The 45,373-nt window shown below is 69.4% G+C and carries 42 protein-coding genes; 31 read left to right on the top strand and 11 right to left on the bottom strand.

Going from position 1 to position 45,373, the window contains the following annotated elements; genetic code table 11:
* The 7 genes from VGV06_02115 to pcp all read left to right on the top strand — a co-directional run.
* Positions 1 to 874, top strand: an 874-nt coding sequence (locus VGV06_02115) for an aldo/keto reductase (protein HEV2053950.1), incomplete at its 5' end; no start/stop codon positions are given.
* Positions 875 to 982: 108 nt separating this feature from the next.
* Entirely contained in the window at positions 983 to 1,744 is a 762-nt protein-coding gene (gene mce, locus VGV06_02110) for a methylmalonyl-CoA epimerase (GenBank protein ID HEV2053949.1), read from the top strand.
* Between the two features lie 200 nt (positions 1,745 to 1,944).
* Complete coding sequence (locus VGV06_02105) at positions 1,945 to 2,220, top strand: hypothetical protein (protein ID HEV2053948.1); 276 nt, start codon at positions 1,945 to 1,947, stop codon at positions 2,218 to 2,220.
* An 8-nt stretch (positions 2,221 to 2,228) separates the two neighbouring features.
* Positions 2,229 to 2,504: a hypothetical protein gene (locus VGV06_02100; protein HEV2053947.1), complete on the top strand. Its 276-nt coding sequence runs from the start codon at positions 2,229 to 2,231 to the stop codon at positions 2,502 to 2,504.
* Positions 2,505 to 2,592: 88 nt separating this feature from the next.
* Positions 2,593 to 2,904: a DUF4286 family protein gene (locus VGV06_02095; protein HEV2053946.1), complete on the top strand. Its 312-nt coding sequence runs from the start codon at positions 2,593 to 2,595 to the stop codon at positions 2,902 to 2,904.
* Positions 2,905 to 2,918: 14 nt separating this feature from the next.
* Entirely contained in the window at positions 2,919 to 3,314 is a 396-nt protein-coding gene (locus tag VGV06_02090) for a luciferase family protein (protein HEV2053945.1), read from the top strand.
* Positions 3,311 to 3,937 (top strand): pyroglutamyl-peptidase I, encoded by a 627-nt coding sequence (gene pcp, locus VGV06_02085; GenBank protein ID HEV2053944.1) that lies wholly within the window; start codon positions 3,311 to 3,313, stop codon positions 3,935 to 3,937. Before VGV06_02090 ends, pcp begins: the two co-directional genes overlap by 4 nt.
* A 52-nt stretch (positions 3,938 to 3,989) precedes the next feature.
* Here pcp and VGV06_02080 read toward each other — a convergent pair whose 3' ends face one another.
* A complete protein-coding gene (locus VGV06_02080) occupies positions 3,990 to 4,964 on the bottom strand; it encodes a flippase-like domain-containing protein (protein HEV2053943.1) in 975 nt (324 codons plus the stop codon).
* Positions 4,964 to 6,214 (bottom strand): MFS transporter, encoded by a 1,251-nt coding sequence (locus VGV06_02075; GenBank protein HEV2053942.1) that lies wholly within the window; start codon positions 6,212 to 6,214, stop codon positions 4,964 to 4,966. Before VGV06_02075 ends, VGV06_02080 begins: the two co-directional genes overlap by 1 nt.
* Positions 6,215 to 6,250: 36 nt before the next feature.
* On the opposite strand from VGV06_02075, the gene VGV06_02070 reads away from it, so the two are divergent.
* On the top strand, positions 6,251 to 8,302 hold the full coding sequence (locus VGV06_02070) for a molybdopterin oxidoreductase family protein (protein ID HEV2053941.1): 2,052 nt from the start codon (positions 6,251 to 6,253) through the stop codon (positions 8,300 to 8,302).
* Positions 8,303 to 8,348: 46 nt separating this feature from the next.
* Complete coding sequence (locus VGV06_02065; GenBank protein ID HEV2053940.1) at positions 8,349 to 10,034, top strand: hypothetical protein; 1,686 nt, start codon at positions 8,349 to 8,351, stop codon at positions 10,032 to 10,034.
* A gap of 135 nt (positions 10,035 to 10,169) precedes the next feature.
* Here VGV06_02065 and VGV06_02060 read toward each other — a convergent pair whose 3' ends face one another.
* From VGV06_02060 to shc, 9 genes are all read right to left on the bottom strand, one after another.
* Positions 10,170 to 12,908, bottom strand: a complete 2,739-nt coding sequence (locus VGV06_02060) for an MMPL family transporter (protein ID HEV2053939.1) — start codon at positions 12,906 to 12,908, stop codon at positions 10,170 to 10,172.
* A gap of 155 nt (positions 12,909 to 13,063) precedes the next feature.
* Positions 13,064 to 14,137: an inositol-3-phosphate synthase gene (locus VGV06_02055; GenBank protein HEV2053938.1), complete on the bottom strand. Its 1,074-nt coding sequence runs from the start codon at positions 14,135 to 14,137 to the stop codon at positions 13,064 to 13,066.
* 50 nt (positions 14,138 to 14,187) lie between these two features.
* Positions 14,188 to 15,201 carry a flippase-like domain-containing protein gene (locus VGV06_02050; protein HEV2053937.1) on the bottom strand — a complete coding sequence of 338 codons (1,014 nt, stop codon included), beginning with the start codon at positions 15,199 to 15,201 and terminating at the stop codon, positions 14,188 to 14,190.
* Positions 15,198 to 16,358 carry a thiamine pyrophosphate-dependent enzyme gene (locus tag VGV06_02045; GenBank protein ID HEV2053936.1) on the bottom strand — a complete coding sequence of 387 codons (1,161 nt, stop codon included), beginning with the start codon at positions 16,356 to 16,358 and terminating at the stop codon, positions 15,198 to 15,200. The genes VGV06_02050 and VGV06_02045 overlap by 4 nt, the downstream gene beginning before the upstream one ends.
* Positions 16,359 to 16,431: 73 nt before the next feature.
* A complete protein-coding gene (locus VGV06_02040) occupies positions 16,432 to 17,106 on the bottom strand; it encodes an ABC transporter substrate-binding protein (GenBank protein ID HEV2053935.1) in 675 nt (224 codons plus the stop codon).
* Positions 17,107 to 17,147: 41 nt separating this feature from the next.
* The gene (gene mlaD, locus VGV06_02035; GenBank protein ID HEV2053934.1) at positions 17,148 to 17,588 is read right to left on the bottom strand and encodes an outer membrane lipid asymmetry maintenance protein MlaD; all 441 of its coding nucleotides are present in this window, start codon (positions 17,586 to 17,588) and stop codon (positions 17,148 to 17,150) included.
* A gap of 18 nt (positions 17,589 to 17,606) precedes the next feature.
* Positions 17,607 to 18,353 carry an ATP-binding cassette domain-containing protein gene (locus VGV06_02030; protein HEV2053933.1) on the bottom strand — a complete coding sequence of 249 codons (747 nt, stop codon included), beginning with the start codon at positions 18,351 to 18,353 and terminating at the stop codon, positions 17,607 to 17,609.
* On the bottom strand, positions 18,350 to 19,159 hold the full coding sequence (locus VGV06_02025; protein HEV2053932.1) for an ABC transporter permease: 810 nt from the start codon (positions 19,157 to 19,159) through the stop codon (positions 18,350 to 18,352). The genes VGV06_02030 and VGV06_02025 overlap by 4 nt, the downstream gene beginning before the upstream one ends.
* Positions 19,156 to 21,075: a squalene--hopene cyclase gene (gene shc, locus VGV06_02020; protein HEV2053931.1), complete on the bottom strand. Its 1,920-nt coding sequence runs from the start codon at positions 21,073 to 21,075 to the stop codon at positions 19,156 to 19,158. Before shc ends, VGV06_02025 begins: the two co-directional genes overlap by 4 nt.
* Before the next feature lie 114 nt (positions 21,076 to 21,189).
* Here shc and VGV06_02015 point away from each other — a divergent pair, with 114 nt between their 5' ends.
* The 22 genes from VGV06_02015 to VGV06_01910 all read left to right on the top strand — a co-directional run.
* Complete coding sequence (locus VGV06_02015; GenBank protein HEV2053930.1) at positions 21,190 to 21,993, top strand: carotenoid biosynthesis protein; 804 nt, start codon at positions 21,190 to 21,192, stop codon at positions 21,991 to 21,993.
* A 4-nt stretch (positions 21,994 to 21,997) separates the two neighbouring features.
* Positions 21,998 to 23,014 carry an adenosyl-hopene transferase HpnH gene (gene hpnH, locus VGV06_02010; GenBank protein HEV2053929.1) on the top strand — a complete coding sequence of 339 codons (1,017 nt, stop codon included), beginning with the start codon at positions 21,998 to 22,000 and terminating at the stop codon, positions 23,012 to 23,014.
* Positions 23,015 to 23,018: 4 nt separating this feature from the next.
* A complete protein-coding gene (locus VGV06_02005) occupies positions 23,019 to 23,387 on the top strand; it encodes a hypothetical protein (protein ID HEV2053928.1) in 369 nt (122 codons plus the stop codon).
* Positions 23,356 to 24,057 carry a hypothetical protein gene (locus VGV06_02000; protein HEV2053927.1) on the top strand — a complete coding sequence of 234 codons (702 nt, stop codon included), beginning with the start codon at positions 23,356 to 23,358 and terminating at the stop codon, positions 24,055 to 24,057. Before VGV06_02005 ends, VGV06_02000 begins: the two co-directional genes overlap by 32 nt.
* A gap of 12 nt (positions 24,058 to 24,069) precedes the next feature.
* A complete protein-coding gene (gene hpnA / locus VGV06_01995) occupies positions 24,070 to 25,080 on the top strand; it encodes a hopanoid-associated sugar epimerase (protein ID HEV2053926.1) in 1,011 nt (336 codons plus the stop codon).
* Positions 25,077 to 25,961, top strand: a complete 885-nt coding sequence (gene hpnD / locus VGV06_01990; GenBank protein ID HEV2053925.1) for a presqualene diphosphate synthase HpnD — start codon at positions 25,077 to 25,079, stop codon at positions 25,959 to 25,961. The genes hpnA and hpnD overlap by 4 nt, the downstream gene beginning before the upstream one ends.
* Positions 25,958 to 26,968, top strand: coding sequence for an alcohol dehydrogenase catalytic domain-containing protein (locus VGV06_01985; protein ID HEV2053924.1), 1,011 nt, complete (start codon positions 25,958 to 25,960; stop codon positions 26,966 to 26,968). Before hpnD ends, VGV06_01985 begins: the two co-directional genes overlap by 4 nt.
* A gap of 64 nt (positions 26,969 to 27,032) precedes the next feature.
* Complete coding sequence (locus tag VGV06_01980; GenBank protein ID HEV2053923.1) at positions 27,033 to 28,067, top strand: alcohol dehydrogenase catalytic domain-containing protein; 1,035 nt, start codon at positions 27,033 to 27,035, stop codon at positions 28,065 to 28,067.
* 7 nt (positions 28,068 to 28,074) lie between these two features.
* Positions 28,075 to 29,076 (top strand): 4-hydroxy-3-methylbut-2-enyl diphosphate reductase, encoded by a 1,002-nt coding sequence (gene ispH, locus VGV06_01975; protein HEV2053922.1) that lies wholly within the window; start codon positions 28,075 to 28,077, stop codon positions 29,074 to 29,076.
* A 2-nt stretch (positions 29,077 to 29,078) separates the two neighbouring features.
* Entirely contained in the window at positions 29,079 to 30,020 is a 942-nt protein-coding gene (locus tag VGV06_01970) for a fumarylacetoacetate hydrolase family protein (GenBank protein HEV2053921.1), read from the top strand.
* 32 nt (positions 30,021 to 30,052) lie between these two features.
* Positions 30,053 to 31,225 (top strand): YncE family protein, encoded by a 1,173-nt coding sequence (locus VGV06_01965; GenBank protein ID HEV2053920.1) that lies wholly within the window; start codon positions 30,053 to 30,055, stop codon positions 31,223 to 31,225.
* A 201-nt stretch (positions 31,226 to 31,426) separates the two neighbouring features.
* Complete coding sequence (gene fusA, locus VGV06_01960; GenBank protein ID HEV2053919.1) at positions 31,427 to 33,505, top strand: elongation factor G; 2,079 nt, start codon at positions 31,427 to 31,429, stop codon at positions 33,503 to 33,505.
* Positions 33,501 to 34,742 carry a threonine synthase gene (locus tag VGV06_01955; GenBank protein ID HEV2053918.1) on the top strand — a complete coding sequence of 414 codons (1,242 nt, stop codon included), beginning with the start codon at positions 33,501 to 33,503 and terminating at the stop codon, positions 34,740 to 34,742. The genes fusA and VGV06_01955 overlap by 5 nt, the downstream gene beginning before the upstream one ends.
* 91 nt (positions 34,743 to 34,833) lie before the next feature.
* Positions 34,834 to 36,111 carry an FCSD flavin-binding domain-containing protein gene (locus tag VGV06_01950; GenBank protein ID HEV2053917.1) on the top strand — a complete coding sequence of 426 codons (1,278 nt, stop codon included), beginning with the start codon at positions 34,834 to 34,836 and terminating at the stop codon, positions 36,109 to 36,111.
* Between the two features lie 16 nt (positions 36,112 to 36,127).
* Positions 36,128 to 36,736: a c-type cytochrome gene (locus VGV06_01945; protein ID HEV2053916.1), complete on the top strand. Its 609-nt coding sequence runs from the start codon at positions 36,128 to 36,130 to the stop codon at positions 36,734 to 36,736.
* A 65-nt stretch (positions 36,737 to 36,801) separates the two neighbouring features.
* Positions 36,802 to 37,620, top strand: a complete 819-nt coding sequence (locus VGV06_01940) for a sulfite exporter TauE/SafE family protein (protein ID HEV2053915.1) — start codon at positions 36,802 to 36,804, stop codon at positions 37,618 to 37,620.
* Between the two features lie 89 nt (positions 37,621 to 37,709).
* Positions 37,710 to 38,492 (top strand): sulfite exporter TauE/SafE family protein, encoded by a 783-nt coding sequence (locus VGV06_01935; protein HEV2053914.1) that lies wholly within the window; start codon positions 37,710 to 37,712, stop codon positions 38,490 to 38,492.
* A 153-nt stretch (positions 38,493 to 38,645) separates the two neighbouring features.
* Positions 38,646 to 40,193 (top strand): 4Fe-4S dicluster domain-containing protein, encoded by a 1,548-nt coding sequence (locus VGV06_01930; GenBank protein HEV2053913.1) that lies wholly within the window; start codon positions 38,646 to 38,648, stop codon positions 40,191 to 40,193.
* Between the two features lie 23 nt (positions 40,194 to 40,216).
* Positions 40,217 to 43,021, top strand: coding sequence for a molybdopterin-dependent oxidoreductase (locus VGV06_01925; GenBank protein HEV2053912.1), 2,805 nt, complete (start codon positions 40,217 to 40,219; stop codon positions 43,019 to 43,021).
* Positions 43,022 to 43,107: 86 nt separating this feature from the next.
* Positions 43,108 to 43,566, top strand: coding sequence for a thiosulfate oxidation carrier protein SoxY (locus VGV06_01920; GenBank protein HEV2053911.1), 459 nt, complete (start codon positions 43,108 to 43,110; stop codon positions 43,564 to 43,566).
* Positions 43,567 to 43,571: 5 nt separating this feature from the next.
* Positions 43,572 to 43,892, top strand: a complete 321-nt coding sequence (locus VGV06_01915; GenBank protein HEV2053910.1) for a thiosulfate oxidation carrier complex protein SoxZ — start codon at positions 43,572 to 43,574, stop codon at positions 43,890 to 43,892.
* 96 nt (positions 43,893 to 43,988) lie between these two features.
* A partial coding sequence (locus VGV06_01910) for an FAD-dependent oxidoreductase (GenBank protein HEV2053909.1) occupies positions 43,989 to 45,373 on the top strand: 1,385 nt, incomplete at its 3' end.

The raw sequence follows: 45,373 nt of genomic DNA, 5'->3' as shown, positions 1-45,373 counted from the left end.
GATCAATGTCGTCGACTCCGCGGTCAACTATCGGCACCAGCGGAGCGAGCGCGCCGTCGGCCGGGCGCTCGGCCGCCTCGTGCGCGCCGGCAGCGCGGCGCGCGAGGGCGTCGTGGTCGCGACTAAGGGCGGCTTTCTGCCCTTCGACGGGCCCGCGCCGCCGGGGCTGCTGAGGTCCGGCGATCTCGTCGCCGGCTGCCACTGCATGACGCCGCGCTATCTGGAGGACCAGATCGAGCGCAGCCGGGTCAACATCGACCTCGAGACCATCGACATCTACTACCTCCACAACCCGGAGACTCAGCTGGGCGAGCTGCCGCGGCGCGAGGTGACGCGCCGGCTCCGCGCGGCCTTCGAGTTCCTCGAGGGCGCGGCCCGGGACCGGAGGATCGGGCTCTATGGCACGGCGACCTGGAGCGGGTACCGCCAGCCGCAGTCGGCACGCGATTTCCTCTCGCTGCCGGATCTGGTCGCGCTGGCCGAGGAGGTCGGAGGGCTGGAGCACCGGTTCCGCGTGGTCCAGCTGCCGTACAACCTCGCCATGACCGAGGCCTTCACGCTTGCCAACCAGGGCGCCGGGCGCGAGCCCGTCCCGCTGCTCGAGTCGGCGCGCCGGCTCGACGTCTACGTCATGAGCTCCGCGTCGATCTACCAGGGCCAGCTCGCGAAGAACCTGCCGGCGGAGATCGCCCGGTTCCTTCCGGGCCTCGACACCGACGCGCAGCGGGCGCTGCAGTTCGTGCGCTCCACGCCCGGCGTGGGCACGGCGCTCGTGGGCATGAAGACACCCGCGCACGTCGCCGAGGCCGCGCGCCTGTGCGCGGTGTCGCCCCAGCCCTGGCCGGAGTTCCAGAAGTTCTTCGCGCCGGCATGACGGGTGGGGCGGGGGAAAACGCTTGAAATTCCACCGGGGCTCGGCTAGGTTGGTACGTCGCCGCCGGAGCCGCATCGTCCGGCTGCCCGGCAGCGGATGACTCAGCGCATGATCAAGAAGATCCATCACGTCGGCGTCGTGGTCGAGAGCCTGGAGCGCGCCAGCCGCTTCTGGCGGGACGCCTTGGGACTCCCGCTCGTCCGCGAGGCGGACATCGCCGACCAGGGCGTGCGCGCCGCGCTCCTGGCCGCGGGTGACAGCGAGATCGAGCTGCTCGAGCCGACGCGCGGGGACACGGGCGTGGCGCGCTTCCTCGCCAAGCACGGCGAAGGGCTGCACCATGTCTGCCTCGAGACGCCGAACGTCGACGCCGACCTCGGCACCCTCAAGGCCCAGAACGTGGCGCTGATCGACCAGACGCCGCGGCAGGGGCTGGCGGGGCGCATCGTCTTCCTCAGCCCGCAGGCGTGCGCCGGCGTGCTGGTCGAGCTCGCGACGCCGCAGCATGATGATGCCCTCGCGGACTCACCCGTCCGCTTCAAGCGTCTCGTCATCGGCTGTCGCGATCCGCAGGAGACGGGGAAGACCTTCCAGCAGCTCTTCGGGCTGCCCGAGGTCGCCGTCAACGATGGGCCGCGGAGCATGGTCGGCTGGGCCGGCGGCGGGACGCTGATGATGGTGCCGGCGGCAGAGGTGGGCGGCACTCTCGGCATGGCGGCGCTCTCCATGGTCGCGCCCGAGATGGCGCCGCTCGTCCAGCGGCTACAGAAGGTGGACGCCATGATGTTCTACGGGGCGAACGAGATCACGCTCAAGCCCGACGCGGCCAACAACGTCCACGTCCACATCTCCCGCTACCACTTCCCCTAGACCGGGGAACTCTCCGTGACTTTCCAGGGCAGGGCTGCCCTGGTCACCGGCAGGGGTACCGGTCTGGGCCGGGCCATCGCGCTCGTCGTGGTATCCGCGCTCGCGGACTACATGAACCCGCGCGTGGTCTTCATCGCCTCGGCGGGCCTGACGGCGGCGGTGTCGCTGCTGATCCCCGTCCTACCCAGGGCCACATTTCGGTGCTGCTCCTCTTCGGCGCCGTCGCCATCGCCGTCTCGGGCATCTACACTCCGGGCATCATGCTGCTCGCGGAGCGCTTTGAGCCCGCGCGCCGTGGGCGGGCGGTGGGCTGGTTCCTTGCCGCTTCCTCGCTGGGCTACGTGATCGCGCTCGTGGTCGGCGGCATCGTGGTGGCGCGGGCGGGGCGAGGCTCTCGGCCCTTTTCCACGTCATGGGCATCGTTGCCTCGGCAGTCGGCGGCGCGCTGTCCGACCGCTGGGGCCGCACAGCCGTGATTGCGGCGATGATGCTCGTCAGCTCCGCCTGCTCCTTCAGCTTCGGCTGGATGCTGGCGGCGCCGCTGCTTCTCATCGTCGCCATCGGCAGCCGCTATGGCCTTTCCGCCCTCGGTGATTCGTCGGTATACTCGACCGGGATCACCGAAACGGTGAGGCCTGAGCGACTGGGCTCGGCGCTTGCCGTGCGCTCCCTGCTGGGCTTCGGCGCCGGCGCCGTCGCGCCGCTCGTCTTCGGATGGGGCTGGGCCTTCTCGGTCCTGGGCGTGGGCGGTAAGCGGTGAACCACTAACTCAAGGAAGTTCGAGCCGAAACGCTGCCGAGCCGCCGGAGGCGCGAGAGCGGTGAGGCGAGGGCTGAAAAGGAGGCTCCATGGCCACGGTGCTCTTCATCGTGAAGGCGACCATCCCCCGGAAGAAGGAAGCCGCGTTCAACCGCTGGTACAACTACAAGCACTGCCCGCAATTCCTGCGCTACCCCGGGGCGGTGAGCGCGCGGCGCTACAAGGCCATCATGGGCGAGGACAAGTTCCGCTACATGGCCGTCTACGAGGTCCAGGACGAGAAGACCTTTCGCGCGCTGATGAAGTCGGGCCACATGAAGGCGCTCAGGCGAGACTACGACCGATGGTTCGGCAAGGTCTCGGAGCGGGCGCGCTTCGCGTACACACAGGTCTGGCCATAGCGCCTCCGCGAAGAGTGCGTGGGATCGGCGCGGGGCGCAGCACGCGGCGCAGCCTCGAGAAAGGCGGCACCGGGACAGGCGGCGCGCTCAACGAGATCCTCGGCGGCTGGCCCGGGGTGAAGATCACGCCCATGTTCGGGCGCTGGGGCTACTTCGTGGGGCCGCGCCTCTTCGCGTGCTTTCCGCTTCGGGCCAAGGACACCGACCTCTGGATCCGGCTCACGGTGGAGGACCAGCGCCGCGCGGTGGATTCGGGCGTCTTCGCGCCGCACCCGCGCCTGGGCGGGCAGGGGTGGGTCATCTGCCGCGTCAAGGAGCTGCGGGACGCGGGGCGCACGATGTCCTGGCTCAAGAAGAGCTACGAGAGGGCCAAGAAGATCGTCGAGCGAGAGGACCGGGAGGAGCCATGATCCTCGTCACGGGCTTCGAGCCCTTCGGCGGACATCCGTCCAACCCGTCTGAGGAGATCGCAAAGGCCGTGGACGGCCGCGTGGTCGGAGGCCTGCCCGTCCGCGCCGCGATCCTGCCGGTGCACCACGTCGAGGCCGGGCTCGCGGCGCGGCGCCTTCTCCACGAGCACGATCCGCTGGCGGTGCTGCATGTGGGGCTGGCCGTAGGGCGGGCGCGGATCGCGCTCGAGCGGGTGGCCGTGAACGTGATGGACTACGAGGTGGCCGACAATGCCGGCTACCAGGCGAGCGGCGAGCCCTGCGTGCCTGGCGGCCCGGCGGCCTATCTCGCAACGCTGCCCCTGCGGGCCATCCTCGAGGCGCTCACGCGGGAGGGCATCCCCGCGTATCTCTCCAACACGGCCGGCACCTACCTCTGCAACCAGACTCTCTACGCCACGCTCCACGCCGTCAGCGCTGCTTCGAGCCGGGCGCTTGTCGGTTTCATGCACGTCCCGCTCTCGCCCGCGATGGTCGCCGCCTCGGGGCTCGACCAGCCGAGCATGGATCCCGCCATCGGCGTGCGCGCGATCGAGGCTGCTCTGCGGGTAATCAGCGAACACCTCGCCGGCCGTCCGTCGTAGCGGTGTCCGGTCCCGCCCGCCTCGCGAGTGGTTAGTTCCCCGGGAGATCAGGCTAGGGCTTTTCGGAAGCGGGAGGAGCTTGAGCGCGGAGCGGCGCGAGGGCGAGGAAGCCGAGTCCGGTCCACGCGGCTTCGCGCACGCGGCGGATCAGCGTGAAGGACAGCCCCGCGGGCGCGCCCAGCCCGAGCGCGGCGAAGATCGCCACGTGTCCCGCCTCGAGGGCGCCGAGGTAGCCCGGCACGAGGAAGGCCGCGAAGCGGATGCCGCTGCTGAAGGCCTCGATGGCGGTGGCCTCGGCGAGCGAGACCGGCAGCCCGATCCAGCGCAGGATGAGCCAGGGCTCGAGCGCGCCGATGAGCCACGCCAGGAAGTGGAAGAGGATCGACAGCGCCAGTCGCTTGGGCTCGCGGCGGTAGAAGTGGGCCAGCTCGTCGTTGACCTGGGTGACCGATTCGAGGCGACTGCCCGAGAGCCACCCGAGCTTCTTGAGCCACCGCGTGCTGCCGCGGAGGGCTCCGCCGGCCTGGACGGCCACGAAGCCGCCTACGGCCACCACCTGGACCACGAGCAGCCACTCCATGCCGCGGACGACGAGGGAGTCGGACTGCAGGGCCGCGTGGGCCGCGACGAGCCCGACCACGACGAAGAGCGCCTGCCCGATGGTGATCGTCGTCTTGGCGACGATCACGGACGGCAGGCCCTCGGTGAGCGGCGCCCACGGTCTCACGAGCCAGGCCTTGACGGCCTCGCCGCCCATCGAGGCCGTGGGTGTCGTGAGGTTGAAGGCCTCGCCCGCGAGGCGAGAGGCCAGCAGCGCCCTGAACGGCACCGTGTCGCGGCGAAACGCGTAGCGCCACCCGAGCGTGTCGAGGAGCGTGGTGAGCCCGAAGGGGAAGACGAGGATGATCAGGAGCCGCCACGACAGATCCGCGAAGGCTTGGACGACGGCGCCGGGGCCGATGGTGGCGAGCAGCCACAGGAAGAGCGCGGCGCCGCAGACGAGCAGGCCCAGGCGAACCAGCCGCATCAGAGGGCAGGCAGCTCGGCCTGCTTCGCCTTGGCCTCGATGCGGTCGATCCTGACGAGCGGGACCAGCAGCCAGGCCGCCGCGGTGAACGCCGTCGAGACCAGGACGAGCGGGGTGAAGCCGAAGGAATCGTAGAGCCGGCCCCCGATGTTCTGCGAGATCTGGCTGCCGCCGTTGTAGACGGACATCAGGAGCGCGAAGAAGGTCGCCTCGACGCGGCGCGGGCACGACTTGGCCGCCAGGTCGAGGAAGGCGAGCTGGGTGATCATGCCGACGCAGCCGAAGACGACGTCGATGATGATGGCCGAGACGTGGCCCCGGTAGACGAGGTACGCCAACGTGCCAATGACGGCGGCGCCGATGGAGAAGTTGATGAGCCGTGTGAGCGGCACCCGGCGTGACAGCGGCGCGTAGATGAAGGCTCCGGCGACGCCCGCCACCGCCGCGATCGCCGCCAGGTGGCCGATGAACTGCTGAGAGAAGTGCAGGTGGTCGGTCTGATAGTAGAGCATCGCCGGCCCGAAGGACGGGCTGAAGGTCCAGAAGAAAATGAAGCCTCCGACCACCCAGACCTCTCGCTCGCGCAAGGCGTCCCGGATGGCGCCCCAGGTGGTCGCGAAGGCCTCGCGGTCCGCCCGCGCGGGGGCTTCGCGGACGAAGAAGGCGGACATCAGGAGCGAGACCAGCGGAAAGCAGGCGGCGAGGAAGAAGGCGGCGTGCAGGCGCCGGTTCTCGGCGAGGTACCCGCCGAGCTCGCCCACGAGGATGGACGCCGTCGTGATGGCGCCCCACTGGACGGATTGGAAGGCGCCCGTCAAACCCATGGGCTTGCCGTTCTCTACCATCAGCGCGTCCACCAGCACGTCGGTGAAGGCGAGCCCCAGCGCCATCAGCGTGAGGAAGGCCGCCATCCGCCAGTACGCGTGATCTCCCGTCAGGCCGAGGAGCAGCCCGGCCGCGGCCGCCGTCGCCGATGTGAGCAAGAGGTAGCTTTTCCGGTGGTAGCCGAAGAGCGGTACGAAGTCGGACAGGAGACCGTAGACGGGCTTGATCAGCCACGGCACCGTGGTGATGGCGAAAAAGCCGGCGACCTGTCCTGCCGACAGGCCTCCGTCCTTCAGCGAGATCGTGATGGTCTGGTTCGGCAGGTACCACATGCCTTGGGCGAAGTAGACGATGCCGAAGAGCACGGCCAGGCGCTTGACGTCCGGCGTCTGGAACGGGTGCAGCGCCTTGAGCCGGGCGAGCATTTGAGCACTATACAACGTGTGCTACTCTGTTGCGTCATGCATGAGATTCTGCAGTCTGTTTGCCCCCACGATTGCCCGTCCCAGTGCGCGCTCGTCGTCACCGTGGACGACGGCCTCGTCACCGACGTCGGCGGCGACCCGGCGCACCCCTTCACGCGCGGCGTGGTCTGCGGCAAAGTTCACGACTACGCCGAGCGCGTCTATGCCCCGACGCGGGTGCTGACGCCGCTCAGGCGCGTCGGGGCCAAGGGCGAGGGGCGTTTCGAGCCCATCGGCTGGGAGGCCGCGATCGACCTGATCGCGCGCCGGTGGCGGGGCGTGATCTCGGAGTGGGGCGGGGAAGCCATCCTGCCGTTTTCCTACGGCGGCACGCTGGGGCTCCTCCAGTACTGGGCCGGGCACCCGCTCTTCCACGCGCTGGGCGCCGCGCAGCTCGACCGCACGATCTGCGTCACGACCGCGTACGCCGGATGGACGGCCACGCTCGGCACGGTCGCCGGCAGCGACGCTGAGCAGATGGTCGGTTCCGACTTGGTTATCCTGTGGGGTATCAACGCGAGCTACACGCACATCAACCTCATGTCGCTCGTGAAGCGGGCGCGGAAGCGCGGCGCCTTCATCGTGTGCATCGATCCCTACCGGACGCAGACCGCGAAGACGGCGGACCTCTATCTCCAGCCTCGGCCGGGCACGGACGGCGCGCTGGCGCTGGGGATGATGCACGTGCTCATCGAAGAGGGCTTGGTGGACCACGAGTATATCCACCGGGCCACGCTCGGCTACGGGCCGCTCGCGCAGCACGTCAAGCAGTACGCCCCGGAGCGCGTCGCCGCCATCACGGGGCTCACGCCGGAGGCGGTCGTGAGCTTTGCGCGCCGCTACGGGGCGTCGCCGGCGTCGTTCCTGCGCGTGGGGATCGGGCTCTCTCGCCATGAGAACGGCGGCGGCACCTGCCGCGCGATCGCGTGCCTGCCGGCGCTCACGGGCGCGTATGCGCATCCCTCGGGCGGGGCGCTCCTGTCCTCCACGCGCACCTTCGGGCTCGATCTGGCCGCCCTCGAGCGGCGCGACCTCATGCCCGCGCTAGAGCCCCGGACGATCAACATGATCCATTTGGGGCAGGCGCTGACCGACCCCTGCATGAGCCCGCCCGTCAAGGCGCTCTACGTCTACAACTCGAACCCCGCTTCGGTCGTGCCGAACCAGGAGCTGGTGCTGCGCGGCCTCGCCCGCGAGGACCTCTTCACGGTGGTCCACGAGCAGCACCTGACCGACACGACGGACTACGCGGACATCGTGCTCCCCGCCACGACGTCGATGGAGCACGTGGACCTGTACAAGTCCTTCGGTCACCTCTACGTTCAGCTGGCCGAGCCGGTCATCGAGCCGGCCGGGGAGTCGCGCTCCAACTGGCGCGTGGTCCGGCTGCTGGCGCGTGCGATGGGGCTGACCGACCCGCACTTCTCCAAGGACGAGCCCGCGCTCATCCGGGAGGTGCTGGCGTCCGGCGACCTGTCGGTCGCGGGCATCACGTACGAGCGGTTGAAGGCGGAGCGGTCGGTGCGCTTGAGCGTCGGCCGGCCGTACCTGCCGTTCGCCGTCGGCGCGCCGACGCCCTCGGGCAAGGTCGAGTTCGTCTCCGAGTCGATGGCCCGAGCGGGCCTGCCGTTGCTGCCGACGTACGTGCCGCTCGTCGAGGGACCGGAGAACGAGGCCGTGGCGCGGCGCTACCCGCTCCAGTGCATCGTGCCGCCCAACCGCTTCTTCCTGAACTCGTCCTTCAGCCAGTCGGACAAGCTGAGGCGCCGCCAGCGGGGCGCCTCGGTGTTCCTCCATCCCGAGGATGCCCGCCCGCGCGGAATCGCGGACGGAGACGCCGTGATGGTGCGGAGCGCCCGAGGTGAGGCGCGGTTCACCGCGACGCTCACGGACGACACCCGCCCCGGCCTCGCCGTCATCGAGGGCATCTGGTGGTCCAAGCACCAGGCGGGCGGTCGCGGCGTCAACGTGATCACCGACGACCGGCTCGCGGACATGGGCGGGGGGCCGGCGCTGCACTCGAACCTGGTCCAGGTCGCCAGGCTGTAGACCGCCAACCACGGAGCCCAGGAGTGTCCCCCACTGGAGCGTCGCGATGACCCCGACGAGCGCGACGACCCGTGTCCGCTTCGCCCCGGTGGAGGGCGCGGCCCAGCTCTTCACCGCGGACTTCTGCGAGTACCTCTGCGCGGTGCACGACGACTTCACGCCGCGCGTGCATGCGCTCCGTCGCCAGCGCGACGCGGTGCTCAGGCGCGCGCTCGAGCAGGGGACGCTGCCCGGGCCTCAGCCGGTTTCCGCCGCCACGACGGGCGACTGGAAGGTGCCGCCGGTGCCCGAAGACCTCAGGCGCCCCGGCATCGAGATTTCCGGGCCCTGCTCGATCACGAGCATGTTCATCAACGCGCTCAACCCCGGTCCCGAGGGCGAGCGCGCCGAGGGCGACCTCGACGACGACGAGGATTCCGGCGGACACCGGCTAGTAGACACGGTGCGGGCGGCGCAGAACCGTCTGATGGCGGTCAATCGCGAGCTGGCCTACACAGACACGGCGCGCGGCAGGGAGTACCGCATCGCGCCCGGCGAGCTGCCGTTCTTCATGCACCGCGAGCGCGGGCTCCACCTCGACGAGCACGACGTCACCGTGGACGGCCGGCCCGTGCCGGCGGCCATCCTCGGCACGGCGCTGACGCTCTACTACGCGGGGCGCGCCCAGGCGGGGCGCGGGCAGGGTATCTACTTCTATCTTCCCAAGGTCGAGACCGTGGAGGAGGTCGCCTGGTATCGCGATGTCTTCGACGCGAGCCGCCGGCATCTGCCGGCTCTCACGGACGCGGTCATCCGCGGCATCCCGCTGGTCGAGTCGCTGCCTGCCGTCTACCTGATGGAGGAGATGCTCTACGCCCTCGGTCCCTACGCCGCCGGCCTCAATGCCGCGCGCTGGGACCTCAAGGCCTCGATCTTCGAGTTCGTCATGGCCGACCCGACGTCGGTCTGGCCGGACCGCTTCGGCGTGGACATCAAGACGACGCCCTTCCTCGCCAATATCTTCCGGAGGCTGGTGGCGATCTGCCTCAAGCGAGGGGCGGTGCCCATCGGCGGCATGGCGACGGCCCTGCCGGGCAATGACCCCGAGGTCAACCGGGTGGCGGGGGAGGCGATCCGCGCCGACAAGGAGTGGGAGGCGCAGCAGGGCTTCATCCGCGCCTGGGTCGCGCATATCTTCCACATGAAGACTGCCGGGGAGCCGTTCAAGCGCCTCGCCGCCTCAGGCTGGAAGCCCACGCTGGCGATGACCGAGGTTGGCAACTACCCGGTCAAGATCGAGGTGCCCATGGGGCCGATCACGGTCGGCGGGACGCGGCGCAACGCGCGCATGGTGATCGAGTACGTCGAGGGCTGGCTCGGCGGCCGCGGCGCGAAGGGTATCGACAGCTTGGCGGGCAAGCCAGGTGTCCACCCGGCGCTGATGGAGGATCTCGCCACCGGCCGCATGTCGGTGGCCCAGATCGCCCAGCGCATCCGGCACCACGCGAAGGACTCGACCGATCCGTCGCAGGTCCACGACTTTCCCATGGTGAAGCGGCTCCTGAAGGAAGAGGTCCAGGACATCCTCTACTTATCGCTGGGGAAGGACGTGGAGACCGGAGTACGCTACCGCAAGGCTGTCAAGATCGCCATGCGCTGGATCAAGAACTACACCGAGCTCGACTTCCGGAGCCTCGGCTCCTATACCCACGCGGACTTGGAACACATCGCAGCCGCCCCCGACGCCTTCTAACTCGCAGGGCGCCGAGAAGGGCCCATCTGCTTCGTTGGCGCCCTCGACCGCACGCTCAACGTACAGGAGTACGCCTCGCGTGCGGTCTTCGGGCGCCGCCTCGAATCTGGACCCTTCTCGGCGCCCTGGACCCTGCTAAGCGGCCGAGGAGCGGGCGACTGTTGGCGCCGCGTGCGCGGCGGGCCGGGCGATCAATCGAAGGATGACCGGCAGGACCACCAGCGAGGCGAGCAGGGCACAGAAGGCTCCGATCGTCAGCAGGAGACCCAGCCCGAAGATGCCCTGATGCCGGGCGATCATCAGGCTGCCGAAGCCGACCATCGTGGTCACGCCGTTGAGCGCCACCGCCATGATCGTGCTGCGCGCGATTAGCGGGCCGCCGTGGTCGCGCCCCTCGAAGTAGCGGACGATCACGTTGAGCCCGAACTCGGCTGACGCGCCGACGATGAGCGGCAGGCCCCACACATTGGCCATGGTGAACTGCAGGTGGAAGACGCGCATCAGGCCGATCGTCCAGAGGAGCGCCAGCACCAGCGGGAGGAGCGCCAGCAGGGTTTCCTTCCCCCGGCGGATCATCAGCGCGGAGAGCAGCCCCACGAGGATGAACGCGTACGCGGTGCCCTGGAAGTACGCCCGCTCCATGTAGCCGATGGCCTCGTAGGTGATGATGGGCGCCCCCGTCACGTCCGGGTCCACCGATCTGAGCTCGCGCACGAACTGCCGCGCACCCTCGCGCTCCCAGATGTCCAGCTTGGGGTGGATCTGCAGCAGGAAGTCGCCGCGCTTGCCGATGAACTTGCGCCGGAGCTCGTCGGGCACGTCCGCGAGACCGATCTGTCGAGGGTTCAGGTTGCGCTGCAGATCGAAGAAGTTGGTGACGAAGTCGCCGTAGAGCTGGGACTGCAGGTGGGTCAGCGCGGGCTCCGAGACCTCGCGGCTGGTCGACTGGAGCGCCGTGATCAGGGCCATCGTCCGGGTCCGCAGCTGCTTGAGGTCATCCGGCAGCTTGTCCCCCGCCTCCGCGGCGAAGATGTCCAGCCGTCGCGTGAGCTCACCGAGCGCCCGCGTCAGCCGGTCGAGATCAACCGGGCTCGAGCGGCCGACGCGCACCGGCGCGACGATAGGCGCGAAGGTCCGCACGATCGCGATCTTCTCCTTCTGGTTATCGGGGATGACGCGGAGAACCGAGTCCACCTCGGACACCGACGAGAGGTTCTCGAAGGCCTCCTGCTTCCGGCGGAGCTCCTCGAGAGTCGTGGCCGAGGCCAGGCCGTTGAAGCCCGAGCGCCCGGTGTTGGCGAGGATGCGCTTCTCCCAGATCACCGACTCCGTACGCTTGGGCTGGAGGTTCAGCAGGTTGTAGTCGAAGCCTACGTACGGAAGGGCCCCGAGCGAGGCTGCCGTCGCGACCCCGGCGATCGTGAGCACCGCCTTGGGGTAGCGCGTCAGGCGGTCGAGCACAGGAACGTTGATGCGCTCGAGCGCGTGCGCCCGCGGCGCCTGGTTGCGGGGCCGGTCGCCGTGGCGGCGGTCGACCACGACAAGCAGCGCGGGGAACAGCGTCATCATGCCGAGCCACGCCATCAGGATGGCGGTGCCGGCGATGAAGCCCAGCTCCTGGATGCCGCGGAAATCGGTCAGCATGAGGACGTAGAAGGTGCCACCGGCCGTCAGCGCGCCGATGAGCATGCCGGGCCCCGCCCGTGCGGCGGTCAGCTCGAGCGCCTCCTTGAGGTTGCGCCCGAGGAAGATCTCCTCCTCGTAGCGGAACAGGAAGTAGATGCCGTAGTCGATGCCGATGCCGATGACGATGGAGATGAACATGACCGAGAAGATAGTCAGGTGTCCGACCGTCAGCGTGATGATCCCCATGGACCAGGCGAGCGTCACCGCCAGCACGGCCAGCATCAGGAGGGGCTTGCCCACCCGCCAGAAGGCCAGCAGCATCACGAGGAGCGTCAGCCCGAAGGCGAGCACGGTCGCGACGCTGCTGTCGTGGAAGGCCGCCGTCATCTCGTCGTTGGACAGGGTCGGGCCGCCGGTCACTCCAGCCTGCACGGTGGGGAAGGCCGGCTTGAGGTCCGCGATGACGCGGCGGATGATCTCGATGGCCCGACGGTCGCTCATGAAGCTGCCCTTCTCGCTCTGCGGCGTCTCCACGAGCACGAAGAGCAGGCTCTTGTCGTCCGAGAGGAAATAGCCAGCGTCGGCGGGGCGCTCGCTCAAGGAGAAGAGCGTGCCCCACGGCGAGCGGTAGGGCGTCGGGTGCTCGAGACGCCCGGCGATCTGGTCCAGCACCAGGCGCAGGAAGCGCGTGTCCTCCCCGCTGCCCTGGCCGATCCCGAGGTCGAACAGGTTCGAGACGAAAGCCGAGGCCATTGCCGCGTTGGCGCCCTCGATCAGCCGCGCCAGGCTTGGGTCGCCGGCGAAGCTCTCCATGAACTCCTGGTGGTCGAAGATCCTGTCGCGGATCTCCTTGAGCTGCTTCTCCGGGAGATAGAGGAGATGACGGCCTTCGAAGCGCTTCGGATCCACGCGGTACGCCACCCGCGGAAACTTGAGCGGCGAGGCGCGAAGCTCCTGAACGAGGCGCGCGGCGTAGTCCTTGGCTGCCTCGAAGGTGCGCGCCTCGATGACGATGACGATGTCCTCGAGCTCGCCGAACTCCCGCGCGTACTGGTTGTAGCGCACGATGTAGCCGGCTTTCTTGGGCAGGAGATCTCGGCCGGAGGTCTTGAAGCTGAGCGCGTGGAGCGTGTAGGTGACGCCGGCGACGGCCAGGATGAGCGAGAGAAGCGTCGTAACGAGCGGCCGCCGGCAGGAGAGCCGGACCAGGCGGCGCAGCAGACGTCCCGTTCTCGAGATGGCGATCATGGCATGGCAGCGGGGCGACTAACCCAGTCTACCATCGGAGTCCCGACTTGGCGGAGTCCCGACTTGGCGGAGCCCCGACTTGGCGGAGCCCCGACTTGGCGGAGCCCCGACTTGGCGGAGCCCTGCGCGGGCCGTGGCCCGCCGAGCTACGCTGACTAGACGCCGCCGTCGATGAAGCGCTCGAGCCGCGTGCGGGCGATCTCATCCGACCACTGCTCGGGCGGGGACTTCATCAGGTAGGCCGACGGGGCGAAGAGCGCACCCTTGAGGCCGCGGTCCATGGCGATCTTGCAGGAGCGGATCGCGTCGATGACGACCCCGGCTGAGTTCGGCGAGTCCCACACCTCGAGCTTGAGCTCGACGTTGATGGGCTGGTCGCCGAAGGCGCGACCCTCGAGCCGGATGTGTGCCCACTTGCGGTCGAGCAGCCACGGCACGTAGTCGCTCGGGCCGATGTGGATGTCGTCGGCCGCCATCTCGTGCGCGAGCTGCGAGCGGACCGCGTCCGTCTTGGAGATCTTCTTGGAGGCCAGGCGCGAGCGCTCGAGCATGTTCAGGAAGTCGGTGTTGCCGCCCACATTGAGCTGGCTCGTGTGCTCCATCCGCACGCCGCGGTCCATGAAGAGCTTGGTCAGCACCCGGTGGATGATGGTCGCGCCCACCTGCGACTTGACGTCGTCGCCCACGATCGGCAGGCCGTGCTCCTCGAAGCGGCGACGCCAGTACTCTTCGCGCGCGATGAAGACCGGAATGCAGTTGACGAAGCCGCAGCCGGCGTCGAGGATCTGCTCGACGTACCACTTGGTCGCCATCTCGCTGCCGACGGGCAGGAAGTTGACCACCACGTCCGTGCGCGTCTCGCGGAGGATGCCGGCGATGTCGACCGTGGGGCCGGGCGCCTTCGTGATGACCTGGGACAGGTAGTGGCCCAGGCCGTCATGCGTCATCCCGCGCTGGACGGGCACCCCGAGATGCGGCACCTCGCCGAAGCGCACCGTGTTGTTGGGCTTGGCCCAGATGGCCTCGGAGAGATCACGGCCGACCTTGTTGACATCCACGTCGAACGCCGCGGAGAACTCGATGTCGCCGACGTGGTACCCGGCGAGCCGGGGCCGCATGAGGCCCGGGATGAAGCCGTCGTCCGGAGCGTTCTTGTAGAAGTGGACTCCCTGGACGAGCGCCGAGGCGCAGTTGCCGACTCCGACGATGGCGACGCGTACCGATCCCACGTGGACCTCCCAGACGGTCGTTAATAAGGACGGGTCATGTTACCACAGCGTCAGGCGCCTCCGGAACCTCCCGCGGGGCTCGACCCGCCGACCGCCGGACCCTCGGGCCGGGACTTGAAGGCTGCCAGGGCTCCGAGCCCTATCAGCGCCCACGTCGCCTCGCGTAGTCGGCGAACGAGGGAGAAGGAAAGCCCCGCCGCTCCGGGCAGGCCGAAGGCGGCGAAGACGGCGACGTTGCCGCCCTCGAGCGCGCCGAGCGAGCCCGGAACCATGAAGGTCGCGAACCTGACGGCACAGCCGACGGCTTCGAGGACGAGCGCGGTTGTGAGGCTCACCGGGATGTCTGCCAGCGTCAACACCACGTAGATCTCGAAGCCGCCGACGGCCCAGCCGAGCGTGTGGAGCAGCGCGGACAGCAGCACTCGGGCGCGCCGCTCCCGGTACAGGCGCGCGAGCCGTCCGTCCACCTCGTGAAGCAGTTCCTGGTGGCTCTCGGCCCGTCCCACACCCAGCCGGTGGAGGATGCGGCCCGCCCCGGCGATGCCTCCACGGATCTGCACCATGGCGAAGCCGCCCACTCCGACGATCTCGACCGCGAGCAGAGCCGCCATCGCGATGGTCACGGTCCTCGACGGCTCCAGGGCCAGGAGCGCCACGCCGAGACCGGCCGCGAGGAAGGCGGCCTGGCCCATGACCATGGTGGTCTTGTCCACGACCACGGAGGCAAGCCCCTCGTCGAGCGGAAGGCGGTCGCGCACGAGGTAGGCCTTGAGCGGCTCACCGCCGACCGAGGCCGTCGGCGTTAGGAGATTAACCGCTTCCCCCGCGAGGCGCGCCGCGGCGAGCGTCCCCCACGGGACGCGGCACGTGGGAAGGAGCAGGCGCCAGCCGAGCGTGTCGAGGACGACGGCCACGCAGAACGGGAAGAGCACGACCAGCCCGAGCCGCCAGGACAGTCTGTGGATGGCCTCCCACACAGCCGCCGGTCCGAGATCCCAGACGAGCCACACGACGACCGCGAGACCGACCGCAAGGAGCAGCGGCCGCAGCAGCCTGACGCTCACGGGCTCCCGATGGCGCGACGGAAACGGTCGCGGATCTCCTCGGGGGCGTAGGGGATGCGTGGCGCCGGGTGCTCTTCGGCGTTGACGCGGACGAGGATGAAGCTCGGGCCGTCGGCCTCGAGCGCTCCGCGAAGCGCGCTCTCGACCCCGGCCGCCGAGTCGACGGACTCGGCCCGCGCATAGCCGCACGCCGCCGCCACGGCGGCGAGGCCGACGCCGCGCGACGGCGACAGCTGCCCGCCCGTCGAAGCGTAGACGCTGTTGTCGAAGACGACGTGGACGAAGTTCGCGGGGCGGCCGCGGCCGATCGCCGGCCCACCGCCGACCATGGGCAGAATGCCCAGGTTCATGAGGAGGTTGCCGTCGCCGTCGAAGACCACGGTGCGCCGCTCCGGGCGGGCCAGCGCGAGCCCCAGGGCGATGGACGAGGCGAGCCCCATGGAGCCGATCATGTAGAAGTTCTCCGGCCGGTCGCGCACGGCGAAGGACTCGCGGCAGACGTAGCCGTTGGCGTGGACGACGGGCTCGCTCCCGAGAGCCCCGACGGCTACGCTGAGCGCTTCGAAGCGGGACAGCGAGGAGGGCAAGGCCGACGGCGGCGCTGTCGTGACGGGCGCCTGGGGCGTGACGGACGCCGGCGCCGCCGGCTCCGGGGTGTCTGCCTCCAGCACGCGCGGCGGGAGCAGGAGGGCCACGGGCTGGCTCGAGCGCAGGGCCTCGGCGCGGGCCCAGGCGAGGTCGGCTTCCTCGCTCCCGCGCGCGAGCACACGGTGCGGCACGCCCATAAGGTCGAGGAGGGGCCGGGTGATCTCGCCCATCACGATGTGCTCAGGAGCGTCCTTCCCCTCGAAGCCGCGCCAGGTCATGAGCAGGAGCGCCGGCAGCCGGTAGAGCAGCGAGAGCGAGACGAGCGCGTTCGCGCTCGTGCCGAGCCCTGAATTCTGCATGATCACGGCCGGCACACGGCCGCCGAGCCAGGCGCCGGCGGCGAGCCCGAGTGCAACGTCCTCGCGGACAGCCGGGACATAGGGTGTCCGGCGGCCGCGCGGCTGGCGCTCGAGGGCCGCGATGACGCCCTCGGCGAGCGAGCAGGGGACGCCGGTGAAGAAGTCGAAGCCCTGTGCGTCGAGGAGATCGGCGAATTGGTGGCCGGTCATGGCTGCCGCCTGGGCGGCCGGCGCGCCGCGCCGGCCCCACGGATATCTGGGAGCCGGCGCAGCGGGCGGCCCTCTAGTTCTGGACCTTCTTCTTCTGGCCGCTTTCCTCGAGGAACTCGGTCTGCTTGGTCTTCATGCGATCGACGAGCGTGTTGTAGCCGCTCGTCTGGATGATCTTGTTGAATTGGGTGCGGTAGTTCGACACGAGGCTGATGCCCTCGATGTTGACGTCGTAGATCATCCAGTTCTCGCCCCGCCGGAAGAGCCGGTAGTCGACGGGCACCTCCGTGGCGTTCTTGGTGATGATCTTGGTGCTCACGGTGGCGAGGTCGCCATCCACGCGCTCGCCGCTGTAGATGATCTTCTCGCCGCCGTACAGCTCGATCTTGGAGATGTACGAGCGCTCGAGGAGGTCGCCGAAGAGCCCGACGAACTCGCTCCGCTGCGCCTCGGTCAGGGGCTGCCAGTAGCGGCCCAGCGACCGGCGGGCGATTTCGGCGAAGTCGAAGATCTCGTTGGCGATCTTGCGGACCGCGCTGCGCCGCTCGCCGGCCTTGCCGTCACCCTTGAGCGCGGGGCTATCGAGCGTGCTGACGACGCGGTCGATGGCGCCCTTGAGCTGCTCCTGAGCCGTGGCGGCAAAGCCGCCCTGGGCCGTTGACAGAATGAGGAGGCCCGCAAGCGCGACCCCCCACGCCCGCGCAGGCCGGCAGGCCAGCGCGGGCCGGCACAAATGACGACCAATCATTGCTGATCCTCCACTGATTCTGGGCACTGGTTCGGGGCTCGTTAGACTTTCCCGAAGACGTATTTCGACAGCAGCTCTTCGAGATCGATGGGCGGTTCCACTTCGGTGATCTTGCCGTTGGGCTTGATGATCCGCTCCGATCCGCCGGGGCTGATCTGGAGAAACTTCTCGCCGATGAGCCCGCGGGTCTTGATGGACGCGATCGAGTCGTCCGTGAGCTTGATGCCGTTTCGGATGGACATGATCACGCGGGCCTGGTAGTTCGCCAGCTGGATCGAAGTCACCCGGCCGACCTCCACGCCCGCAATCTCGATGCTCGACCCATTCTTGAGGCCGGCGGTCGTGGGGAAATCCGCGGTCACCGTATAGCTCTCGCCTCTGAAGAATTCAACTTTCCCGAGTCTAACCGAAAGCCAACCCAAGGCCAAAATTCCCACCAGGACGAATACCCCGACGGCCAGATCCATCGCCGAACGTCTCATGCGGCTTCCCCCTTCGTTTCACGCGACATGGTTGGCGCCCTCGACCGCTCCGTGGATGAACTGCTGCACGATCGGGTTCTTCGAGTTCTGGATGCTGCGAGCATCCCCGGTCTCGATGATCACGCCCTCGTGCAGCATGGCCACGCGGTCGGCGATCTCGAAGATCTCCGGAATCTCGTGACTGACCATGACTGCCGTGAATCGGAATTTGCGGTGCAGGTCCTGGATCAGGTGGTGGATGGTGTTGACGAGGATCGGGTCGAGCCCAGTCGTGGGCTCGTCGAAGAAGACGATCTCGGGCTCGGTCACGAGGGCCCGCGCGATGGCGACCCGCTTGCGCATGCCGCCCGAGATCTCGGCGGGGTTCTTGTGGCCCATGTCTACGAGCCCGACCTGGACGAGCTTCTCCTCGGTGCGCTGGGCGATGTCGCCGGCGCCCAGGTTTGTCTTTTCGCGCAGCGGGAAGGCGACGTTGTCGAACACCGACATCGAGTCGAAGAGCGCCCCGCCCTGGAAGACGACCCCGTAGCTCCGGCGCACGGCCTCGAGCGCGGCGCCCCGGAGCTGGGTGATGTCCGTCCCGTCGACGAGGACGGCGCCCGCGTCCGGGCGCAGGAGCCCCAGGAGGTGCTTGAGCAGGACCGACTTGCCCCCGCCGCTCCGGCCGATGATGATCATGACCTCGCCCGTCGCCACGTCGAGGTCCACGCCCCGCAGCACAGGCTGCGGGCCGAAGAATTTCCTCAGGCCCTGGATGCGGATCACGGCAGCACCGAGCCCAGGAAGTAGTTGAAGACGAGGATCAGCACGCAGGAGAGGACGACCGCCTCCGTCGTTGCGCGCGACACGCCCTCGGCGCCGTGGCCGCAGTGGAAGCCCTTGTACGTACACACCCAGGGCACGAGCGCGCCGAAGCAGAGCGACTTCCAGAAGCCGACCATGACGTCGCTCATGTCGGCGAAGGCCTGCATCTGGCCGAAGTACGTCCCGGGCGACATGCCCAGCAGGATGACGGCGACCAGGTAGCCGCCGTAGATGCCGGCGACGTCGAAGATCGCCGTGAGCATCGGGAAGGTGATGATCCCCGCCAGAATCGCCGGCACCACGAGGTAGCGCATCGGGTTGAGCGCCATGACCATGAGCGCGTCGATCTGCTCCGTGATCCGCATGATGCCCAGCTCGGCGGTCAGCGCCGAGCCGGCCAGGCCCGTGACGAAGACCGCGGTCAGCACGGGCCCGAGCTCCCGCACGAGGGCGATGCCCACGGCCGGTCCCACGAAGGCCTCGGAGCCTACCCGCTGCAGAGTGAGGAAGACCTGGAGGCCCAGCGCCATGCCGGTGAAGGCGCCGGTGAGGATCACGATGGTGAGCGACTTGAAGCCGATGAAATACACGCGCGTGGTCAGGCGGCCGAGCTTGAGCGGCGGGATGAAGACCAGCGCCACCGCCTGGCCGAGGAAGCGGCCGAAGCGGCCGAGCGACTCGACGAGGTAGAGTGCGACGCGTCCCAGCGCCTCGACCCAGCGCGCCGGCAGAGGCCAGGTCTCAGGGCCGGCCGACCCGTCTGTCACGTCGTCGCGCTCCGGTACACGCCCAGCGCCCAGAGCGGGAAGTACTTCGCGTACAGGTGGTACTTGAGGTAGAAGACCCGCGGGAAGCCCGTGCCGTTCCAGAGCGGATCTTCCCAAGTGCCGTCGGCGTTCTGCCGGTCGATCAGGTAGCGGATGCTCTTCTCGACGGCCGGCCCCTCGATGCGCCCGGCGGCGAAGAGCGCGAGGAGCGCCCAGGCCGTCTGGCTCGGCAACGACTCGCCGCGGCCGGCAAGATCGTCGTCCTCGTAGGAGGCGAGGGTCTCGCCCCAGCCGCCGTCGGCGTTCTGCCGCACCTCGAGCCAGGCAACGGCCCGCTGGACGTAGTCCCTGGAGCAGTCCTCGCCGATGGCGCCCAGCCCGCGCAGCACCGACCACGTGCCGTAGACATAGTTGACGCCCCAGCGGCCGTACCAGGCCCCCGTCTCGTGCTGGGTCTTCCGGATGAAGGTGAGCGCCCGCTGGGCCGCGGGGTGCTCGAGCCCGTGGCCGAGGGTGCCGAGCAGCTCGAGGCCGCGGCCGGTCAGGTCCTCGGTCGAGGGATCGAGGAGGGCGCCGTGGTCGGCGAACGGGATGTTGTTGAAGATGAGCCGGTCGTTGTCGGCGTCGAAGGAGCCCCAGCCGCCGTCGCCGCCCTGCATGCCGAGGAACCAGGTCAGGCCCCGGTCGATGCAGCGCGCCTTGCGCTCGGGGTCGAGCCCGTGCGTCTTGGCAAGCGCCATCATGACCATGGCCGAGTCGTCGAGGTCGGGATAGAAGTCGTTGTCGTATTGGAAGGGCCAGCCACCAGGCGGCACGTGGGGCCGCTTGGCCTGCCAATCGCCCGGCACCATGATCTGCTTGTTCATCATCCACTCGCCGGCCCGCACGAGCTGCGGGTGGTCCCCGGGCAGCCCCGACTCGATGAGCGCGTTGACCGCGAGCGAGGTGTCCCAGACGGGCGATACGCACGGCTGGTAGTGGAGCGCGTCCCGGGTTTCCACGCCCAGGTTCTCGATCTCCTTGACCTGACCGCGGATCAGCGGATGGTCGTCCGGGTAGCCCAGCGTGCGGAGGGCCAGGACCGCGTTCGTCATGGCGGGGAAGATGCCGCCGAGCCCGCCCGGCACCGCCAGCCGCTCCTCGAGCCACCGTTGCGCCGCCTCGATGGCGCGCCCGCGGAAAGGACGGGGGCCGAGCCGCTCCCAGCCCTTGAGCGCGTCGTCCACGCCGATGAACAGGTTCTTCCAGATGAAGCGCTTGGGAGAGAAGGGGCGCGGGATGCGCCTGGGCCGCAGGCTCGCCCGCTCGCGCGGCACGGGCCAGAGCTCGTCGAGCCGGCAGGACTCGGGCAGCCGCTTGACGGGCTTGGAGTCCATCAGGATCAGGAGCGGGACGATGACCGTCCGCGACCAGTAGGAGACCTCGTGGAGGTTGAAGTAGGACCAGCGGGGCAGCAGCATGATCTCGACCGGCATGGCCGGCACGCCGCGCCAGTCGTACTCGCCGAAGAGCGCGAGGAGGATCTTGGTGAAGACGTCCGCCTCGACGGGGCCGCCCCAGTCCTGGATGAGCGCCCGCGCCCTCGCCATGGCGGGGTCGTCCACCCCCACGCCCGCCACTTTCATAGCGAAGTAGGCCTTGATGGTCGCCGAGATATTGGCCGGTCCGCCCTCGTAGAGACTCCACCCGCCGTCCGCGACCTGGCACTCCCGAAGGTAACGCACCATCTTGGCTTCCCGCTCGCGGTCCACCCGGTCAAGGAAATGGCACAAGAGCAGGAACTCGCTGGTGATGGTGCTGTTGGCCTCGAGCTCGCCGAGCCAGTGACCGTCCGGGGCCTGCGCCACGAGGAGGGCCGACTGGGCCTTGTCGATGGCGGTGTCGACCTCGGACTGGACGATGGTGGGCGGAGTCACGCCTGGCACCGTGAGTTGTGGGTGGCGCACACCGCCCGATACTAGCACAGCCCTCGCCTGGTCGGCACCCGCGCCGCGTTGAAAACCCGAGAGAAGTCCGCTAAGGTCGCCGGCATGGCCCACGAGGTCCCCGGCTGGCCGACGTTGCTCGCGGGGACGGTCCTGCTGCGCCCGTACGTCGTCGTCTTTCTCGCTGTCTTCCTCGTCCTGGCAGGGCGCGACCTCGGATGGCGCCGGGCCTTCGGGTGGCTCGGCTGGGGCTGGGCCGTCGCCTTCGCGGCCGAGTACGCGTCGACCCGCATCGGCATCCCGTTCGGCCTCTACCACTACACGGGCGAGACCGCAGGGCGCGAGCTCTTCATCTCGAACGTGCCGTTCTTCGTCCCGCTGTCCTTCCCCTTCCTCTCCTACGGCTCGTACTGCCTGGCGCGCTGGGCGCTCGGGCAGGCCCGCGGCTGGGCGCCCGCCGCCCTCGCCGTGGCGCTGATGACGCTGGTGGACGTCGTCATGGACCCGCTGGCGGTCCTCGGGGAGTCCTGGTTCCTCGGCCGCGTCTTCTACTACGCCGAGCCGGGCATCTATTTCAGGGTGCCCCTCTCCAACTTCGCCGGCTGGTTCCTCGTTGGCTGGGCGATCGTGGGCGGCTACCTCCGGGCCGTCAGGCGCCGGCCCCAGGCACTGGGGTCGCCCTTGGGGGGTATCGGCCTCTATTATGGAGTCGTCCTCTTCAACCTCGGGATCACCGGCTGGATCGGGGAGAGGGCCCTGCTGGGGGCCGGAATCCTCGTGCATGTGGCCGTTTTTCTGCTAGTCTATGCTCTCAAGGCCATATCGGTGACACGGGGCTGGACGGTTGAGCGGCCCGCGGGGGAGCGGGTGGCCGTGATCACGACAACGATAGACGAAAGAGGTCACTAAGCAGATGAGCGTGCCGGTCTCCCAGATGTACACCGTCGCGAGCTACATCCTCCAGCAGAAGATCCGCGGCCAGAAGCGCTACCCATTCGTCCTGATGCTCGAGCCCCTGTTCCGGTGCAACCTCGCGTGCGCCGGCTGCGGCAAAATCCAGTACCCGGCCCAGATCCTGAAGAAGCACCTGACCGTGGAGCAGTGCCTTGCGGCCGTGGCGGAGTGCGGGGCGCCCATCGTGAGCATTCCGGGCGGCGAGCCGCTCATGTACCCCGACATCGACAAGCTGGTGGCCGAGCTCGTCAAGCGCAGGAAGTACATCTACCTCTGCACCAACGCCATTCTGCTCAAGGAGAAGCTCCACCTCTTCACGCCGTCCAAGTACCTGACGTTCAGCGTGCACATGGACGGGCTGCGGGAGGAGCACGACGAGGCGGTCTGCCGGGACGGCGTCTTCGACGAGGCGGTCGAGGGGATCAAGGCCGCGCTCCAGCGCGGGTTCCGCGTGACGACGAACACGACGCTTTTCGACGGCGCCTCGCCGCTCAGGATGCGCGAGTTCTTCGACGAGATGATGGACCTGGGAGTCGAGGGCATGATGCTCTCGCCCGGGTACAGCTACTCGAAGGCGCCCGACCAGGAACACTTCCTGCACCAGACGCGCACCAATCAGCTCTTCAGCGAGATGCTCTCGAAGCCGAAGCGGCGCTGGAAGTTCAACCAGTCGCCGCTCTTCCTGCGCTTCCTCATGGGCAAGAAGGACTTCGAGTGCACGCCCTGGGGCAACCCCACCTTTAATATGTTCGGCTGGCAGCGCCCCTGCTACCTGCTCCAGGAAGGCTATGCCGCGAGCTTCCGGGAGCTGATGGACGGCACGAAGTGGGAAAACTACGGCAAGAAGAGCGGCAACGAGAAGTGCCGCGACTGCATGGTCCACTGCGGGTACGAGGCGACCGCCGTCGACCACACGTTCAGCTCGCTCAAGGGTTTCGCCGAGACCGTCTCGGTCGCTCTCTCCGGAAAGCTGTAGGCCCATGACCCTCGAGGGGTGGGTGCCGCAGATCAACGACTACACGTCTCTCCGAGAGGTGGTCGATTTCGCCTTTGACTACCGCGGCAACACGACGGTCGTGAAGAGGGACGGCGGCGAAATCGTCGGCTACATCTTCAACCGGGAGGCCGACGCGCCCGACGCCTTCATCCAGCTCTTCGACGAGCAGGGAGACGGCCCCTTCACCATCCCCTACCGTGACATTGCCACCATCAAGTTCACCGGCAAGGACACCGCGGCCGGCAACAGCTGGAAGGCCTGGGTCGAGCGCAAGGAGAAGGAGAGGGCGCTCCGGGCCGCGGCGTCCGGCGTCGACCGGCTTGGTCGCGATCCTGGTCCTGACGGCGGTTGAGCTCGAGGCCCGGGCCCTGGCCCGGGCGCTCTCCCTGCCGTCGCTGCCGTCCTTGTCGTTCCCCGCGTTCGGCCGCGGAACTCTCCGCGTGGCTCCCGTCGGTCTCCGTGCCGGTCTCCTCGGCTCCCGCTGGACTGCCCTCGTCGCCGCTTCTGACCGCCCGCTCGTCGTCTCGGCCGGCGTCTGCGGGGGCCTCGATCCCGCCCTCGGCGTGGGCGACCTCGTCCTGCCGGAGGCAGTCATCAACGACGCGGGGGTGCGTCTGCCGGTCACCGGGAGCGCCGCTCAGCGTGCCGCTGCCAAGGGAAGTACCCACGCACGAACCGGCGTCATGGCGACAGTGAGCCGGGCCGTAGTGACGCCCGAGGCCAAGGCGGCGCTTCGCGCCGCGACGGGCGCCGTGGCCGTGGACATGGAGTCGGCGACCATCCTCGAAGCGGCGGCCGCACGCGGGTGCTCCTCCCTCGTGGTGCGCGCCGTGTCGGACGACGCGCGCGAAACGCTGCCCGACGAGCTGATGCGGTTGATGGGCGCCGACGGGCGCCTCCGATGCGGCGGCGTCCTCGCCCTGGCGCATCCGCGGGTCCTGCGCCGCGCGCTCCAGCTCCGGCGGTCATCGCGGCGCGCGCTTGAGAGTGTGGCGGGCTCGCTCGCCCGGCTGGCGGCGTAGACGGCACGCGCCATGGACGCGCTCGTCACGGGCGGCACCGGGTTCGTCGGCGCCAACCTCGTCCGGGAGCTCTTGGCCGACGGCCGGACGGTGCGCGTGCTGGCGCGCAAGGGCAGCGACCGCAGGGCGCTCGAGGGCTGCGCGGTCGAGATCGCCGAGGGCGATCTCCTCGACGCGGATTCGCTCCGGGCGGCGGTCAAGGGCGCGCGCTGGGTCTACCACGTCGCCGCCGACTACCGGCTCTGGGCGCGGGACCCGCGCGAGCTCTACCGCGCCAACGTGGACGGCACCCGCCACATCCTGACGGCCGCCGCCGAGGCGGGCGCCGAGCGCATCGTCTACACCTCGACCGTCGGCGCGCTGGGCATTCCGAAGGACGGGACGCCGGGAGACGAGACGAGCCCGGTGGGGCTCGAGGACATGGTCGGGCCCTACAAGGCCTCCAAGTTCCTTGCCGAGCGCGTCGCCGACGAGCTCGCGGCGCGCGGGGCGCCGATCATCATCGTCAACCCCTCGGCGCCGATCGGCTCCTGGGACGTCAAGCCCACGCCGACGGGGCAGATGGTCGTGGATTTCCTCAAGGGCAAGATGGTGGGCTCGCTCGACACGGGGCTCAACATCGTCCACGTGCGGGACGTCGCGCGCGGCCACATCCTGGCCGCCGAGCGCGGCAGGGTCGGCCAAAAGTACGTGCTCGGCCACCGCAACATGTCCCTCATCGAGATCTTCCGGGCGCTCGCCGGGATCACGGGTCTCCGCGCGCCCCGGTTCCGGGTACCGTACGGCGTCGCGTGGATGGCCGCCCTCTGCATGGAGGGCGCGGCCCGCGTCACCGGCGGGACACCGCAGGTGCCGCTGAACGCCGTGCGCATGGCGCGAAAGCGCATGTACTTCAGCGCCGAGAAGGCCGTCCGCGAGCTCGGCCTGCCGCAGACTCCCGCCGAGGACGCGCTGCGGGACGCCGTGGCCTGGTTCGTCGAGCGGGGCTACGCGCCCCGACCGGTGGGGCTTCGCGCGGCATGAATCCCGCCAAGTTCGTCTCGAGACTGACGCGCAAGAGCCGCTCCAACTTCTTCTACGCCTTCCTCTGCCTGCCGAGGCCCCAGCGCGAGGCCCTCTACGCCGTCTACGCCTTCTGCCGCATCGTCGACGACGCGGTGGACGTCGGGCAGGACCGCGCGGCCCAGCGAAAGGAGCTCGAGCGCTGGCGCGCGGAGATCGCGGAGGTCTTCGAGGGTAGGCCGGTGCACCCGGCGGCACAGCGGCTGCAGGAAGCCGTGAAGATCTTTCCGATCCCGCGGGCCGCGCTCGAAGAGATCATCGCGGGCGTCGAGATGGACCTCGAGCGCTCCACGTACAAGACGTTCGACGAGCTCTACCCGTACTGCTACCGCGTCGCCTCCGCCGTCGGGCTCTGCTGCATCGAGATCTTCGGCTACACGGACGTGCGGGCGCGCGAGTACGCGGTCAACCTCGGCGTCGCGCTCCAGCTGACCAACATCATGCGTGATGTCCAGCCCGACGCCCTGGCCGGGCGCGTCTACCTGCCCCAGGAGGACCTCCAGCGCTTCGGCGTCACCGCCGACGACCTGGCGGCGGGGCGCTACACCCCCGGCTTCGTCAGGCTCATGGAGCACCAGGCTCGGCGCGCGCGCTCCTACTACGAGGGCGCCTGGACCGCGCTGCCGCGCGTCGACCAGCGCACCCTCTTCGCCGCCGAGATCATGGGGCGGACCTATTTCGCGCTTCTCGAAACTATCGAGCGCCGCCGGTTCCGCGTCTTCGGCGGGCGCGTGAGCGTGCCCACGCCGAGGAAGCTCGGCATCGCTCTCCGCTGCTGGGTCCAGTCGAGGTGGGGCCAGTCGAGGTGGGGCCAGTCGAGGTGGGGAAAGAAGCGCACGTGAAAGCCGCGGTCTACGCCGGGCCCGGCAGACTCCAGCTCGGCGACTGGCCCGAGCCGCGGATCGGGCCCGGGGAAATGCTGGTTCGCGTGAGCGGCTGCGGGCTCTGCGGCTCCGACATCCTGAAGGTCACGAGCCCGGCGACGAAGGCTCCCGCCGTGTTCGGCCACGAGGTGGTCGGCAAGGTCGTCAAAGTCGGCGCCGGCGTGACGGGGTTCCGCCGCGGCCGGCGGGTCGTCGTCGCCCATCACGTGCCCTGCTTCGCCTGCCACTACTGCCGGCGCGGCAGCCCGTCCATGTGCCGCCACTTCAAGCTGAGCAACCTCGACCCGGGCGGCTTCGCCGAGCTCTGCCGCGTGCCCGCGCCGAACGTCTCGCACGCCGCCTTCGCGCTGCCGGACGCGATGAGCGACGAGACGGCGTCCTTCACCGAGCCGCTGGCCTGCTGCCTGCGCGCCGTCAAGCGCTCCGGGGCGGCGCCGGGCGACACGGTGATGGTCGTGGGCCTTGGCTCGATCGGGTGCCTGCTGGCCCGGGCCTTTACGCTCGCGGGCGCGGCTGTCTTCGGCGCCGACCTCGTCTCCGGCAGGCGCGCGCTCGGCCGCCGCGCCGGCGCCCGCGTCCCCGACGAGGACGCCGAGCTCGATGCGGCGCTCCGACAGGCCACGGACGGTCGCGGCGTCGACATCGTGATGCTGACGGCCGGGGGCGCGGCGCTCCTGCCGTGGGCTACGGCCCGTGTTCGCGACGGCGGCCAGCTCCACTACTTCGCGGGCGGGGCGGGCGAGAGCCTGCCCCTGTCGCTGGCCGATCTCTACCACCGCGAGCTGACCATCTCGGCCACGTATTCGTCCTCACCCGTCGAGCTGAGGGAGGCGTTCGATCTCCTCAGCCAGGGGACGGTGAACGTGGACGGGCTCATCACCCACAGGCTGCCGCTCGGTCAGCTCGCGCGCGGCGTCGAGCTCATGCAGCGCCAGGAAGCCGTGAAGGTCTACATAAGGCCATGACAACCTCGAGCGTTATCTGCGGACTGGGGGAGTACGGGGGCCATTTCTGGGCCCCCGTTCCCGGATGAAAGCGCAAGTCTTCTACGGGCCCGGCGATCTCCGCTTCGAGGAGATGCCGGTGCCTGAGCCGGGGCCGGGCGAGATCGTCATGAAGATCGAGGCCGCGCTGACCTGCGGCACGGACGTCAAGGTGCTGCGGCGCGGGCATCCCGTGATGATCCCGCACGTGCCGACAGTGTTCGGCCACGAGTTCGCCGGCGCCGTGGCGCGCGTGGGACGCGGAGTGACCGACTTCCGTGAAGGGGACCGCGTCGTCGCCGCCAACTCGGCGCCCTGCGGAGCCTGCCGCTGCTGCCGGGCGGGGCGCCACAACCTCTGCGAGGATCTCCTCTTCGTCAACGGCGGCTACGGGGAATACATCGCCCTTCCGCCGCGGCTCGTCGCCTCCAATGTGGTCCGGCTGGGCCCGTCGCTGCCCGCGCGTCGCGCGGCCTTCGCCGAGCCCCTGGCGTGTGCGCTCCTCGGGATCGAGCGCGGCCGGGTCGAGAAGGGCATGACGGTGGCGGTGATCGGCCACGGGCCGCTCGGCTGTCTCCTCGCCCTCGTGGCGGCGCAGCGGGGCGCGCGGCCGCTCCTCGTCGGCAAGCCCGGCTGGCGCCTCGACCGGGTCAGGGGCCTCGGCATCGCCGAGTGCCTGGACGCCGGCCAATCGCCGAGCCTCGCGGCCCTCTTGCGCGACGTCACGGGTGGCCGCGGCGTGGACGTGGCCGTAGACGCCACGGGCCGCCCCGAGGTCTGGGAGCAGGCCGTGGCTGCTGTCGGCCCGGGAGGGACCGTGGTATTCTTTGGCGGCTGCGCTCCGGGTACGACCGTGGCCGTGGACACCCGGCGCGTGCACTATGAAGAGCTGGCGCTGGTCGGGGCATTCCACCACACGCCGGCCTTGATCAGGCAGGCGGTGGCGCTGCTGGAGTCGGAGGCCCTGGTGCCTGACGGGCTCCTGACCCACACCATGGGCCTGGCCGACGTCCCGGAAGCCCTCGGCCTCATGGAGCGGGGCCAGGCGCTCAAGGTGCTGATCGAGCCGTACACAGCCTGAGGAGACTATGGCGACCATTCCGCTTCAGGAAATCGTGCTGGCCGGTCCCCGCGGCTTCTGCGCCGGCGTGGACCGCGCCATTGACATCGTGGAGCTGGCGCTGCAGGTCTGCCCGCCGCCCGTCTACGTGCGCCGGGAGATCGTGCACAACCGCCACGTGGTCGAGGCGCTCCGCACCAAGGGCGCGCATTTCGTCGACGAGCTCGACGAGGTGCCCGACGACGCCACCGTGATCTTCAGCGCCCACGGCATCTCGCCCGCGGTGCGCCACGAGGCCCAGCGGCGCGGCCTGCGCGTGATCGACGCGACGTGCCCGCTCGTCACCAAGGTGCACCTCGAGGCCATCCGCTACGCGCGCGAGGGCTACAGCATCGTGCTGGTCGGCCACGCCGACCACGACGAGGTCGTGGGCACCATGGGCGAGGCGCCGGACCGCATGTTCCTCATCGCGCATCCCGAGGAAGTGGACAAGCTCAAGATCCCCAACCCCGACAAGGTCGCCTACCTGACCCAGACGACGCTCTCCCTCGACGACACGCGCGCCTGCATCGAGGCGCTGCGCCGCCGCTTCCCGAAGATCGCCGGGCCCGCCAAGGACGACATCTGCTACGCGACCCAGAACCGCCAGGCCTCGGCCAAGACCGTGGCTGGGCAGGTGGATGTGCTGCTCGTCATCGGCGCCGCAAACAGCTCCAACGCGAACCGCCTGGTCGAAGTCTCGACGGTGATGGGCACGCCGTCCTACCTGATCAACGACAAGAACGACATCAAGCCCGAGTGGCTGGACGGCTCCAAGCGCGTCGGCGTGACGGCCGGCGCCTCGACGCCCGAGTTCCTCGTGACAGAAGTGGTCGAAGCGCTCCAGCACGCCGGCCGCGTCGGGGTGCGCGAGGTCCACGTGGTCGAGGAGGACGTGCGCTTCGGGCTGCCGCGCGAGCTGGAAGACATCGCCCGGCAGAGCGGCAAGACCCTGCCGGAGCGCAGCGGCGCCGCCGCGGTGAGCGAGTAGCCGTGCACCTCGTCACCTTCCGTCGCGGACGGGGCGAGCCCAAGCCGGGCGCCGTGTGGCACGAGGCCGTGCTGGACCTGGGCGGCCTGGCGAAGGACTTGGCCGCGCAGCGAGGGGCGGTCAGGCGCGGCCGCGGCGGCTTCCCGAAGAGCCTGCTCGAGCTGATCCAGGGCGGTGAAGCCGCACTTGTCCTGGCGCACGAGGCCTGGGAGTACGGTAAGCGCTTGGTAGACCAGCAGGCCATCGAGGAGCTGGCGAAGCGCAAGCTGGTCTACCCGCTCAAGCGCGTGCGCCTGCTGGCGCCCATCCCGCACCCGGCGCGCAACGTCTTCTGCCTCGGCCGCAACTACGCCGACCACGCCGCCGAGCGCGGCGCCGCCGTGCCCGAGCACCCGGTATACTTCACGAAGCCCGGCACGGCCGTCATCGGCCCCGGCGACGACGTGGTCCACCACGCGGTCACCAGCGAGCTCGACTACGAGGTGGAGCTGACGGCGGTGATCGGCACGGCCGGCCGCGACATCAGCCGCGCCGCCGCGCTCACGCACGTCTTCGGCTACACGATCATCAACGACGTGACCGCCCGCGACCTCCAGAAGCGCCACACGCAGTGGTTCAAGGGCAAGTCGCTCGACACCTTCTGCCCCATGGGCCCCGTGCTGGTCACGGCCGACGAGATCCCGGACCCGCAGGCGCTCAGCATCGTCATGCGCGTTAATGGACAAGTGCGGCAGTCGAGCAACACCAGCAAGATGACCTTCCCAGTGGACCAGTGCATCGAGGTGCTGTCGCTCTCCATGGCGCTCCTCCCCGGCGACCTGATCGCCACCGGCACGCCCGACGGAGTCGGCGCGGCGACGGGGAACTTCCTCAAGGCCGGGGACCGCATGGAAGCCGAAGTCGAGAAGATCGGCGTGCTCGCCAACAGAGTCGTCCGGCCGTAGCCCCAACCCACCAGACGAGAGGGGAATTTCGCATGCGCACAGTAAAGACGCTGGCCCTGGCACTGTCGCTCGTCCTCGCGCCGCTCGCGGCTCACGCGCAGGTCATGATCATCGGGATCGACAACAAGGTCACGTTCGACAAGAACGGCGGCCAGGTCTTTGGCCCTCCCGGCAAGGACGCGGTCCTCATCGTGGACTTCAGCAACCGGGAGGCGCCGAAGATCGTCGGCAACCTGCCGCTGATGAATTCCGTCTTCGGGCCGCCGACCAACCTGGCCATCACGCCCGACCAGAAGCTGGCCATCGTGGCCAACTCGGTGGACTGGCAGAAGGACGGCGAGAAGTGGAAGCCGGTGCCTGACAACAAGCTCTACGTGATCGACCTGACGGCCACCCCGCCCGCTCACATCGCGACGGTCGAAGTCGGCAAGCAGCCCTCCGGCCTCAGCATCAACCCGGCGGGCACCCTGGCCCTTGTCACGAACCGCGCCGACAACTCGATCGGGGTGCTCTCGATCTCTGGCAGGGAGGTCAAGCTGATCGACACCGTGCCCATGGGCGAGGTGGTGACCCACGCTGTCTTCACCCCCGACGGCAAGCGGGCGCTCGTGGCCAAGTTCCCCGGCCACAAGATCGGGATGCTCAACGTGGACGGCCAGAAGGTGACCGACACCAAGTACAATATGAACGTCGGTCTCTGGCCCTACAACGTGGACGTCTCGCCGCTCGGTACCATCGCGCTGACGGCCGACAACGGCAACGGCGGCCGCTCGGACGGCAACGTGGACACCGTGAGCGTCATCGACCTCGAGGCGACCCCGCCGCGCGTGATCGACCGCGTGGTGGTGGGCGACGCCCCCGAGGGCCTGGCCATCAGCCCCAAGGGCGATCTCGCCGCCGTGATGCTGCTGCGCGGCAACGACGCCGCGTGGAGCTCGTGGTTCTACAACCGCCAGGGCAGCGTGGTCATCTTGAAGATCGACGGCAAGAAGGTGACCAAGCTCGACGAGGTCGAGGTCAAGGGCCTGCCGGAAGGCGCCGTCTGGAGCCCCGACGGCGAGTACCTCTACGTCGGCAACTACATCGACAGCGACATGTCCATCCTGAAGGTCGAGCAGACCAAGAAGGGCATCCGCGTCGTCAACACCGGCAAGACGCTCAAGCTGCCCGGCCAGCCGGCGTCGATGCGCGGCAGGAACCAGTAGCGCCAGCGTCTCCTTCGCAAATCACGGGGGCGCCGGTGATGACGGCGCGCCCTCTTCCTCGTCCGCTCTCTGAGGAGACGCAGGGCCTCCCCGACCTTCCTCTGGCCTGTGTCCCGGCGCTGTGGTAGCATCCCTGCCCACATCGCCCTTTTCTCCGGCAGTCGGAGTTTCCCTTCGCAGCAGGGGCACGGGGAGGTAGGCATGGCGACGGACATCTCCAAGATCCGCAACGTGGGCTTCGCGGGCCACGGTGGAGTCGGCAAGACATCCCTGGTGGAAGCCATCCTGTTCGCGGCCGGCGCCATCAACCGGCTCGGCAAGGTGGACGACGGCACCACCACCACCGACTTCGACCCCGACGAGATCAAGCGCAAGATCTCGCTGGGCACCTCGGTCGCGTTCTGCGACTGGAAGGGCCATCGCCTCAACCTGATCGACACGCCCGGGTACGGCGACTTCGTGGCCGACGCGCGCGGGGGGTTGAGAGTCGCCGGCGCGGCGGTGATCGTGGTGGACGCGGTCGCCGGCGTGCAGGTGCAGACGGAGAAGGTCTGGAAGTACGCCAACGAGTACGCCCTGCCGCGCGCCGTCGTCATCAACCGCCTCGACCGCGAGCGCGCCGATTTCTTCCGCACCCTCGAGTCGCTCCAGAAGCGCCTGAAGGGCCGGCTCTGCCCGCTCCAGCTGCCGATCGGGGCCGAGGCGGGCCTGAAGGGCGTGGTGGACCTGGTCGCGATGAAGGCGCTCCTCACGGCTGACGGCAAGGCCAAAGAAGCCGACATCCCCGGCGAGGCGATGGACGACGCCAAAACGTGGCGCGAGAAGCTGGTCGAGGCTGTGGCCGAGACGGACGACGACCTTCTCGCCAAGTATCTCGAAGAGGGCAGCATCGGCGAGGAGGAGATGGTCAAGGCCCTCGGCAAGGCCATCGGGCAGGGGAGCCTCGTGCCCGTCATGGCCGCCTCCGCCACCAAGGGCATCGGCGTCCAGCCGCTGATGGACCTGATCGTCAAGGAATTCCCGTCGCCCGCCGAAGCCGGCCCGGTCGTGGGCATCGACCCGCGCACTCAGCAGCCGGTCACGCTCGCGCCCGATCCCAAGGCGCCGCTGGCGGCCGTCGTCTTCAAGACCATCGCCGACCCGCACGTGGGCAAGCTCTCGCTCTTCCGCGTGTACTCCGGCACCTTCAAGTCCGACAGCCAGGTGCTCAACTCCACGCGCGGGGCCAAGGAGCGCATCGGCCACCTCGGCTGGCTCATGGGCAAGACGCAGAAGGCCGTCGACTCGCTGGGGCCCGGGGAGATCGGCGTCGTCGCGAAGCTGAAAGACACGCTGACGGGCGACACGCTCTCGGACGAGGCGCACCCGGTCGTCCTGCCGGGCATCGCCTTCCCGGAGCCCGCCATCTCCTTCGCCATCCAGCCCAAGACTCGCGGCGACGAGGACAAGATCTCGACGGCGCTCCACCGGATGACGGAGGAGGACCCGACGCTGCACCACCACTTCGACCCCGAGACCAAGCAGCTGCTCGTCTCCGGCATGGGGCAGCTGCACGTCGAGACGGTCGTCGAGCGGATGAAGCGCAAGTACAACGTGGACGTGAGCCTCCTGCCGCCGCGCATCCCCTACAAGGAGACGGTCAAGGGGCGAGCCGACGTGCAGGGCAAGTACAAGAAGCAGACGGGCGGCCGCGGGCAGTACGGCGACGTGTGGCTCAAGGTCGAGCCGCTCCAGCGCGGCGGCGGCTTCGAGTTCGTGGACGACATCTTCGGCGGCTCCGTGCCGCGCAACTTCATCCCGTCGGTGGAAAAAGGCGTCCGCGACTGCCTGAAGCGTGGCATCTTCGCCGGCTACCCCATCGTGGACCTCAGGGTCTCGCTCTACGACGGCTCCTACCACGACGTGGATTCCTCCGACATGGCCTTCCAGATCGCGGCCTCGATGGGCCTGCAGAAGGGCTTCATGGAGGCGCACCCGATCCTGCTCGAGCCCATCATGCACGTCGAGGTGACGGCGCCGTCCGACCACGCGGGCGACGTCATCGGCGACCTGAACGGCCGCCGCGGGCGCATCGTGGGCATGGAGCCCGACGGCGAAGTCGTCTCGGTGCGCGCGCAGGCGCCCATGGCCGAGATGCTGACGTACGAGTCCTCGCTCCGCTCCATGACGGGCGGGCGCGGCGGCTACTCCATGGAGTTCTCGCACTACGAAGAAGTCCCGGCCCACCTCGCGGAGAAAGTCGTCGCCGCCGCGAAGGCAGAGAAAGAGAAGGCCCATTAGCCCGTCCTTCGTCACCCATATCGAGTGCACTGTCTGCGGCCGGCGCCACGAGGCCGGCCGCCTCCTCACCGTCTGCGAGGGCTGCGGCCAGATGCTGGCCGTGCGGTACGACCTGCCCAGGGTCGCCGCCGCCGTCACCAAGGACGACCTGCTCCGGCGCGCGCCCGGGATGTACCGCTTCCGCGAGTTGACGCCGCTCGACGACGGTGAGGAACCGGTCACGCTCGGCGAAGGCGGCACGCCGTTGATCCCGCTCCCGCGCCTGAGCGCGCACCTGGGCCTGCGCCACGTTTGGGCGAAAGACGAAGGCCAGAACCCGACGGGCTCGTTCAAGGCGCGCGGTCTCGGCATGGCGCTGACCAAGGCGCGCACGCTCGGCGTCAAGGGATTGATGATCCCGTCGGCGGGGAATGCGGGCGGCGCCGCGGCCGTCTACGGCGCCCGCGGCGGGATCCCTGTCGCGGTCGTGGTCCCGCGCGGCACGGCGGAGGCCGCCATCGCGGAGGCGATCATCGCGGGCGCCTTTGTTTTCACCGTGGACGGCTCGATCGCGACGGCGGGCAAGCTGATCGCGGGGCTCGCGTCCAAGATCGGCTGGTTCGATCTCGCCACGCTCAAGGAGCCCTATCGCCTCGAGGGCAAGAAGACAATGGGGCTCGAGCTGGCCGAGCAGCTCGGCTGGCAGACGCCGGATCTCCTCATGTACCCGACGGGCGGCGGGACGGGTCTGGTCGGGATCTGGAAGGCCTACGACGAGTTGGCGGCCATGGGCTGGATCAAGGCCGCCCAGCCGCGCTTCGTCGCGGTCCAGGCCGAAGGGTGCGCCCCTCTCGTGAAGGCGTGGGACGACAAGGCCGAGACCACGACGCTCTGGGAGAACCCCGTCACCGACGCGCCCGGCCTTCGCGTGCCAGGCCCCTTCGCGGGGCGCCAGATGCTCAAGATCATGCGCGATACCGGCGGCCACGCGCGCGCCGTGAGCGAGCAGGAGATCGTGGAGGCGCAGAAGCTCCTGGCGCGCGTCGAGGGCATCTGGACGGCGCCCGAGGCCGCCGCCGCGCTCGCCGCGCTCTGCCAGATGAAGGAGACCGGCGAGGTGGATGCGGGCTCGCGCATCGTCATCGTGCTCACGGGCGCGGGGATCAAGAACTCGCCGCCGGCGCTGCCGGCTCCGGTGCACCTTGAAGGCGACGAGGCGCAGGTCCTCGCCCGTGTCAGGAAGGCCCTCGGCCTCTAGCCAAAAACGCTGTTGACATGGCGCAAATGGCTTAGTAAGTTTCTCCGTATTCCGGTCGAGAACTGAGCTAATCAATGAAGGAGGCGGGCCAATGAGCGGGTTGACGCGCAGAGATTTCCTCCTCTCCTCGGGTGTGGGTGTCGGTGTCGGGTTGGGCTTGGGCGCCGGCCTTGGACTCTCGGGCTGCGCCAGTACCATGACGGGCGACATCGCTCCAAAGAGCGGCCGCAGGGTGGTCGTGATCGGCGGCGGCTGGGGCGGGTCCACCGCGGCCCGATACATCCGGATCGCCGACCCGTCCATCGAAGTGGTGCTGCTCGAGCCCAACCGCGAGTTCGTCTCCTGCCCGTTCAGCAACCTCGTGTTGAGCGGCCAGCGGACCATCGAGAGCCTGACGCTCTCCTACGCCGGGCTCCGAGCCCGCGGCGTCAAGATCATCCACGAGTCAGCGACTGCCATCGAGCCCGACACCAAGCGCGTCCGCATCGGCGAGGGCTACCTCGCCTACGACCGCCTCGTCGTCTCGCCCGGCATCGACTTCCAGTGGGAGCAGGTCGAGGGGCTCGCGGCCGCCAAGGACACGGTGCTCCACGCGTGGAAGGCGGGGCCGCAGACGGTGCAGCTGGCGGCGCAGATCCAGTCCATGCCGGACGGCGGCGTCTTCGTCCTGACGGTGCCGCCCGTCGCCTACCGCTGCCCGCCGGGCCCGTACGAGCGCATCTGCCAGGTCGCGTGGTACCTCAAGCAGAACAAGCCGAAGAGCAGGGTGATCGTGCTCGACGCCAACCAGAACATCGTGTCGAAGACCGCGCTCTTCCGCGCGGCGTGGCAGGCGTACCCGAACATCGACTACCGCGCCTCGCAGAAGGTGATCGGCGTCGATACCTCGACGCGCGAAGTCCGCACCGAGTTCGACCGCGTCAAGTACGACGTGCTCAACCTGATCCCGCCCCAGCGCGCGGGCGCGATCGCCGTTCAGGCGGACCTCGTCGGCGCCGACAAGCGCTGGTGCGAGGTGGACCACGTCACGTACGAGTCGGTGAAGCAGAAGAACATCCACGTGATCGGCGACGCCACCATCGGCCTGCCCGTGCCCAAGTCCGGCAACGTCGCCAACAACATGGGCAAGGCGGCGGCGCTCAGCATCGTGAGCCTGCTCAACGGGCAGGCGGTGCCGCTCATGCCGCCCGGCAATACCTGCTACAGCTGGGTCAGCGACCGCGAAGCCATCGCGGTGGTGAATTCCTACAAGATCGAGAACGGCAAGGTGGTCCAGATCGAGCAGAAGCTCACGCCCGCCCAGAGCGTCTCCGTCGCCCAGCGTGCAGAGGGCTGGCGGCAGAGCATCTGGGCCGACATGCTGTCGTAGAGGGGGGACGGCGATCATGACGACGATACGCTTCGCGGCCGCCCTCGCGGCGGCAGTTTTCGTACTCGCGGTTGCGCCCGGGGCGGCCCGCGCCGCCGGCCCGCTCGACGACCCGGGCTTCGCGAAGGTCATCACGTGCGCGGCCTGCCACGGCTGGAACGGCAACAGCGGCTCGGACATGATGCCGAGCATCTCGGGGCTCGACCCGGCCTACTTCAAGCGGCAGACCGAGAACTACGCCACCGGCAAGCGCCCGTCGCCGGAGATGGAGCCGTACGCGAAGGAGATCCAGTTCCTCGGGCTGGACCAGATCGCGGCGTACTTCGCCGCGCAGAAGCGCCTGCCCACGCCCATCCGCTCTTCGGCCGAGGCCGCCGCGAGAGGCAAGACGGTTGCGGCCCAGTGCGTGATCTGCCACGGGCCGGACGGCAAGGGCGATCCCGCGCGGCTGATCCCGGGACTCGCCGGCCAGCCTCCCGGCTACCTCGCGCAGCAGATGGTGCTCTTCAAGGTGGACACGCGGGACCCCGGTGAACCGCTGCTCGCGGCCAAGAAGGCGCTCATGCGGATCATCCCGGACGGCCAGTTCGCCGACCTGGCCGCGTACTACTCGAGCCTGCGCTAGCCCGGAATCCGGCGCCCGCCCCGGGGGCGCCGTGGCAGAATGGGCTGCCGAGCTTTCGGCGACTCATGCCCGAACTCCTCTGGCTGCTTCCTGTGGGCTTCGCCCTCGGGGCCTACGGCACGCTCATCGGCGCGGGCGGCGGCTTTCTCCTCGTGCCGCTGCTCCTTCTGCTCTACCCGAACGATTCCCCGCACACGATCGCCACGATCTCGCTGACCGTGGTGTTCGTCAACGCGCTGTCCGGATCCGTCGCCTACGCGCGCATGCGGCGCATCGACTATAAGTCGGGCCTGCTCTTCTCGACGGCGACGGTGCCCGGCGCCATCCTGGGAGCCCTCGCGACGGACCGCATGCCGCGCCGGTCATTCGACCTTCTGATCGGGATCCTGATGCTGGCGATCTGCGCGTTCCTGCTGCGCGGGCCGTCCGAGAGCGCGGCGGGAGATGGCGGGCGCTGGGCGATGCGGCGGCGTCTCGTCGAGGCCGACGGCACCGTCCACGCGTACGCGTTCAACCCCGTGCTCGGCGTGGGGCTGAGCCTCGGCGTCGGCTTCCTCTCGAGCCTGCTGGGCATCGGCGGGGGGATCATCCACGTGCCCGTGATGGCCAACCTCCTCCACTTCCCGGTGCACGTCGCCACGGCCACGTCGCACTTCACGCTGGCCATCATGACCCTGACGGGCTCGGCCGTGCACGCGCTCGAGGGCGACTTCCTGGGTGTCCTCGGGCGCATCCTCCCGCTGGCGATCGGCGTGGCCGCCGGCGCCCAGCTGGGCGCGTGGCACGCGCGATGGGTCCGCGGGGTCTGGATCATCCGGGCACTGGTCGTCGCCCTGGCGTTCGTGGGCGTCCGGCTCATCGTTCTGGGCTGGCAGGGAGGATGAAGATCGGGGACGGCGTCCTTCGCCCCTCCGGCGGGCGGCGGCCGAGGTATCATGCTGCCCATGTCGCAGCCGGATCCGGGCGCTTCCGCGTGAGCGCGGCCTTCATCCTGACGTTGGCCGCGCTGGGCTTTGCTGGCGCGTTCGCGTCGGGACTGGTCGGCGTGGGCGGGGCCATCGTGATGATCCCGCTCCTTTTCTATGTCCCGCCGCTCCTCGCCGTGGGCAGCCTCGACATCAAGCTGGTGGCGGGCGTGACCATGGCGCAGGTGCTGGCCGCTTCCGCGATGGGCGTGTGGACCCACGGCCGCGGCGCCATGCTCCACCGCCGCCTGGCGCTCTGGGGGGGAAGCGCCATGGCCCTGGGCTCGCTGGCGGGCGCCGTGGGATCTCACTTCGTCGAGGGACGTGTGCTGCTCCTGGTGTTTGCCCTGATGGCGACGACGGCGCTGCTGCTCATGTTCATCACGCCCGCCGAGGCGGGGCCGGCGGCGACCGCGGAGACCATGCCGTTCAACCGGGCCGAGGCCGTCTGCATCCCTGGCGTCGTCGGCATGATGTCCGGATTGGTGGGCGCCGGCGGAGCTTTCCTATTGATGCCGGTCCTGATCGGAGTCATGCGCGTGCCGGTGCGCCTCAGCATCGGGACGTCGCTCGCGATGGCCGGCGCCGGGGCGCTCCTGGGCTTCGTGGGCAAGCTCGCGACGGGCCAGGTTCCGTTCATTGCGGCCGCCGCCGTGGTCGCGGGCTCGCTGCCGGGCGCGAGCCTCGGCGCGCATCTCAGCCGGCGCGCCCCCGTCGGCGTCCTGCGCGTAATACTCGGCGCCGTCATCGCGCTGGCGGCCCTGCGCGTCTGGATCGACGTTCTGCACTAGAGATCACGGGAGACTCGCTTGCGCTACGGCTTCGTGATCGACCAGCGGAAATGCATCGGCTGCCATGCGTGCACCGTCGCGTGTGTGGCGGTTCGAGCTGATGGACGGCCGATGGCCGAAGGCCAGGGCGTCCCGAGGCGAGGGCTGAGTTAGATGCGCTACGGCTTCGTGATCGACCAGCGGAAATGCATCGGTTGTCACGCCTGCACGGTGGCGTGCAAGGAAGAGAACCAGGTGCCGCTCGGCGTCAACCGCACCTGGGTCAAGTACATCGAGAAGGGCACGTTCCCCGACACGCGGCGCTACTTCTCCGTCATGCGGTGTAACCACTGCGACAACGCCCCGTGCGTGACGATCTGTCCGACCGTCGCGCTCTACCGGCGCCCCGACGGCATCGTGGATTTCGACGGCGACCGCTGCATCGGCTGCAAGTCGTGCATGCAGGCGTGCCCGTACGATGCGCTCTACATCGACCCAGAGACGCAGACGGCGGCCAAGTGCCACTACTGCGCGCATCGGGTCGAGGTCGGGCTCGAGCCGGCGTGCGTCATCGTGTGTCCGGTGCAGGCTATCGTCCCGGGCGACCTGGACGACCCCACGTCGGGGATCGCGCGCCTCGTCGCCACGCAGCAGGTGGCGGTGCGCAAGCCGGAGCAGGGGACGCAGCCCAAGCTCTTCTATATCGGCGCCGACGAAGCCGCGCTGAGGCCGGCCATGCAGAAGGCCGGTGACCGCTATCTCTTCGCCGAGGCGAGCCGCATCCCGGTGCCGGGCGGGCCCAACGTCGCCGGCCGGGCGGCGTCCGTCGCCGGTGAAGGCGTGGACCTGCTCGGCATGGCGCGGACGGTGTACGACGTGGCGCATCCGGAGCGGCCCTGGGGGTGGAAGGTCTCGACGTATCTCTGGACCAAGTCGGTCGCGGCGGGCGCGCTTCTGGTCGCGGCGGTCGCCGCGATCGACGGGTTGTCCTTTGCCGGACCCGTGGCGGGGCTCGCGGCGCCGCTCATCAGCCTCGTCTTCCTCGCGCTGACGACCGCGCTCCTCGTCCTCGACCTCACGCGCCCGGAGCGATTCCTCTATCTCCTTTTGAAGCCGAACTGGCGCTCCTGGCTGGTCTGGGGCGGGTGGATTTTGACGGCGCACGGTCTCCTGGGCGTCGCCTGGCTCGTCGCGGGGTGGACGCAGAGCCACATGGCGTTCTTCGCCCTGGGCTGGCCCGTGCTGCTGGTGGCCACGGCGTCGGCCGGCTACAGCGCCTTCCTCTTCGGCCAGGCCGAGGGACGCGACTTCTGGCAGAGCCCACTCGTGCTGCCCCATCTCCTCGTGGCCGCCGTCACGGCCGGCTGCGCGAGCCTCCTGCTCGCCGCGCTCGCCGTCAGCGACGATCCGCGCGTGGCCGAGGGGCTCCGCATGGCGCTCTGGTTCTCGCTCGCCCTAAACGGCGTCGTGCTCTTCGCCGAGACCTTCACGGCGCATGCCACCCAGGATGCCGCCCGCGCCGCGCGGCTGATCACGCGGGGTCCGTACCGCGTCCGCTTCTGGTGGGGCATCGTGGTGGGCGGCACCGCCGTGCCGCTCGTCCTGCTCGTGGTCTCGCCGCAGCCGTGGGCGGCCGTCGCGGCGACCGTGCTCGGTCTTTTCGGCCTCTGGCTCTGGGAAGACATTTGGGTGCGCGCCGGCCAGGCGCTGCCGCTTTCGTGACGAACGACAGGACGGCCGAGCCGCTGCACCCTCACGCCCGCGACCTCGACCCGCCGGCGCCCGGGCTCAGCCCCTTTCCGCCCGTCGAACGGTGGGACGACTGGCGGGAGTACGACTCGAAGGCGTGGCCGAAGCGGGTGGAGCGGCGCTACGCGCTCATCCCCACCATCTGCTTCAACTGCGAGGCGGGCTGCGGGCTCCTCGCCTACGTAGACAAGCAGACGCTCAAGATCCAGAAGTTCGAGGGCAACCCCGAGCACCCGGGAAGCCGTGGCCGCAACTGCGCCAAGGGCCCGGCCACGCTCAACCAGGTGCAGGACCCGGAGCGCATCCTCTACCCGCTGAAGCGCGCGGGGAAGCGCGGGGAAGGTAAATGGGCGCGCGTCAGCTGGAACGAGGTGCTGGACGACATCGCCGGCCGCATCCGCACGGCGCTCGTCGAGGGCAGGCAGGAGGAGATCATGTATCACCTGGGCCGCCCGGGGCACGAGCTCGTCTACCTCCAGCGCGTCTTCCACGCCTGGGGCATCGACGGGCACAACAGCCACACCAACGTCTGCTCGGCCTCGGCGCGTGCCGGCTACGCGTTCTGGCACGGGTACGATCGGCCCTCGCCCGATCATAGCCGCGCGCGCTTCATCCTCCTCCTGTCCTCCCACCTCGAGGCGGGGCACTACTTCAACCCGCACGCCCAGCGGATCATCGAGGGCAAGATGGCGGGCGCCAAGGTCTGCGTGGTGGACACGCGGTTGAGCAACACCGCGTCGATGGCGGACTACTGGCTGTCGCCGTGGCCGGGGACCGAGGCCGCGATGCTCCTGGCCTTCGTCCACGTCCTGCTTCGTGCGGGCACCTGGGACCGCGAGTTCGTCCGCCGCTGGGTCAACTGGGAGGAGTACCTGCGGGACGAGCGTCCGGGCGCGCCGGTCGCCTTTGAGGAATTTGAGCGGGCGCTGGGCGAGATCTACGCGGCGTACACGCCGGAGTTCGCCGAGGCCGAGACCGGCATCCCCGCCGCGCGCATCGAGGAAGTGGCGCGGGAGATCGGCCGCTCGGGCGGCGCGCTCTCGACGCACGTCTGGCGGAACGCGGCGGCCGGCAACCTCCACGGTTGGGAAGTCGCGCGCGCCCTCGAGCTGGTGGTGGTGCTGATGGGCGCCGTCGCGGTTCCCGGCGGCACCGCGCCCGGCGCCTGGAACAAGGCCGTGCCCGAGCCGCCCATGATGCCGCCGCCCGCGAAAGTGTGGAGCGAGCTCCTGATGCCGCGCGAGTACCCGCTGGCCTTCTTCGAGATGAGTTTCCTCCTGCCGCACTTCCTCCGCGAAGGCCGCGGCAAGCTCGCCATGTACTTCACGCGCGTCTACAACCCCGTCTGGACCAACCCCGACGGCATGTCGTGGATCGAGATGCTGACGGACGAGGCCAAGGTCGAGCGGCACGCCTGTCTCACGCCCATCTGGAGCGAGACCGCGTGGTTCGCCGACTACGTGCTGCCGATGGGGCACGCCTCGGAGCGCCACGACCTCATGAGCCAGGAGACCCACGCCGCGCGCTGGATCGGCTTCCGCCAGCCCGTCCTGCGCGTGGCCCTCGAGCGGCAGGGCAAGAAGTTCGACCTGACCTGGCAGGCCCACGAGGCCGTGGGGCTGGGGCAGGTGTGGGAGGAGGACGAGTTCTTGATCGAGCTCTCGTGGCGCATCGACCCCGACGGGACGCTCGGCATCCGGAAGTACTTCGAGTCCCCGTACCGCGCGGGCGAGAAGCTCAGGATCGAGGAGTTCTACCGGTGGATCTTCGAGCACAGCGTCCCCGGGCTGCCCGAGGCCGCGGCGCGCCAGGGCCTGACTCCGCTCGAGTACATGCGCAAGTACGGCGCGTTCCTCATTGAAGACCACGTCTACCGCACCCACGAGACCCCGCTCTCCCCCGCGGAGTGCCTAGGGGCCGCGGTCGACCCCGTCACGCGCGTGGCGGTCAAGGGCGGGAGCGCCGTGGGCGTCGAAGTCGACGGGCAGCTCCGAGCGGGGTTCCCCACGCCCTCGCGGAAGCTCGAGTTCTATTCGAAGACGCTCAAGGACTGGAAGTGGGCGGAACACGCCGTGCCGACCTACGCGAAGGGCCACGTGCACTGGTCCCAGATCGACCCGGCCCGCGGTGAGATGCTGCTCCTGCCGACCTTCAGGCTGCCCACCCTGATCCACTCGCGTTCGGGCAATGCCAAGTGGCTCTACGAGATCTCGCACACGAATCCGTTATGGCTCAGTCCCGGCGACGCATCGCGGCTCGGCGTGGTCACGGGAGATCTCCTGAAGGTGGAGACGGAGATCGGCCACTTCGTGGACAAGGTCTGGGTGACCGAGTCGATCCGGCCCGGCGTTGTCGCCTGCTCGCATCACCTCGGCCGCTGGCGGCTCCAGGAGGACGCGGGCGGCGAGCGCTGGTCCACGGCCCTCGTGGACATGCAGCGCCTGGGGGAAGGGCAGTGGCGGCTCCGCCACATCCACGGCGTGAGGCCGTTCGAGAGCGCTGACCCCGACTCGTCGCGCGTCTGGTGGGAGGACCCGGGCGTCCACCAGAACCTGGCGTTTCCGGTGCACCCGGACCCGGTCAGTGGCCAGCACTGCTGGCACCAGAAGGTGCGCGTCGTCCGCCCGGGGCCCGAGGACCGCTACGGCGACGTCGTCGTGGACACCAACCGGGCGCATCAGGTCTACCGCGAGTGGCTCGCGATGGCGCGGCCGGCGCCGGGACCCGGCGGGCTCAGGCGCCCCCTCTGGCTGCCGAGGGCTTTCATGCCCGATGCCTCGACCTACCGCCTCGAGCCGTGAACATTTGACTTGGTCGTGAAGCGCGGCATCATTGAATCATGGTTAAGCGGGGAGTCATGGCTCGGCAGGGGGTGACCAGGAGAGAAGTGTTCAAGGGAGCCGCCGCGGCGGCGCTTGCCGCCGCCTGGCCTCACGCCAAGGCGCGCGCCCAAGGCTTTCTCGCCAACCTCGCCCCCGAGGAGCCCGTCGAGAAAACCATGCAGCGGCTGTTCGGGGGCCGCCCGATCAAGGATGGCTCCCAGGTCATCACCTTCGAGCTGCCGCTCATCGCGGAGGACGGCGGCAACGTGGCCATGTCGGTGGAGGTCAAGTCGCCGATGACGCCGCAGAGCTACGCCAAGGCCATCTACGTCCTGTCCGACAAGAACCCGCGGCCGCTCAACGCGAAGTTCAGCCTCACGCCGGCGTGCGGCCAGGCGTACGTGGCCGCCTACCTCCGGCTGGCCGACACCGGAGACGTGCGTGCCGTGGCGGAGATGCAGGACGGCGCGCTCCTCATGGTCAAGCGCAGCGTCCGCGTGGTCGTCGCGGGGTGCGCCGCGTGAGCGCCATGGGGCAGGTGAAGATCAGGGTGCCGGGCTCGGTCGCGCGCGGGTCGGTGGCGCGGGCGCGGGCGCTCCTGATCCACCCCAACGAGCGAGTCGAGCGCAAGGACGGGAAGTCGGTGGACAGGAACTACCGCTTCGTCAACCGCGTCGTCGTCAGCTACCTCGGCCGCGACATCGCGGAGTTCGACACCTCGACCTCGATCGGCGAGAACCCGTCGTTCGGCTTCGCGTTCAGGGTGACCGAGCCCGGGACGCTCAAGGTCACGTTCTTCGACACCCACGGATCGCGCTTCGAGGGCTCGGCCGAGGTCAAGCCGGCGTGAGCCTCGGCGGGGCCCGCCAGCGCCTCCACGACCTGCCCGAGGCGCCCGCCCGCTGAGGGCGCCTCGGCGGATTGCGCCCGGACCCGGCCCGGGGCTATAGTCACCGCGGAGCGCGCCATCGACATCCTCGAGACCGATCTTCTGATCCTGGGCGCCGGCGGCGCCGGGCTCTGCGCGGCCCTGCACGCTGCGGACCGCTCGCCGCATCTGTCGGTGACCGTCGTCGTCAAGGGGTTGCTCGGCCGCGCGGGCTGCACGCGGATGGTCCAGGGCGGCTACAACGCCGTGCTCGCCTCGCCCGACTCTCTCGACGCGCACCTCCTCGATACCCTCGCGGGCGGCGGCTGGATCAACGACCAGGAGCTCGTCTGGACGCTCGTCACCGAGGCGCCCGGGCGCGTGCTGGAGCTCGAGAGCCGCTACGGCTGCTTCTTCGACCGCCACCCCGACGGCCGCATCCACCAGAAGCCCTTCGCCGGCCAGACGCACGACCGGACCATTCACAAGGGAGATCTGACCGGCATCGAGATCATGAACCGGCTGACCGAGCAGGTGTGGATTCGCCCCTCCATTCGCGCGCTGGAGGAACACCGGGCGGTCGAGCTGCTCAGCGACGGCGCCGGCCGCGTCGGCGGGGCGCTCGTGCTCGACATCCGCCGCGGGAGCTTCACCGCGGTGCGCAGCCGCGCCACGCTGCTCGCGATGGGCGGCGGGCCGACGATGTACCGCGTCATCGCCTGCTCGGCGGACAAGGCCGCAGACGGCATCGCGCTGGCGCTGCGTGCCGGCGCCCCCGTCAAGGACATGGAGATGGTGCAGTTCCATCCCACGGGCCTCGTCGTGCCGAACTCGCTCATGACCGGCGCGCTGCTCGAAGAGGGGCTCCGGGGGGCGGGGGGCAGGCTCCTCAACGGCAAGGGCGAGCGCTTCATGTCGCGCTACGATCCGGGGCGCATGGAGCGCTCCACGCGCGACCTCGTCGCGCGCGCATGCTTCACCGAGGTGCAGGAGGGCCTCGGCAGTCCGCATGGAGGGGTCTGGATCGATGTGTCTCACCTTGGCGCGACGCTCGTCGAGACCAACTTCAGGGGCATGGTCAAGCGCTGCCGCGACTTCGGTCGGGATCTGGCCCGCGAGCCGGTCGAAGTGGGCCCGACGGCACACTTCATGATGGGCGGGGTGGTCATCGATCCATCGTGCCGGACCGCCATCGAGGGACTCTTCGCCGCCGGCGAGGATGCGGGCGGCATCCACGGCGCGAACCGGCTGGGAGGCAATGGCGTGGCCGACTCGACCGTCTTCGGCGGGATCGCGGGCGACGTGATGGCGGAGTGGGTCGTGGGCCGGTCCCTGCCGCGGTTGTCCACGCAGGACGTCGAGGCGGCGGCGGCCCGCATCGTCCTACCCCTCGGGCGCGGCGAGGGCGAGGGGCTCTACGCGCTCCAGCAGCGGCTGCGCGACGTCATGTGGGAGCAGGTGGG

This window comes from Candidatus Methylomirabilota bacterium (assembly GCA_035936835.1).
GTDB lineage: Bacteria > Methylomirabilota > Methylomirabilia > Rokubacteriales > CSP1-6 > AR37.
Note: the sequence above shows the minus strand (reverse complement) of the source record. Positions and strands in the feature narration are given on the sequence as shown.

Excerpts from the sequence above, each read along its gene's own strand:
- mce (HEV2053949.1), top strand. The coding sequence starts at position 983 with ATGATCAAGAAGATCCATCACGTCGGCGTCGTGGTCGAGAGCCTGGAG.
- VGV06_02100 (HEV2053947.1), top strand. The coding sequence starts at position 2,229 with ATGATGCTCGTCAGCTCCGCCTGCTCCTTCAGCTTCGGCTGGATGCTG.
- VGV06_02095 (HEV2053946.1), top strand. The coding sequence starts at position 2,593 with ATGGCCACGGTGCTCTTCATCGTGAAGGCGACCATCCCCCGGAAGAAG.
- pcp (HEV2053944.1), top strand. The coding sequence starts at position 3,311 with ATGATCCTCGTCACGGGCTTCGAGCCCTTCGGCGGACATCCGTCCAAC.
- VGV06_02080 (HEV2053943.1), bottom strand. The coding sequence starts at position 4,964 with ATGCGGCTGGTTCGCCTGGGCCTGCTCGTCTGCGGCGCCGCGCTCTTC.
- VGV06_02075 (HEV2053942.1), bottom strand. The coding sequence starts at position 6,214 with ATGCTCGCCCGGCTCAAGGCGCTGCACCCGTTCCAGACGCCGGACGTC.
- VGV06_02070 (HEV2053941.1), top strand. The coding sequence starts at position 6,251 with ATGCATGAGATTCTGCAGTCTGTTTGCCCCCACGATTGCCCGTCCCAG.
- VGV06_02065 (HEV2053940.1), top strand. The coding sequence starts at position 8,349 with ATGACCCCGACGAGCGCGACGACCCGTGTCCGCTTCGCCCCGGTGGAG.
- VGV06_02060 (HEV2053939.1), bottom strand. The coding sequence starts at position 12,908 with ATGATCGCCATCTCGAGAACGGGACGTCTGCTGCGCCGCCTGGTCCGG.
- VGV06_02045 (HEV2053936.1), bottom strand. The coding sequence starts at position 16,358 with ATGACCGGCCACCAATTCGCCGATCTCCTCGACGCACAGGGCTTCGAC.
- VGV06_02040 (HEV2053935.1), bottom strand. The coding sequence starts at position 17,106 with ATGATTGGTCGTCATTTGTGCCGGCCCGCGCTGGCCTGCCGGCCTGCG.
- mlaD (HEV2053934.1), bottom strand. The coding sequence starts at position 17,588 with ATGAGACGTTCGGCGATGGATCTGGCCGTCGGGGTATTCGTCCTGGTG.
- VGV06_02015 (HEV2053930.1), top strand. The coding sequence starts at position 21,190 with ATGGCCCACGAGGTCCCCGGCTGGCCGACGTTGCTCGCGGGGACGGTC.
- hpnH (HEV2053929.1), top strand. The coding sequence starts at position 21,998 with ATGAGCGTGCCGGTCTCCCAGATGTACACCGTCGCGAGCTACATCCTC.
- VGV06_02005 (HEV2053928.1), top strand. The coding sequence starts at position 23,019 with ATGACCCTCGAGGGGTGGGTGCCGCAGATCAACGACTACACGTCTCTC.
- hpnA (HEV2053926.1), top strand. The coding sequence starts at position 24,070 with ATGGACGCGCTCGTCACGGGCGGCACCGGGTTCGTCGGCGCCAACCTC.
- hpnD (HEV2053925.1), top strand. The coding sequence starts at position 25,077 with ATGAATCCCGCCAAGTTCGTCTCGAGACTGACGCGCAAGAGCCGCTCC.
- VGV06_01980 (HEV2053923.1), top strand. The coding sequence starts at position 27,033 with ATGAAAGCGCAAGTCTTCTACGGGCCCGGCGATCTCCGCTTCGAGGAG.
- ispH (HEV2053922.1), top strand. The coding sequence starts at position 28,075 with ATGGCGACCATTCCGCTTCAGGAAATCGTGCTGGCCGGTCCCCGCGGC.
- VGV06_01965 (HEV2053920.1), top strand. The coding sequence starts at position 30,053 with ATGCGCACAGTAAAGACGCTGGCCCTGGCACTGTCGCTCGTCCTCGCG.
- fusA (HEV2053919.1), top strand. The coding sequence starts at position 31,427 with ATGGCGACGGACATCTCCAAGATCCGCAACGTGGGCTTCGCGGGCCAC.
- VGV06_01950 (HEV2053917.1), top strand. The coding sequence starts at position 34,834 with ATGAGCGGGTTGACGCGCAGAGATTTCCTCCTCTCCTCGGGTGTGGGT.
- VGV06_01945 (HEV2053916.1), top strand. The coding sequence starts at position 36,128 with ATGACGACGATACGCTTCGCGGCCGCCCTCGCGGCGGCAGTTTTCGTA.
- VGV06_01940 (HEV2053915.1), top strand. The coding sequence starts at position 36,802 with ATGCCCGAACTCCTCTGGCTGCTTCCTGTGGGCTTCGCCCTCGGGGCC.
- VGV06_01930 (HEV2053913.1), top strand. The coding sequence starts at position 38,646 with ATGCGCTACGGCTTCGTGATCGACCAGCGGAAATGCATCGGTTGTCAC.
- VGV06_01915 (HEV2053910.1), top strand. The coding sequence starts at position 43,572 with ATGGGGCAGGTGAAGATCAGGGTGCCGGGCTCGGTCGCGCGCGGGTCG.